This window comes from Azospirillum sp. VT-I1 (genome assembly GCF_055698305.1).
Genome location: NZ_CP168802.1, coordinates 173,014 through 230,368 on the forward strand (window position 1 = coordinate 173,014; position 57,355 = coordinate 230,368).

Here is a 57,355-nt window from a genome sequence, read left to right on the forward strand (position 1 = left end):
CCGAGGAATGCGCCATCCGGGCGCTTTGATCTAGGGCGCCGTGACTTAGGGCGCTGCGAGAGGAGATACCGAAGATGGGCAAGATCGCCGTGGTCGGCAGCAACATGGTCGACCTCATCACCTACACCGCCCGCATGCCCGGCCCCGGCGAGACCATCGAGGCGCCGCGCTTCGAGATGGGCTGCGGCGGCAAGGGTGCCAACCAGGCCATCGCCGCCGCCCGGCTGGGGGCGGAGGTGATGATGGTCACCAAGGTCGGCGACGATATCTTCGCCGATAACACCATCCGCAACTTCGAGGCATCGGGCATCGACACCCGTTATGTGGAGCGGGTGCCCGGCACCTCCAGCGGCGTCGCCCCGATCTTCGTCGAGCCGTCGGGCGAGAACAGCATCCTCATCATCAAGGGCGCCAACGCCCTGCTGTCGCCGGCCGACGTCGACCGCGCCGCCGAGGATCTGAAGGACTGCGACCTGATCGTCATGCAGCTGGAAGTCCCGCTGGAGACGATCTACCACACCATCGAGTTCGGGGCGCGGCACGGCATCGAGACGCTGCTGAACCCGGCCCCGGCCCCCGCCGACCTCGACCCCGAACGGATCGGGCAGGTCACCTTCCTGGTGCCGAACCAGACGGAGCTGGCGACCATCTCCGGGCTGCCGGTGACGTCGGAGGCGGAGGCCGAGACGGCGGCGCGCACCCTGATCGACCGCGGCATCCGCACCGTCATCGTCACGCTGGGCGCCCGCGGCGCGTTGCTGGTGACGAAGGGCGAGGAGACACGGCGGATCGAGCCGGTGCGGGTCACGCCGGTCGACACCACCGGGGCCGGCGACGCCTTCATCGGCAGCTTCGCGCGCTATTATGTGGAGAACCGCGATCTCGACGCGGCGCTGCGCATGGCGGTGCGCTATGCCGCCGACAGTATTACCCGGCCGGGCACCCAGAAATCCTATGCCAGCCGCGAGGCTTTCGAGGCCTTCTGCGCCAGCCTGTAGCCATCGGACGGAGGACATGCCATGACGCGCGCCGTGATCGGAGTGGATGTGGGGACCGGCAGCGCCCGCGCCGGCATCTTCGACCTTGCCGGCCGCCGGCTGGCCGCCGCATCCCGCCCGATCCGGATGTGGAAGCCCGATCCGGACTGGGCGGAGCAGTCCTCCGACGACATCTGGGCTGCGGTCTGTGCCGCCGTGCAGGAGGCGATGGAGGGTTGCGGCGAAAAGCCGGAGGTGGTCGGCATCGGCTTCGACGCCACCTGCTCGCTGGTGGTGCTGGACGCCGCCGGGCGGCCGGTGACGGTCGATCCGCAGGGCGACGACGACCGCAACGTCATCGTCTGGATGGACCACCGCGCCATCGACCAGACCGGCCGCATCAATGCCGGCGGGCATGAGGTGCTGCGCTATGTCGGCGGGCGGCTGTCGCCGGAGATGCAGACGCCCAAGCTGCTGTGGCTGAAGGAGAACCTCCCGCAAAGCTGGAGCCGCGCCGCCCATTTCTTCGATCTGCCGGATTTCCTGACCTGGAGGGCCACCGGATCGACACGGCGGTCGCTGTGCTCGCTGGTGTGTAAATGGACCTATCTGGGCCATGAGGGGCGGTGGGACGATTCCTATCTCCGCGCCATCGGGCTCGGCGATCTGGTCAATGAGGGGCATGCCCGCATCGGCACCGATGTCGGCGCGGTCGGCAGCACCATCGGCGGCGGCCTGACCGTGCAGGCGGCGCGCGAGCTTGGCCTGACGCCGGGCATCGCCGTCGGCACCTCCATGATCGACGCCCATGCCGGCGGGATCGGCGTCATCGGTGTGCCGCTCGGTGCATCGGCCCCCGTCGATTACGACCGGCGGCTGGCGCTGATCGGCGGCACGTCGAGCTGCCACATGGTGATGAGCCCGGCTGCGCCGCGCTTCATCCCCGGCGTCTGGGGCCCCTACCATTCCGCCATGCTGCCGGGGCTGTGGCTGAACGAAGGCGGGCAGTCGGCGACCGGTGCGCTGATCGACCATGTGGTGCAGGGCCATCCCCGCCATGCCGACCTCTCCGCCGAGGCCACCCGGCGCGGCACCACGGTCTACCAACTGCTGAACGATGAGCTGGCCGCATTGGCGGAGCGCAGCGGCGGGCCGGTGGCGATGCTGACCCGCGACCTGCATGTGCTGCCCGACTTCCATGGCAACCGCTCGCCGCGCGCCGACGCCAGCCTGCGCGGCGCCGTCAGCGGGCTTCGCCTGTCGGATGGGCTGGAGGATCTGGCGCTGCTCTATCTGGCGACGGTGCAGGCGGTGGCCTACGGCACCCGTCACATCGTCGCGGCGATGAACGACACCGGATACGCCATCGACACCATCCTCGCCTGTGGCGGCGGCACCAAGAATCCGGTGTTCCTGGAGGCGCATGCCGACGCCACCGGCTGCACCCTGGTCCTGCCGGAGGAACCGGAGGCGGTGCTGCTGGGATCCGCCGTGCTGGGTGCGGTGGCGGCGGGCGCCTTTCCCGACATCGCCGCCGGCATGGCCGGCATGACCCGCGCCGGCCGCAGCATCCAGCCGGCCGAAGGGCGTTTGCGCGCTTACCACGACGCCAAATACAGCGTCTTCCTGCGGCTCCACGACGACCAGATGGCCTACCGCGCCCTGATGGCGGCAGCCGGCTGACCCCTCAGCCGCGAGGACGACGGCCGCCTCTGCCCGCACGCACCCCCATGACCTCCCTGGAGTGGTACCCGGACATCATTCGCCGGGGCCGGCCACACGGCTGGCAAGAAAAACTGTTTGTTCGGACACGAACTATTGTCTATCATATTTCAGTCGAAGCAATCGCATAGTAATTACTTGGGCCGGGAGCGATCCGCTTCCGCCGCTGCCGGTTGCCATGGGCAGAACGCCCCCGTTCGACCCGCTCCATTTCCTCAGAAAGAGACACGCCATGGCCCTGCACCGCTGGTTTTCCGACCGGAAACTGGTCCATAAGCTGCTGATCCCGGCGGTCCTGCTGCTTGCCGTGATGGGCAGCGTGGTCTGGACCGCCCGGTCGGCGCTGATCGACCTGACCGCCTCCACCAGCCGGGTGACCGATGTGGTGGCCGGCCGGCTGTCGGCGGCGCTGGCGATCCAGTCGGCCATGGGCGACGCGATGGATGCGGAATCCAACGCGCTGGTGGCGGGAACGCGCGAGCGCATCGACGCCGCCTTCGCCACCTACAAGGACAACATCGGCAAGGCGCTGACCGCGATCGACCGGCTGGCCGCGGCCTATGACGCCCCGGCCGACCGCGAGACCATCGCCGGGATCAAGGCCATCGTCGGCGAGTATGAACGGGTGTCGCAGAAGGCGGTCGATCTGGCGCGGGCCTACGACACCGACAGCGCGATCCGCGTGTCCATCGACGTCGGCCGCCCGGTCCGGCAGAAGCTGACCGCGGCGCTGTCGGAGCGGGTGGACCACAGCCTGGAGGAGACCAAACGCGCCGAGGAGAGGGCGATGGCGCTGTCCGCCAGCGTGATGGCCCGGCTCTACGGGGTCGCCGGCATCGGACTGCTGGTCGCCTTCGGCCTGTTCGGCTCCATCATCGTGGTCTTCGTCGTCCGGCCGCTGCACCGGCTGGTCGCCGACATGACGGCCATCGCCGACGGCAACCTCGCGGTCGAGATCCAGGGCGCGGAACGCCGGGACGAGGTCGGGCTGCTCGCCCGCGCGCTGCAGGTGTTCAAGAGCAACGGCCTTGCCATGCGCAACCTGCAGGAGGAGCGCGAGGCGCAGAAGCTGCAGGCCGAGCGCGACCGGCAGGCCGCCATGCGGGCGCTGGCCGACCGCTTCGACGCCGACGTGCAGGACGTGGTGCAGGCGGTGGCGTCGGCCGCCCGCCATCTGCGCGGCAATGCCGAGACCATGACCGCCATCGCCTCCCACACGACGGAGCAGGCCTCCACCGTCGCCGCCACCACGGCGCAGTCCTCCGCCAACGTCGCCACGGTCGCGGCGGCGTCGGAACAGCTGGGCAGCTCCATCGGCGAGATCGGCCGGCAGGTCAACGCCGCCGCCGCCATCGCCCGCAACGCAGTCGAGGAGGGCGAGCGGACCAACGCGCTGGTCGCCCGGCTGGTGCAGGCGGCCCAGAAGATCGGCGACGTGGTCAGCCTGATCCAGAACATCGCCAGCCAGACCAACCTGCTGGCCCTGAACGCCACCATCGAGGCGGCCCGCGCGGGAGAGGCCGGCAAGGGCTTCGCCGTCGTGGCGCAGGAGGTGAAGGCGCTGGCCACCCAGACCGCCCAGGCGACCGAGGAGATCGGCAGCCAGATCGCCGAGATCCAGACGGTGACCGACGGCACGGTGACCGCGATCCAGACCATCGGCCGCACCATCAACGACGTCGATTCCATCGCCGGCGCCATCGCCGCGGCCGTGGAACAGCAGACCGCCGCCACCCAGGAGATCGGCCGCAACATCCAGCAGGCCGCCCAGGGAAGCCAGCTGGTGACCGGCAACATCGCCGCGGTCAGCAGCTCCGCCGGGCAGGTCGGTCAGGCGGCCACCGAAGTGCTGGGCGCCGCCGACAGCCTGTCCCGCGACTCCGACCGCCTGCGCGAACGGATCCAGGCCTTCATCGGCGAGGTCCGCGCGGCCTGACGCGGGGGCCGGGGCGGCGCCGGATGGAACGTTTGGAACGCTATGGAACGGTTTTCCGGGCCTGTTTCATTGTTCCATCCGAAGGCCACAGGGCCGCGCAGCACCGGGTTCCGGCCGCGTGAGCGGCAGTTTCGCTCGATTGTTTCGGAAGAAGGACGAGTGGACCGCCGCCACCGCGCCATGCCTTCCCTCCGGCGGATGAAACACTGGGCTTCACCCAGTCCTACCACCGCCGCGGGGCAACGCTAAGCGCGGCATGAAAAAACACCGGGCGGCGTCATTCCTCCGCCGCAGCCGGACGGTCGCCGGCGGGCACGACCAGGACCTTGTCGATGCGGCGCCCGTCCATGTCGACCACCTCGAACCGGACGCCGTTCCAGTCGAAGGACTCTCCCGCCTGCGGCACATGGCCCAGGCGGTGCAGCACAAGCCCGGCCACGGTGTGGAAGTCGCCGGCATCGCGCAGGCCGCGCACGCCGACGGTCTCCCCGAACTCGTCCACCGGCATCCAGCCTTCCACCAGCCAGGAACCGTCCTCGCGCCGGACCGCGGCGGTCTCCACCACCTCCCCGGCCTCCGGCAGGTCGCCGGCGATGATCTCCAGGATGTCGGTGAGGGTGACCAGCCCTTCGATGCTGCCATATTCGTCCACCACCATCGCCATGTGGTGGCCGGAGTTCTTCATTAGGTCGAGCAGCTTCAGGATCGGCGTGCCGTCATGCACGACCAGCGGCCGGGTGGCTCCGGCCTCCAGGTCGAAGGGACGGCCCTGGACGACGGCGCCCAGCAGGTCGCGGGTGTGGACGACGCCGACCAGCTCGTCGAGCGTGCCGCGGCAGACCGGATAGCGCGAATGGCCGTTGACGCGGATTGCCTCCAGCAGCTCCGCCTGCGGCTTGCCCGGATCGAGCCAGGCGACGTCCGGACGGGGGATCATGATGCTCCGCACCGTGCGGTCGGCCAGCCGCAGCACGCCGTCGATCATCTCCTTCTCCGCCGGGGCGAAGACGCCGCTCTGGGTGCCTTCGGAGATCATCGAGCGGACCTCCTCCTCGGTGACGACCTCCTCGCGCGCGCCATGCAGTCCGAGCAGGCGCAGCAGCAGGTCGGTCGAGGCGCCCAGCAGCCAGACAAAGGGCCCGGCGATGCGGGACAGCATGCGCATCGGCGGCGCGATCAGGGACGCGACACGCTCCGGGTTTTTCAGGGCGATGCGCTTGGGGATCAGCTCGCCCAGCACGATGGACAGGTATGTGATGACCACCAGGACGCCGCCGACGCCGAGAATGTCGCCCCGCCCGGCCAGGATCGGGAAGGTGTCGAGCCACTTGCCCAGCCGGTCACCCAGCGTGGCGCCGCCATAGGCGCCGGCGACGACGCCGACCAGGGTGATGCCGATCTGGACGGTGCTGAGGAAGCGGCTCGGCTCATCGATCAGCCGCAGCGCCGTCCGCGCCCCGCGGTCTCCCTGGTCGGCCAGAGTCTGCAGCCGCGCCTTGCGCGAGGAGACGACGGCAAGCTCGGACATGGCGAACACCCCGTTGAGGAGCGTCAGCGCGACGATGATGGCGATCTCGAACGAGAGCATCGGAAGATTCCCGGATGGAATGGGCATGCGTCATGGCGCGGCCGGCGCCGGAGCGCCCCGCGTTCGACGGAAGCAGGTTGAAAAGGGCAAGCGGATAAAGGAATGCGGGCAGCCGGCGGAGGCGGATGGATGGGCCGGCAAGGGAACGCGCGCCGGCCATCGGCCACGCAGGCACGTTCCGGAACGTCCATGCAGCAAGAGTGGGTGCGCCGCGGGCGACCGGAGATCCGATCCCCCGCGGCCGTCTGGGGCCGCTCGGCGAACTGTTCATCGTGTCCCCGCCTGCCGGGCGGGGCTGCTCCATCCTGGTTGCGCGCTGCGCCTCATTTGGTGCCGGCACGGATGAATGCAAGAGCCGCCGCGCGTCCGCGCACCCCCGCCGCATCCGGGGCCACCCGTCGGCAAGCTCTTCTCCCGACGGATATTTCGTCGTCTAACCAAAAATTCGGTCTCTATGCAAAAAGTGGATTGTTGGCGCACCAATCACGGAGTATCATATTTCAGTTGATGTAATCGAATAGCGATTACAGAGACGGACACCATGCAGATCAAGGAGATCGCGTGTGGACGTGATCGCTGAGCTGTCGGGCCTGATCGGCGCCGACGCCGTTCTGACATCCAAATCCGACCTGGAGGGCGCGACGGAGGACTGGCGCGGCCGCTATCGCGGGCCGGCGCTCTGCCTCGTCCGCCCGGCGAATGCCGAGCAGGTGGCCGCGGTGGTGCGCTGTTGCGCCCGCCATGGGATTCCGCTGCTGCCGCAGGGCGGCAACACCAGCCTGTGCGGCGGCGCCACCCCGTCGGAAACCGGCCCGGCGCCGGTGATCCTCAATCTGGCGCGCATGCGCGCGGTGCGCGGCATCGACCCGGTCAACAGCACGATGGAGGTCGAGGCCGGCTGCGTGCTCGCCACCGTGCAGGAAGCGGCGGCGGCGGCGGGGCGGCTCTATCCGGTCAGCCTGGGCGCCGAAGGCTCCTGCCAGATCGGCGGGACCATCGCGACCAATGCCGGCGGCACGTCCGTCCTGCGCTATGGCAACACGCGCGACAATGTGCTGGGGCTGGAGGTGGTGCTGGCCAACGGCACCATCTGGTCCGGCCTGTACGGCCTGCGCAAGAACAACACCGGCTACGACCTGAAGCACCTGTTCATCGGGTCGGAAGGCACGCTGGGCATCATCACCGCGGCGACGCTGAAGCTGCATCCGCTGCCGACGCGCCATGCCGTCGCCTGGGTCGGAATGGCGTCGCCGGCCGACGCGCTGACGCTGCTGACCCGCGTGCAGGAGCGCTGCGGCGCCCGGCTGTCGGCCTTCGAGATGATCAACCGCCTGCAGCTCGATCTGGTGGTGGAACAGGTTCCGGGCCGCCGCAGCCCGATCGAGACGCCGGCCGACTGGCATGTGCTGATCGAGCTGTCGGACAACAGCGACGGCGACGCGCTGGACCTGGAGCTTCAGGCGATCCTGGAGGACGCTTTCGGCGACGGGCTGCTGACCGATGCGGCGCTCGCCGCCAGCGATGCGCAGCGCCACGCCCTGTGGGAGGTGCGCCACAGCGTGTCGGAGGCGAACAAGAAGGCCGGCGTCGGGCTGACCACCGATTGCGCGGTGCCGCTGTCGGCCGTGCCCGCCTTCATCGACGGCGCGACCGCCGCGGTGCAGGCGCTGGTGCCCGGCCTGCCGGCCATCGTCGTCGCCCATCTCGGTGACGGCAACGTCCACTTCATCCCCTTCTTCACCTTCGACGCCTGGAATGCAATTGCCGACCGCGAGGCGCTGGCCGCCGCCATCCGCCATGCGGTGAACGACGAGGCCGCCCGGCTGAACGGCACCTTCAGCGCCGAACACGGCGTCGGCCGCGTCCAGCTGGGCGAGATGGCGCGCTACAAGCCCGCCGCCGAACTGGCGCTGATGCGCGCGGTCAAGCAGGCGCTCGACCCGCAGAACCTCTTCAATCCCGGCCGCCTGCTGCCGCCGGGCTGAGCACCCTTTCCGTCCCTTCTTCGCCGTTCCGGCCCATCAAGAGGAGTTCCGACATGAGCATCCGCCAATCCGGTTGGTCCCGCCGCACCCTGCTGAAAGCCGGCGCCGTCGGCGCTTCCGCCCTTGCCATGCCGGCGATCTGGAGCCCGGCCCGCGCGCAGAACAAGCGGATCGTCGTGCGCGACGACGGCGGCATCTACACCAAGGCCTATGGCGAGGTGTTCTACAAGCCCTTCACCGCCGCGACCGGCATCGAGGTGGTCGGCGTCCAGGCCAATGCCGAGCCGACCGCGCAGATCCGCTCGATGGTGGAAGCGAAGTCCTACACCTGGGACATGGCCAAGATCAGCCAGCCGGCCATCCTGATGCTGACCGGCGGCGACAAGCCGCTGCTGGAGAAACACGGGCTGGAGGCCGACCCGGCCGTCGCCGCCATCCCCAAGCAGTACATGTCGGAATACGGCGTCGGCACCAACGTCTACACCACGGTGCTGGCCTACCGCACCGACGCTTTCAAGGACCGCAAGGCGCCGGCCTCGTGGAAGGACTTCTACGACGTCGCCAACTTCCCCGGCCGCCGCGCCCTGCGCAAGCACCCGTTCGACACCATCGAGCAGGCGCTGATGGCCGACGGCGTGCCCACGGGCGAGGTCTATCCCTGCGACCTCGACCGTGCCTTCAAGGCGCTGGACCGCATCAAGAAGGACATCTCGGTTTTCTGGACCAGCGGCGCGCAGGTCGAACAGATGCTGCTGTCGGGCGAGGTGGACATGGTGCCGACCTGGGTCTCGCGTCCGCAGGCGGCCATCGCCGCCGGCGCGCCGGTCGGCATCGTCTGGGACCAGAACATCTGGGGCCTGGACAGCTGGGCCATCCTGGCCGGCACGCCGAACGCCGACGCCTGCCGCCAGTTCATCAAGTTCGCCTCCGACCCCAAGCGTCAGGCCGAGCTGGTGAAGTATTTCCCGGCCGGCGTCACCCAGCCGGACGCCTTCAAGCACATCGACGCCAAGATCGCCGCCGACTGCCCGACCTTCCCGGCCAACATCGAGCGCGGCCTGCAGATCAACGCCGACTACTGGCTGAAGAACCAGCAGAAGGGTCTGGAGCGCTACAATGCCTGGCTGCTGAGCTGAGGCGCGCCGGGGAGGGAAAGCGACTTTGCAGTGCGCCCTCTCCCCACCCCTCGCAAATCCTATCCCCCTTCGGCCCCACCCCCTTCGCGAGGAGGCGCGCATGTCTTCTTCCAGCCTTTCCGTCCAGGGCCTTGCCAAGCGCTACGGCGACTTCGTGGCGCTCGCCCCGACGGATCTCGTCGTCGCCGACGGCGAATTCCTGACGCTGCTCGGCCCGTCGGGCTCCGGCAAGACGACGCTGCTCAGCCTGCTGGCCGGGCTGGTGCCGCCCGACGAGGGAAGCGTGCGCATCGGGTCGCAGGACGTCACCTATGCCCCGCCCTATGAGCGCGACATCGGCGTGGTGTTCCAGAACTACGCGCTCTTCCCCCACATGACCATCGAGGAGAACATCGCCTTCCCGCTGAAGATGCGGAAGGTGGGAGCGGCGGACGCCAAGCGGCGGGCGCGCGAGGCGCTGGAGATGGTGCATCTGCCGCACATCGCCGGCCGTTACCCTCGTGAGCTGTCGGGCGGCCAGCAGCAGCGCGTCGCCCTTGCCCGCTGCATGGTCTACAAGCCGTCGATCATCCTGATGGACGAGCCGCTGGGCGCGCTCGACAAGAAGCTGCGCGAGCACATGCAGCTGGAAATCAAGCGCCTGCACCGCGAGATGGGAACGACGGTCGTCTACGTCACCCACGACCAGGAAGAGGCGATGACGATGTCAGACCGCATCTGCCTGATGAATGCCGGGCGGATCGAACAGCTGGGCACGCCGGCCGACCTGTATTTCCGTCCGCGCTCGCTGTTCGTCGCCGATTTCCTGGGCGAATCCAACATCCTGCCCGCGGCACTCCGCAGCCGCAGCGGCGACGAGGTGGAGATCGGGCTAGGCACTCAGGGCATTCCTGGCCGGGCGCTCGCCAACGGCAACGACCTGCCGCCGGGCACCGAGGTGCGCGTGATGGTGCGGCCGCAGAACCTGACCGTCGCGCGCGGGGCCGGAACCGGTGCCGGCGGCCTGCAGGGCCGGGTGTCGGAGGTGATGGTGACCGGCAGCCTGACCAAGGTCTACATGGAGCCGCTGGACGGCAAGCTGCCGCCGCTGGTCGCCGCCTTCCCCACCCGCAACGAGACCGACGCGGTGCGCATCGACGACGTGCTGACGCTGTCCTGGAGCGGGCGCGATGCCGTGGTGATCGCCGACAAGATCGCCGACAGCGCCCGCGCGGCCGGGACGGCGTGAGATGAGCGGACAGTCCATGGCCATGACCCAATCCCTTGGCGCCAAACGCCACTCGCCCCCGCCGGCCTGGCGCAAGCCGGTGCTGATGGGCGCCCCGCTCGTCCTGCTGCTCGTCGCCTTCCTGGTCTTCCCGGTCGGGCAGCTGCTGATGCTCAGCGTCCACAACGGGCAGGGCTTCACGCTGGCACCCTATGCGCAGCTGTTCGCCTCCAGCCTCTACGTCACCGTCCTGTGGATCACGCTGAAGATCTCGCTGGCGACGACGCTGGTCGCGGTGGTCGCGGCCTATCCGGTCGCCTACCTGATCTCCATCGCCAAGGGGCCGGCGAAGCGCCGGCTGATCTTCTGGGTGCTGCTGTCCTTCTGGACCAGCTTCCTGGTGCGCGCCTTCGCCTGGGTCGTCATCCTCGGCCGCAACGGCGTGGTCAACAGCACGCTGATGTCGCTGGGCATCATCGACCGCCCGGCCGACCTGCTCTACGGCTTCGGCGCCGTGCTGGTCGGCATGGTGCACGCCATGCTGCCGCTGGCGGTGATGACCATGCTGGCGGTGATGGAGAACATCGACCGCACCCTGCCGCGCGCCGCCGGCACGCTGGGAGCAAAGCCCGGCACCGCCTTCTGGACCGTCTATTTCCCGCTGTCGCTGCCGGGTGTTGCCGCCGCGGCGATCATGGTCTTCGTGTCGGCCATCGGCTTCTTCATCGTGCCCGCCCTGCTGGGCGGCCGGAAGGAGACGATGATCACCCAGCTTATCATCGACCAGGTGCAGCAGACGCTGAACTGGGGTCTGGCCGGCGCCATCTCGGTCCTGCTGCTGACGGTCGTGCTGGTGGTGTTCGTGCTGTACGACCGCGTCTTCGGCTTCGCCTCGCTGACCGGGGAGAGCGCCGTGGTGCGCAACCGCGACACCGCCATGCGGCGGCTGGGTGGGCGCGTGCTGGCCGCACTCGGCTCGGCGAGCGATGCACTGATCGGCCTGCTGCCGCGCCGCCACCCCATCCGCGGCCGGTCCGAGAAGCCGGTGGCGCTGACCGCCTTCGTCTGGATGCTGCTGGTGCTGATCAGCCTGCCCGCCTTCCTGATGATCCCGCTGTCCTTCGGCAAGGGCGGCCTCGCCTGGCCGCCGTCGGGCTTCACGCTGCAATGGTACGAACAGCTGCTGGACTCGCCGATCTGGATGCAGGCGCTGTGGCGGTCCATCGTGGTGGCGTTCGGCACCGGCCTCTTGTCGATGGCGATCGGCGTTCCCGCCGCCTTCCTGATGGTGCGCAGCCAGATGCGGGGCAAGGGCGCCATGCTGGCCTTCATCCTGTCGCCCATCGTCGTGCCGCGCATGATCATCGCCGTCGGCATGTTCTATGTCTTCGCCCAGATGGGGCTGGTCGGCACCGTGCTGGGTCTGGTCATCGGCCACACGGTGGTCGCCGTGCCCTATGTGGTGATGACGATGATGGCGGTGCTGCGCAACTACGACACCCGGCTCGACCTTGCGGCGCAGAGCCTGGGCGCCCGGCCGCTGGCGGCGCTGCGGCACGTCACCTTCCCGATCCTGGGGGCCGGCATGCTGTCCTCCTTCCTGTTCGCCTTCGCCACCTCCTTCGACGAGCTGACCATCTCCCTGTTCTCCTCGGGCGGGCTGAGCGCCACGCTGCCCAAGCAGTTCTGGGACGAGGTGACGCTGCAGGTCTCCCCCGTCATCGCGGCGGTGTCGACCGGGCTGCTGCTGTTCGTCGCCACCCTGATCTATGTCGCGGACCGGCTGCGCCGGCGCAGCCTCGCCGGCTGAGACCGGCTCCGCGACCGCCTTTCACCACCCGTTTCTTCCAAGGACAAGACATGCTTGACGCCACGAAGCTTCGCGGCATTCTGCCCGCCACCCCGACGCCGGTGACAGCCGACGGCACCATCGACGTCGCGGCCTCGCGGGCGCTGTTCTCCTGGCTGTTCCGCCAGGGGATCGACGGGCTGGTCCCGCTCGGCGGCACCGGCGAGTATGGCGCGCTGGCGAAGGACCAGCGCATCCGCTTCGCCGAGCTGTCGGTCGAGGCGATGGCCGGCGCCGGAGAGAAGCGCGGCCCGGTGATCGCAGGCGTGCTCGACACCGGCTATTACGACGCGCTGTCGGCCGGCCGCGATTTCGCGGCGGCGGGCGTGGACGGGCTGCTGGTGCTGACCCCCTACTACACCAACCCGACGCAGGCCGGCATCCGCGACTATTTCCTGCGCTATGCCGACGAATCGCCGGTGCCGATCCTGATCTACGAGATCCCCTACCGCACCCGCATCGCCATCGATCCGGAGATCCTGCACGAGCTGTCGCGGCACGAGCGGATCGTCGGAATGAAGGCCTGCAACACCGACATGTACCATTTCCTGCGCACGGTGGCGGGGGTGGACCCCTCCTTCGCGGTGCTGAGCGGCGAGGACACGCTGTTCCCGCTGCAGGTGGCGGCCGGGGCCAAGGGCGGCATCGTGGTGACGGCCAACCTGCTGCCGCGGGCGTGGCGTCTGATCCACGACCTCGCCTCCACCGGCAAGCTCGACAAGGCGCTGGAGATCCACCGCACGCTGATCCCGATGATGAACATGGCCTTCGCCGAGACCAACCCCGGCCCGATGAAGTCGGTGATGGACCTGATCGGCGTCGATGCCCCGGCGATGCTGGCGCCGCTGCGCGAACCGGCCGAGCCGCTGAAGCGGTCGCTGCGGCGCGAGCTGTCGCGCCTGCTCGTCACCTATGAGGGAATGCCGGCCGCCCAGCCGGTATGATCGGTGGCAACCGCGCGACGCGTGGCAATCGGTCCGCCGGATGCTATGCGTTAGCGCGGGAGGCGCCGGGCGATGGCGTGAAGGCGCTGGCCCGGCCGGATGAAGAAGCCTTGGGGGATTGCCGATGACGCGGACAGCAGGACGGACGCCGAAGGCGGAAGGAACCGTGACGGATATTGGCCCGGCTGCGGCGGCAGGGGAGCCGGACACCAGGAAGGCCGACCCGCGCGACTCCTCGCTGTTCGTCGGCTCGACCGAGAAGACCTTCCAGATCCTGCATGCCTTCGACGGGCCGCACCGGCAGATGCCGCTGTCGGAGATCGCCAAGGCCGCCAACCTGGACCGCAGCGCCGCCCAGCGGCTGGTCTATACGCTGGAGGTGCTGGGCTATCTGCGCCGCGTCCACGGCACGCGCAACTATGCGCTGACGCCGAAGCTGCTGCAGTTCTCCTACAACTACCTGCGGGCCAACGAGCTGATCGAGAAGGCCTTTCCCTATCTTCTCGACATCAGCCGCAGCGTCGGCGAGACCACCAACCTGCAGGAACTGGACGGCGCCGAGATCGTCTTCGTCGCCCGCTTCCCCGGCAAGCATCTGGTCAACATCGAGTTCATGGTCGGCAGCCGCCTGCCCGCCTATTACACGGCGTCCGGCACCGCCATCCTGTCGCGCCTGTCGGAGGAGGAGCGGGAGGACATCCTGGCCCGCACCGACCTGCGCCCGCTGACCCCCTTCACCGTCTGCGACCCCGACCGGCTGCGCGCCCGCGTGCGCGAGGCCGGCGAGAAGGGCTATGCCCTGCTGACCAACGAGACGGTGATGGGCGACATCTCCGTCGGCGCCGCCATCACCGACGAGCATGGCCGCGCGGTCGCCGGCCTCAGCATCTCCGTGCCCGCCACCCGCTGGACGCCGGAGCAGGTCGAACAGGAGCTTGCCCGCCATGTGCAGGTGGCGGCGGCCTCCATCTCCGTCCACAAATTCGGCAGCTATTCCCGATAGCGCCGCATCCCACAGAAGGCGGTTGACCCCCATGGCGGCCCATCAGGCATGCCTGAACATCGACGAGCTGCGCCGGCGCGCCCGCCGCTTCCTGCCGCGCGGCCTGTTCGAGTACATCGACCGCGGCACCGAGGACGAATCCTCCCTGCGCCGGCTGCGCCAAAGCTTCGAGCAGGCGGAGTTGACGCCGCGGGTGCTGGTCGATTGCAGCGAACGCCACACCGGCGTGACGCTGTTCGGCCGCGAGCGCCCGCTGCCCTTCGTCATCGCGCCCACCGCCGCCGCCGGTCTGGTCCGCTATGACGGAGAGGTTCTGCTGGCGCGGGCCGCCCGCGCCGCCGGCATCCCCTTCTGCGTCTCGACCCAGTCGATCACCAGCATCGAGAGGATCGCCGAGTCCGGGGCGGAGCTGTGGTTCCAGCTCTATGTCTGGCGCGACCGCAGCCTGACCCACGCCCTGCTCGACCGGGTCGCCGCCTGCGGCGTCGATACGCTGATCCTGACGGTGGACACCGCCGTTTCGCCGAAACGCGAGTATAACCGACACAACGGCTTCAACGTGCCGGTGGTGCCGTCCCTGCGCGGCGCGCTGGACGTGGCGCGCCATCCGGCCTGGGCGGCCGGCGTGCTGCTGCGCCTGCTGGCCAATGGCGGCTGGCCCGGCTACGCCCATTATCCGGAGCGGTTCCGCACCCGCATCACCGACGCCACGGCGCATGACCCGATCAGGCTGTGCGACCGGGTGAGCTGGGACGACGTGGTGGAACTGCGCCGCCGCTGGGCCGGGCGGATCATCCTGAAGGGCCTGCTGGCGCCGGAGGACGCGTTGCGCGCAGCCGAGTCCGGGGTCGAGGCCATCGTGGTGTCGAACCATGGCGGGCGCAACCTGGACTGCGCGCCGTCGCCGCTGACCGTCTTGCCGCGCATCATGGATGCGGTCGGCGGCCGGATGACGGTGCTGGCCGACAGCGGCGTGCGGCGCGGCAGCGACGCCGCGAAGCTGCTGGCCGCGGGAGCGGCGGCGGTGCTGCTCGGCCGGGCGCCGCTGTTCGGGCTCGCCGCCGGCGGACAGGCGGGAGCGGAGCATGCGCTGGCGATCCTGCAGGACGAGTTGGACCGGACCATGGCCCTGCTCGGCTGCCGCACAGTTGCGGAGTTGCGGGGGTAAGGGGAGATCTTTCCGAAGCTTATGATACTGTGGCGCATCAGTCAGATGCCTCCAACGTCATGAGGAAAGATCGCACAATGTCGAACAACGCCCCAAAAACGGCGATCGTCACCGGCGCAACCTCCGGATTCGGCGATGCCATCGCCCGGCGTCTGGTGGCTGAGGGATGGCGGATCGTCGCCACCGGCCGGCGGCAGGACCGGTTGGACGCGCTGGTCCAGGCGCTGGGCGGGCCGACGGTGGTGCATCCGCTGTGCTTCGACATCCGGGACGAGGAGGCGACGCGCGCCGCACTGGCGTCCCTGCCGGACGGCTTCGCCGACATCTCGGTGCTGGTCAACAATGCCGGGCTGGCGCTGGGCACCAAAGCGGCGCAGGACTGCGACCTCGAGCAGTGGCGAACCATGATCGACACCAACGTCACCGGGCTGGTGACGATCACCCGGCTGCTGCTGGACCGGCTGATCGCGCAGCGCGGGCTGATCGTCAACCTCGCCTCCGTCGCCTCCAGCTGGCCCTATCCAGGCGGCAACGTCTATGGCGGCACCAAGGCCTTCGTGAAGCAGTTCTCGCTCGGCCTGCGCAGCGACCTGTCGGCGCATGGCGTGCGCGTGACCTCCATCGAGCCGGGGCTGGCGGAAAGCGAGTTCACGCTGGTGCGCACCGGCGGCGACAAGGCGGCCTATGATGCGCTCTATGCCGGGGCCAACCCGCTGCAGCCCGAGGACATCGCCGAGACGGTGCGCTGGGTGGTGTCGCTGCCGCCCCACGTCAACATCAACAGCGTGGAGATCATGCCGGTCAGCCAGTCCTGGTCGCCCTTCAAGATCCACCGCGAAACGCCGGCCTGACGCGCAGTTTCGCGCACAGCATATCGCCGATCGAGATGGGCGCCGCCGGACCTGCAACCGGCGGCGCCCGTTTTTTTGGCCCCGCCACCGGCATGTCCCGGAAAAAATCAACGAAGCCAGACATCTGTTGCGCCCAGCAAGAATCGGTGCTTATAGTGCGAACGATTCGCATTATCGATGCGAGTGATACGCATTCTCTAATTTAGCATCGACATCCGACCGGCCTGGGGGGAACCGCGCCGGCCGCCGATGTCGTGCCGAAGGCATCGTTTGGCAGGGGAGCCGACAGCATGAAACGAGTTCGCGGCAAGGCCGCCGTCCGCCACACCGCCCATCCGTGTGGCGACCGATCAGCCGCGCCTGAAGCCCGCAAATCCGGCCTGCGCCCCGCCGCCGTCGCGGCCGGGCTGGCCGCCGCCGTTCTGACCGGCAGCGCGGTCTTCGCGCCCGTGGCCCATGCCCAGACGGCGGCGGCCACCGTCAACGCCGACATTCCCGCAGGCCCGCTGGCCGAGGCGCTGAGCCGCTTCGCCGCACAGGCCGGCGTGACGGTGCAGGCGGACCCTGCGGCGGTCCGCGGCAAGACCTCCCCCGGCCTGAAAGGCTCCACCACGGTGGAGGACGGCTTCCGCCGCCTGCTGGCAGGCAGCAGTTACGGCATCGCCCGCGCGGGATCGGGCTATACCCTGGTCGCGCAGAGCGCGGCTGCTCCGGCCGCCGCCCCGGCCGCAGCCGCGGACAGCACGACCCTGCCGGCCCTGCAGGTGACGGCCAACGGGATGATGCCCGGCGGGCTGGCGCAGCCCTATGCCGGCGGGCAGGTGGCGCGCGGCGGGTCGATCGGCCTGCTGGGCAGCCGCGACGTCATGGACACGCCCTTCAGCACGGTCAACTACACATCCGAGCTGATCGAGAACCAGCAGGCGCGCACCGCGGCCGACACGCTGATCAACGACGCCTCGGTGCGGCTGACCACCGGCAGCAACGGCTTCGACGACACCTTCCAGATCCGCGGCTATGCGGTGGGTGCCGGCGACGTCGGCTTCAACGGCATGTTCGGTCTGGTGTCGTCCAACCGCGTGCCGGCACAGATCGTCGAGCGGATCGAGCTGCTGAAGGGGCCGGGCGCGCTGGCCAACGGCATCGCCCCCGGCGGCAGCATCGGCGGCGGCATCAACATCCTTGCCAAGCGCGCCGGCGACGAGCCGCTGACCCGCGTCACCACCACCTACATGAGCGACGCCAACCTGACCGCGCATGTGGATGTCGGCCGCCGGTTCGGCGAGAACAAGGAATGGGGCGTCCGCTTCAACGGACTGATGCGCAACGGCGAGGCGTCGGTCGACGGCGGCAACCTCCGCTCCGGCCTGGGCGCCCTGGCGGTCGATTACCGCGGCGAGCGGCTGCGCTGGTCGATGGACGCCATCACCCAGCGTGACGACACCGACAATTTCCGTCCGCAGATCAGCCTGCTGCCGACCACAACCGCCATTCCCTCCCCGCCCGACGCGCGCAGCAACTGGTATCCCGGCACCGTGCTGGTGCAGAAGGACGTCACCGTCGCCTCCAACATCGAGGTGGACCTGACCGACAGCCTGACCGCCTATGCCGGCATCGGCTACCGCAAGGGCGAGAACGACCAGACCTTCCCCAGCTCGACCACCGCGGTGAACGCGCTGGGCAACTTCACGGTCCGCAACGCCTATTACGATTCCTACTCGCGCACGGTCACCGGCACCGCGGGCGCCCGCTGGCGGTTCGAGACCGGCCCGGTCCATCACTCTCTGAATGTCGGCTACACCGGCTTCAAGCGCGACGAGGGCAACGCCTACATCCAGTCGGCCGGCTCCGCCCTGTCGAACATCTACAACCCGTCGCCGCTGCCGGTCATCACGGCGGCCCGCACCTCGGCACGCAAGTCGGCGGAAACCACACTGACCAGCTTCGCGCTGGCCGACACCCTGTCGGTGCTGGACGACCGGGTGATGCTGACGCTTGGCGCCCGCCGCCAGAAGGTGCATGTCGACAGCTTCAGCACCGCGACCGGCCTGCAGACCGGCACCTACGACGCCAGCGCGACCTCGCCGCTGGCGGGGCTGGTGGTCAAGCCGCTGTCCAACGTCTCGGTCTACGCGAACTATGCCGAGGGGCTGACGCGCGGCACCGTGGTCGGCGCCGGCTATGCCAACACCGGCGCGGTTCTGGCCCCCTTCAAGTCGAAGCAGTATGAGGCCGGCGTCAAAGTCGACTGGGGTTCGGTCACCACCACGGCGGCGGTGTTCCAGCTGACCAAGCCGAACTCGATCCGCAATGCCGCCAACGAGCTTGCCTATGACGGCGAGCAGCGCAACCGCGGCCTGGAGCTGTCGGTCTATGGCGAAATCCTGCCCGGCCTGCGCGGCATGGCCAGCGCCGCCTTCATGGACCCGAAGCTGACGCGCACCGCCACCGCCGCGGTGCAGGGCAACGATGCCGCCGGCGTGCCGGACAAGACCTTCTCGGCCGGCCTGGATTGGGAAACCCCGTGGGTCCAGGGCCTCGCCCTCAACGGACGGGTGATCTACACCTCCGGCTCCTACCTGACCGACGCCAACACCCTGCGCTTCGACGGCTGGACCCGCTTCGACATCGGCGCGCGCTATGCCACCAGCATCGTCGGCACGCCGGTCACCTTCCGCGCCAATGTCGAGAACCTGTTCGACAAGGATTATTGGCTGACCACCGGCACCTACGTGACCGTCGGCGCGCCGCGCACGGTGCTGCTGTCCGCTTCCGCCGATTTCTGATCCCCCTCTCCCCGATCCAGTGGATTAGCCATGAACAGACTGTCCATCGCCATCGTTGCCCTGCTGGGGCTCGCGGCGCCCGCCAACGCCCACCAGATCTGGATCGAACAGCCCGACGGCCAGAACGCGGTGATCCGCTTCGGCGAGTTCGGCGAGAACCTGCGCGAAGCGTCGCCCGGCCTGCTCGACAAGTTCGTCAAGCCGGCCGGCACGCTGGTCTCCGCCAAGGGTGAACGGGCATCGGAGGCGGCCAAGAGCGCCACCGGCTTCACCCTGCCCTTCAAGGCCGGCGAGGGCGAGAGCATCGTCGCCGACGACCCGCTCTACCCGCTCTATCCCGGCAAGGAGAACGGGAAGGAGACCGCCAACTGGTACCACCCGTCTGCGCGCCTGATCACCGGCTTTGCCGAGCAGAAGCCGAAGCTGGCCCTGGATCTGGTGCCCGCCGGCGAGCCCGGCCGCTTCAAGCTGTTCTTCAAGGGCCAGCCCAAGGCGAAGACCAAGGTGTCGCTGGTCACCCAGTCCGGCTGGGCCAAGGAAGGCTATACCGACGAGCAGGGGATCGTCAGCTTCGACCTGCCGTGGAAGGGCACCTATGTGGCCGAGGTCAGCCTGACCGACCGTACCCCCGGCGAGCGTCCGGGCGCCAACGGCACGGAGCGCTATGACGCCGTGAGCTACGCCACCACCGTGACCTACGTCCACGGCGACGGCCTGCCGCCGCTTCCCGCCGGTCCGGCGGCAGCGCCGCACCAATGACCCCGCTGGTCGACCGCGTCCGCCGCGTCGGTCCGCTCTGCTCGCGCATCGTCGCCGCGCTGTTCGGCGGCTATGCGCTGGCGGCGCTCGGCAGCGTGGCGGCGCTGGCATTGCCGATGGACAAGCCGCAGGCGGTGCTCACCGGCATGCTGGCGAGCTTCGCGATCTATGCCGGCGCGGTGGTTTGGGTCTTCGCGGCGCGCAGCGCGCTGCGGGCCTGGGCCGGACTGCTGGCGGCGGCGGTGCCGCTGCTGGCGGCGGCGTGGTCGGTCTGGTGAGGGGGAAAGGGCCCGTGAAGACGGACAGCGTGAAGACCGATAAAGCGCAGCGTCCCGCCGGCCGCGGCATCCGCCAGAGCATGTCGGGCCTGCACATCTGGGCCGGCCTGCTGCTGGGCTGGGTGCTGTACGCCATGTTCCTGACCGGGACGGTGTCCTACTTCAAGGACGAGCTGTCGCAATGGATGCGGCCGGAGCTGGCCCATCAGGCGGAGTTGCCCGACCCGGCCCTGGTCGCCCAGCGCATCGCCGACGAACTGGTCGCCAGCGTGCCCGGCAGCCCGCAATGGAGCATGCGCCTGCCGGATGCGCGCACCAACAGCGTCTACGCCTTCTGGCGCACGGCGCCGGGGGAGCGGGTGCGGAGGGTGGCCGGCGGGCCTTCGGGGAGGCGGCGTTCGATCCCGCCACCGGCGGCAAGGTGACCGCGCGCGACACCCTGGGCGGTGACTTCTTCTACCGCTTCCATTTCCAGTTCCACTACATGCCGGCGCTGTGGGGGCGGTGGATCGCCGGGGCGGCGGCGATGTTCATGCTGGTCGCCATCGTCAGCGGCGTCATCACCCACAAGAAGATCTTCGTCGATTTCTTCACCTTCCGCGGCGGCAAGGGACAGCGGTCGTGGCTCGACGCGCACAACGCGCTGTCGGTGTTCGGCCTGCCCTTCCACTTCATGATCACCTACACCGGGCTGGTCACGCTGATGGCGCTCTACATGCCCTGGGGCGAGCAGATGGCGATCAAAACGCAGGTCGAACGGCAGCAGATGACCGCCGAGCTGAACGCCTTCATCCAGCCGGGCAAGCCCAGCGGACAGGCGGTGCCGCTGGCCCCGGTAGCGGAGATGGTGCGCCACGCGCAGGAGCGCTGGGGCCACGACAATGTCGGCCGGGTCACCGCCACCAATCCCGGCGATTCCACCGCCCGCGTGGCGGTGGCGCGCGGCGAGTCCGGCCGCGTCTCCATGAGCCCGCAATACATGCTGTTCGAGGGCACGACCGGCCGGCTGCTGGAGGTCCGCGAAAGCGTGGGCGGGGCGGCCGAGACACGCGGCGTGCTGTATGCCCTGCATCTGGGGCGGTTCAGCGACGGGGTGACGCGCTGGCTCTATTTCCTCGTCAGCCTGATGGGCACGGCGATGGTCGGGACCGGGCTGGTGATGTCGACGGTGAAGCGCCGGCAGAAGCTGGCCGACCCAGAGCGGCCCCATATCGGCTTCCGCATCGTCGAGCGGCTGAACATCGCCAGCATCGCCGGCCTGTCGGTCGCCATGACGGCCTATCTGTGGGGCAACCGCCTGCTGCCGACGGGCATGGCGGAGCGCGCGGCCTGGGAAATCCACCTGTTCTTCGCCGTCTGGGCGCTGACGCTGGTCCATGCGGTGCTGCGCCCGGCCAAGGCGGCCTGGATCGAGCAGTTGTGGGCGGCTGCGGCGCTGCTGGCCCTGTTGCCGGTGCTGAATACCGTCACGACGAACCGGCCGCTGTGGCACAGCCTGGGTCAGGGCGATTGGGTGTTCATCGGCACGGATTTGATGTGCTGGGCGCTGGCAGCACTCCATGCGGTGCTGGCGCTACGCACCGCCCGGCATCGGCCGAAGCTGCGGGCGGTGCCCGCGAAAGGGCGGGCCGGCATCATCGGCGGCGCGCTGGAGGAGGGGCGGTCATGATGCATCTGCTGTCTTTCGCGCTGAGCCTCGCCGGCTTCGCGGCGCTGGCCCTGGCGATGGAGCGCCAGCAGCACGACCTGTTCGGACGCCGTCTTCAACCCGCCGTGACGCGTGCCCTTCGCGTCACGGGGAGCAGCGCCCTGCTGCTGGCGCTGGGGGTGCTGGTGAACCGGCAGGGCTGGGGTCTCGGCCTCGTCATGTTCAGCGGCCACACCAGCCTCGCCGCGGGCGTCGTGTTCTGCACGCTCATCCGCCTTACCAAAACGGCTCAGTCGCGGCCCTTGCCGACCAGCAGCCGTTCCAGCCCATAGACGCGGTCGAGCACCAGCATGGCGGCGACCGTCAGGAAGATCAGAACCGCCGACACCGCGGCGACCAGCGGGTCGATGTTGTCCTGGATGTAGAGGAACAGGCGCACCGGCAGGGTCGTCGTTTCCGGCGAGGCGATGAAGACGGTCATCGTCACCTCGTCGAAGCTGTTGATGAAGGCCAGCACCCAGCCGCTGGCGACGCCCGGCAGGATCAGCGGCAGCGTCACCCGGCGGAAGCAGGTCCAGGAGGAGGCGCCGAGCGACGCCGCCGCATTCTCCACCGCGCGGTCCATGCCGGTGGACGCCGCCAGGATCAGGCGCAGCGCGAAGGGCAGGATGATGATGACGTGGCTCAACACCAGCCCGAGGAAGGTGCCGCCCAGCCCGATCATCGTGAAGAAGCGCAGGAAGGCGATGCCGAGAACGATGTGCGGCACCATCAGCGGCGACAGAAACAGCGCTTGGATCGCCTCGCGCCCGAAGAACTGGTGGCGCGCGATGGCGAGTGCCGCCGGCACCGCCACCAGGATCGCCAGCGTCGACGACACCGCCCCCAGCAGCAGGCTGTCCTTGAAGGCGCGGATGAATTCCGGATTGTCGCCGATGGCGCGGAACCAGCGCAGCGACAGCCCCTCGGTCGGCAAGGACAGGTAGCCTTGCGAGGTGAAGGCCACGGCGCAGACGATCAGGATCGGCGCCAGCAGGAAGCCCAGGAACAGGACGTGGAAGATCAGCGCGATCGGGCCGTTGCGGTTCATTCGAACACCTGTTTGTAGCGACGTTCGACCAGCCGGTTGCAGCCGACGATGATGACGATGTTGGCGACCAGCAGCAGCACAGCCACCGTGGCGCCCAACGGCCAGTTCAGCGTGTTCAGGAACTCGTCATAAGCCAGCGTCGCCGCCACCTTCAGCCGCCGCCCGCCAATGATCGCCGGGGTGGCGAAGGCGCTGGCCGCCAGCGCGAAGACGATGATGGAGCCCGACAGGATGCCCGGCACGATCTGCGGCAGCACCACCCGGCGCATCACCGTCAGCGGCCCGGCGCCCAGCGACAGCGCCGCATTCTCCACCTGCGGGTCAAGCCGCTGGAGCGACGCCCAGACCGACAGAACCATGAAGGGCACCAGCACATGGGTCAGCGCGATGATGACGCCGGTCTCCGTATACATGAACTCGATCGGCGTCGCGATCAGCCCCAGCGCCATCAGACCCTGGTTGACCAGACCCGTCGAGCCGAACAGCAGCGCCCAGCCCAGCGTGCGCGACACCACCGAGATCAGCAGCGGCCCCAGCACGATCAGCAGGCAGAGCCCGCGCCAGGGTGATTTCATGCGGCGCAGGATGTAGGCCTCCGGCGCGCCGAACACCGCGCAGAGGATCGTCACCACCGCGGCGATGCGGAAGGTGCGCAGGAAGACCTCGTGGAAATAGCTGTCGGCGATGATGTCGGCATAGTTGCCGAGCTGCCAGACATTCTCGATGCCGCCGTAGAAGCTGAAGCTGTTCAGCGACAGAAGGAAGGTCATCACCAGCGGCACCAGCAGCAGCACCGCGAACAGGGCAAGGCCGGGGGCGCTCAGCAGATAGGGCGCCCAGGGCCAGCGGCGCGGACGGCGCGGCGGGGGTGCGGGGGTTGAGGGGGTCGCGGCGGACGCCTGCAGTTGGGTATCGGTGGAGGCCGCCATGCTCATGCCGCCTCCCGGGCGGACGCATCCGCCTCCGGATCGGCCGGCATCACCGCCATGTCCTGCGGACGCCAGCCGATCATCACCCGCTCGCGCTCCGCCGGCAGGGCAGAGCCGTCATGCTGGCGGATCACCATCACGCGACCGGCGGCGGTCTCGATCTCGAACAGCCATTGCGTGCCCTGGAAGACACGGGCCAGCACGGTGCCGCTGAGGCCGCCGGCATCGACAAAGCCGATCTTCTCCGGCCGGACGGCCAGCGCGCCCGGTCCGGGCGGCACCGGCTGCGACACTGGCCACACGCTGTCCGCCACGGTGATGAGGGTCCCGGCCGCGCTACTGCCGACCATGCCCGGCAGCAGGTTGGTGCGGCCGAGGAAGTTGGCGACGAAGGCGTTGGCCGGGCGGTCGTAGGCGTCCTGCGGGGAGGCGACCTGCTGGACGCGGCCCTTGTTCATCACCACCACGCGGTCGGACAGGGCCATCGCCTCCGACTGGTCGTGGGTGACCAGGATCATGGTGGTGCCGACGGTGCGCTGGATGCGGCGCAGCTCGATCTGCATCTCCTCGCGCATCTTTGCGTCGAGATTGGACAGCGGTTCGTCGAGCAGCAGAAGGCTCGGCTTGATGACCAGGGCGCGCGCCAACGCCACGCGCTGCTGCTGGCCGCCGGACATGCGGCGGGGATGGCGGTCGCCATATTGCTCCAGCCCGACCAGCTTCAGCGCGTCCGCCACCATGCGGTCGCGGTCGGCACGGTTGACCTTGCGCATCTCCAGACCGAAGGCGACGTTTTCCGCCGCGGTCATGTGGGGGAACAGGGCGTAGCTCTGGAAGACGATGCCCAGCCCGCGCTCGTTCGGCTTCTTCGCCAGCAGGTCCTGGCCGTCCAGCATCACCCGGCCGCCGTCGGCGTCGAGGAAGCCGGCGATCATCTGCAAGGTGGTGGTCTTGCCGCAGCCCGACGGGCCCAGCAGCGAGATCAGCTCGCCCTTCTCGACGGTCAGCGAGACGCGATCGACCGCCGTCCAGTTGGCGAAGCGCTTGGTCAGTTGGTCGAGAACCAGATAAGTCATGCCGTCGTCTCCCTTTCCCTTCATCCCCCTCTCCCCCCGGGGAGAGGGGGATGCGGCCTCACATCAGCGCTCGATCTCGCGGGTCCAGCGCTTGTTCCAGACTTCGCGGTTCTTGTTGATGGTGTCCCAATCCACCACCAGCAGCTTGCCGACCTGCTCGGGGCCATAGGGGATGCCGACCTGTTTGTCGGCGGGCAGTTCCACCGTCTTGTTCACCGGGCCGAAGCCGGCGCTGACGGCGAGTGCGGTCTGCGCCTCCACGCCCAGCATGTGCTGGATGAACTTCTGCGCCTCCGGCGCATTCTTGCTGCCGGCGACCTGACAGGCGGCGGAGCCGAGAACGATGCCGCCCTCCTTCGGGTAGGTGAAGGTGGCGGGGAAGCCGGTGTCGGCCAGCGCCTTGGCGCGGCCCGAGCCCCAGACGGCGATGACGGCCTGGTTGCTCTGGAACAGCTCGGTCATCTTGCCCGGCGACGGCTCGTAGGCCAGCACGTTCGGGTTGACCTTGTCCTTGAACTCCTTGAATCCCGGCTCGATGTTGGTTTCGCCGCCGCCGTTCAGACGGGCCATCATCACCAGCGCGTGCAGGCCGTAGCTGTTGTTGATCGGCGGAACCACCAGCTTCTTCTTGTAGCGCGGGTCCTCGATGTCCTTCCACGAGGTCGGGGCCGGGATCTTGTTCTCGTCGAAATAGGCCTTGTTGTAGACGATGCCGGTGCCGACTGCGCCGAAGTTGATCGCCTTGCCCGACGGCATCTTCGCCAGATCATAGAGCTGGTCGTAGACCGGCGCCTTCTCCAGGTCGGCGCAGAAGTTCAGCGCCACCGCCTGATACATCGGGCCGTCGTCGAGGATGACGACGTCGATCTGCTGGTTGCCCTTCTGGGCCTGCAGCTTGGCGAGGTTGTCGGTGGAGTTGCCGGCGACATACTCGACCTTCACACCCGTCGCCTTCTCGAAGGCCGGGATGATGTCCTTGCGCATGGTCTGCTCGAAGGAACCGCCATAGGCGGCGACAAAGAGCGTCTTGTCCTGGGCCTGGGCCGTCTGGACCGCGGCCATGCCGCACCACAGGGCCGCCGTCGCCATCAACCCGCACATCACGGAGCGCATCGTCATTCTCCTCTAGAGCCTTGGTCCCTGTTCACGGTCGCTGTCCGCTGTTCACGGGAGTCATCCGGGCCTGATCTGCGGACCGCATCGCGATGCGGGTCCGGATCGCCGTTTTTTACCGTCCCTCACCTTGCCGCCGCCGTTGATGCGGGCTGTTTTTCGGAAAGGTCGCGGCCAGGACGCACGGCAAGGGTGCTGGTGCGGTCACATAACCGTCAAATCGAATAACCGCCATCATTCATCCGGTAATGTTATAATTCCGTGTTCCGAACGAGTTGGAGGCCGGCTTCGGTGCCGCTGCCCGGCCCGAGGAAGCGGTCGCGGAAGCGCGTCGCCTCCTCCATGAAGCCGGCGAGGAAATCCTCGGCGATCATCGACAGCGGCACCTGGGCGGAGCGCAGGATGGCGATGTCGAAGCCGATGCGCGGCTCGAAGGGGCGGACGACCAGCCCGTGCGGGACATAATCCTGGGCGGTGAAGGGATCGACGATCGACACGCCATAGCCGGCCGCCACCATGGCGCAGGCGTTCATCGTCAGCTGGGCTTCCACCCGCATCACCCGCGACACGTCATGGTCGGCGAAGACGGTGTCGATGCGGGAGCGCAGCAGCGCCGGCGGGGTGGTGGAAATGAAGCTCTCCCCCTCGAAATCCTTCGGAACCAGCACGTCCTTGGCGGCGAGCGGATGGCCGGGCGGCAGGATGGCGACGGCGGGAATGCCGGGGATCTTCTCGGTCAGCACCGCCGCATGGTCGATGGGGGTGTGGGCGAATCCCAGCTCGCACTGGCCGGTCGCCACCCAGTCGAGGATGATGGGCGAGGTGCTGCCGCGCAGCGCGATGTCCACCCGCGGCCGTTCGGCAAGGAAGCGCGCGACGTAGCGCGGCAGGAACCCCACGCCCAGCGCCGGCATCGCCGCCACCCGCAGGGCCCCGCTGCGCCGGGCGGTCAGGTCGCGCGCCGTCTGTTCGATCAGTTCCAGCCCGACGAAGGCGCGGTCGACCACCTGATAAAGCGAGATCGCCTCGCTGGTCGGCGCGATGCGGGGGCCGCGCCGTTCGAACAACGTCAGCTTCAGCGCATATTGCAGATCGCTGATCAGTCGGCTGACCGCGGGCTGGGAGATGTTCAGCAGCTCCGCCGCCGCGGTGATGCCGCCGGTCAGCATCACGGCACGGAATGCCTCGATCTGGCGCGGATTAATCATGGCGCCGGTCCCTGGCCGTCAGCCGGCACATAACATTCGGTCATGAAACACCCCTTCGATCTGATTTGACAGTTATAAGTTGGCTGCCGATGCTGTCGCAAGGATCGAGGAGCGGCCGTGCGGCGCAGGGAAGCATCCCGCGGCGTCGGCCCCGAGAAAACCCTGCAGTTCGCAAGCCATCCATGCGTAAAGCCGGCACGGACCGGGCTTTGCGGAAGAGTACGCGATGCATCGCGAAGTATTCGGCACCGCATGCGGGAGCCGGGCCGGCGGATGCGCGCATCACGACAACGGCGGCGGCCGGTGTGCACGGGACACTGTGCGGCGGCGGCGGGAGTGGAGACGATGACGCAGCCCAGTCGGGGCGGAGAATACGACGTCGCCGTGATCGGCGGCGGGCTGGTCGGGTCGGCGCTGGCCTGGGGTCTCGCCCGGTCGGGCCAGAAGGTCGCCATGCTGGACGAGGGCGACATCGCCGTGCGCCCGTCGCGCGGCAACTTCGCCCTGGTCTGGGTGCAGGGCAAGGGCCTGGGCATGCCGGAATATGCCGGCTGGACCAAGAAGTCCTCCGACGACTGGAGCGGCTTCGCCGACCTGCTGCGCGAGCAGACCGGGCTGGACGTCGCCTACCGGCGCCCCGGCGGCTTCATGCCGATGCTGTCGGAGGAGGATCTGCAGGCCCGCGCCAACACCATGATGCGGCTGCACAACCAGCCCGACATGATCCGTTACCCCTACGAGGTGATGGACCGCGAGACGCTGCGCAAGGAACTGCCCTTCATCGGGCCAGACGTGGTCGGCGGCACCTATTGCCCGCTGGACGGCCACTGCAACTCGCTGCGGCTGCTGCGCACCCTGCATAAGGGCATCACGATGCTGGGCGTCGATTACCGGCCCAACCACCGGGTGGAGCGGATCGAGCATCGCGACGGCGGCTTCCGCATGGCGACTGCAGGCGGTGAGGTCCGCGCCGGCAAGATCGTGCTGGCCGCCGGCCATGACAGCGCCCGGCTGGCGCCGATGGTCGGGCTGTCCGCCCCCGTCCGTCCGCAGCGCGGCCATGTCATCGTCACCGAGAAGACCGCGCCCTTCCTGCACCACCCCACCGTCTATGTCCGCCAGACCGACGAGGGCGGGGTGATGATCGGCGACAGCTTCGAGGAAACCGGCTTCGACACCACGCTGCAGCCGGGCATTTCCTCGGCCATCGCAGAGCGCGCCATCCGCTTCTTCCCGCTGCTGGGCAAGCTGAACGTGGTGCGCAGCTGGGCGGCGCTGCGCGTGCTGACGCCGGACGGCTTCCCGATCTACGAGGAGTCGAAGACGGCCCCCGGCGCCTTCGTCGCCACCTGCCACAGCGGCGTGACCCTTGCCGCCAACCATGCGCTGACGCTGGCGCCGCTGATCGCGGCCGGCGGCCTCGGCGACCGTTTTGCGCCCTTCAGCGCCCGGAGGTTCCATGTTCCGCAGGCTGCCTGAGATCGAAACTGCCGCCCAAGCGGTCGCCTTTACCATCGACGGCCGCCCGGCCAGCGCGCGGGCCGGCGACAGCGTCGCCGCCGCCCTACTGGCGAACGGCGTCACTGCCTGCCGCAACACGCCGGTCAGCGGCGCGGCACGCGGTCCCTACTGCATGATGGGCGTCTGCTTCGACTGCCTCGTCACCATCGACGGCACTGGCAACCGCCAGGGCTGTCAGGTGCGCGTGGCTCCCGGCATGGCGGTGGAAACCCAGAACGGCAAGCGCGAGGTGGAACGGTGAACAAGTTCGATTTCGACATCGCCGTCGTCGGTTCCGGTCCGGCCGGTCTCGCCGCCGCAGCACTCGCCGCGTCCAAGGGTGCCTCGGTGGTGCTGCTCGACGAACAGACGGAGCCGGGCGGCCAGATCTACCGCGCCGTCACCGAGACGCCGGTGCGCGACCGCAAGGTGCTCGGCCCCGACTATTGGCATGGCGCCGAGCTGCTGGGTCCGCTGCGCGACAGCGGTGCCGTCCATTGGCCCGGCAGCACGGTGTGGAGCGTCGCCCGCCCGCGAGAGGACGGTCCCAACGGGGAGCGCCGCATCCAGATCGGCCTGTCGCGCAACGGTGCGGCGGTGATGCTGACCGTGCGCCATGTCATCCTGGCGACCGGCGCGCTGGAGCGGCCCTTCCCCATTCCCGGCTGGACCCTGCCGGGCGTGCTGGGCGCCGGTGCGGCGCAGGTGCTGCTGAAGACCTCCGGCCTCGTGCCGTCGGGCGCCACGGTGATGGCGGGCAGCGGGCCGCTGCTGTGGCTGCTGGCCTGGCAGTATCTGCAGGCCGGCGCGCGGATCGATGCCATCCTCGACACCACGCCGAAGGAGAACTGGCGCGCCGCCCTGCCGCTGCTGCCGGGTTTCCTGCGCTCCCCCTATCTCGGCAAGGGCATGAAGCTGATGCTGGAGGTTCGGCGCAAGCTGACCGTCATCGGCAACGTCACGGCCCTGCGCGCCGAAAGCGGCATCGGCGGTGAGGGCGTGCTGAAGAGCGTCGTCTACACCCGCAACGGCACGGAACACCGGCTGCCGGCCGACACGCTGCTGCTGCATCAGGGCGTCGTGCCCAACCTGAACCTCGCCAACGCCACCGGCTGCGCCCAGCGCTGGGACGAGCAGCAGCGCTGCTGGCGCCCGACCACCGACGAGTGGGGCGCCACTTCGATCGAAGGCGTGTCGCTGGCCGGCGACGGCGCCGGCATCGGCGGCGCCCGCGCGGCGGAAGAGGCGGGACGGCTGGCGGCGCTCGACGCGCTGCACCGGCTGGGCCGCATCGGGCGGGAGCAGCGCGACCAAACGGCCGCCCCCTTCCGCGCAGCGCTCGACCGCGCGCTGACCGGCCGTGCCTTCCTCGACACGCTCTACACCCCGGCGGAAGCCTTCCGCGTGCCGGCCGACGACACCATCGTCTGCCGCTGCGAGGAAATCACTGCCGGTGCCGTGCGCGAGGCGGTGCGGATGGGCTGTTCCGGCCCCAATCAGGCCAAGAGCTTCCTGCGCTGCGGCATGGGGCCGTGCCAGGGCCGGCTCTGCGGCCCGACGGTGACGGAGGTCATCGCGGCGGAACGCGGCGTCTCCCCGGCGGAGGTCGGCTATTACCGCCTGCGCCCGCCGGTGAAGCCGATCACGCTCGCCGAACTGGCAGCATTGCCGAAGACCGACGCCGACATCGACGCCGTGTTCAAGCATTGAGGGGACCTGCGCGATGACCGCGACCGCCTCCCCTCTCCCGACGTCATCGTCATCGGCGGCGGCCTGCACGGCTGCTCCGCGGCGCTGCAGCTGTCGATGCGCGGCGTGCGGGTGCTGGTTCTGGAGAAGGACCATGTCGCCCGCCACGCCTCCGGCGTCAATGCGGGCGGCGTGCGCCAGCTCGGCCGCCATGTGGCTGAGGTGCCGCTGACCGTCGCCTCCATGGCCCTGTGGCACGGCATCCGCGATCTGGTGGACGACGATTGCGGCTTCGAAAGCCACGGCCAGATCAAGGTGGCGGAGAGCGAGGCCGAATTGGCGACTCTGCACGAGCGCGTCGCCGAGTTGAACGCGCTTGGCTTCACCCATGAGGAGGTGGTGGGGCGGGAGGAACTGCGGTCGCTGGTGCCGGCCATCGCCGATCATTGCGTCGGCGCGCTGGTCTCGCGCGGCGACGGGGCGGCGATCCCCTTCCGCACCACCTTCGCCTTCCGCCGCAAGGCCTTGGCACTCGGCGCCCGCTTCCAGGAAGGCGGCGCCGTGACGCGGCTGGCCCGCAAGGGCGGGCTGTGGAGCGTGGAGACGGCGGATGGCGGCCGGTTCGAGGCGCCGGTGATGGTGAACGCCGCCGGGGCCTGGGCCGACCGCATCGCCGCCCAGGTGGGGGAGCCGGTGCCGCTGGAGGTCATCGCCCCGATGCTGATGATAACCGCCCGCGTCGCCCCCTTCATCAAGCCGGTGGTGGGCGCGACCGGCCGCACCCTGTCCTTCAAGCAGTTCCCCAACGGGACGGTGCTGATCGGCGGCGGGCTGCTGGGCCGGGCGGTGCGCGACGAGAACCGGACGGAGCTGGACTTCTCGCAGGTGTCGGTGAACGCCCGCACGGTGTGGGACCTGTTCCCGTCCATGCGCGGCGCCACCATCGTCCGCTCCTGGGCGGGGATCGAGGCGCGGATGCCGGACCAGATCCCGGTGATCGGCCCCAGCGGCACCGAGCCGGATCTCTACCATTCCTTCGGTTTCTCCGCGCACGGCTTCCAGCTTGGCCCTATTGTCGGGCGCATCACCGCCGACCTCATCACGGCCGGGTCCACAGACCTGCCCATCGCCCCTTTCAGCATCGGCCGCTTCGCCGCCTGACCCTTTGGAGCATCGTACAGTGACGATCCAGCGCTTCCACCTGACCCCGCGCCTCTGCGACATGGTCATCCACAAGGACACCGTCTATCTCGCCGGCCAGATCGTCGATGACGGTTCCACCACGGTCGAGGCGCAGACCCGCGACGTGCTGCGCCAGATCGACGCCCTGCTGGCCGAGGCCGGGACGAGCAAGAGCAACATCCTGACCGCCACCGTCTATCTGGCCGACATCGCGACCTTCCCCGAGATGAACGCCGCCTGGGACGCCTGGGTCGACAAGGCCAACCCGCCCGCCCGCGCGACGGTGGAGGCCCGGCTGGCCGATCCGTCAATCCTGGTCGAGATCGTGGTCGTCGCGGCGCGCTGACCTAATCCACCTTCGCCACTTCCGGAGCCTGCCATGAAGCGCCATCTTCCGGGCGTTGCCGCCCTCCTCTTGCTTGCGTCCGGCGGCGTCGCCGCTGCGCAGGAGATCCGCATCGCCACCGAGGGCGCCTACCCGCCCTTCAACTTCACCCAGCCCGACGGCAAGGTGGCGGGGCTGGAGGTCGATCTCGCGCAGGCGCTGTGCGAGCGGATGAAGCGTCCCTGCACCGTCGTGGCGCAGGAATGGGACGGCATCATTCCGGGGCTGCTGGCGAAGAAGTACGACGCCATCATGGCGACGATGAACATCACGCCGGAACGCGCCAAGACCATCGGCTTCTCCACCCCCTACATGGTGGTGCCGGCCTATTTCGTGGCGCCGGCCAAGTCGAGCATCGACGGCTCGCCGGCCAGCCTGCGCGGCAAGACCATCGGCGCCCAGGTGTCCACCACCCATTCCCGCTATGTCGAGAAGCATCTCGGCAGCGCCGCGACGCTGAAGACCTACGACACCGCGTCCAATCTGCTGGCCGACCTGAAGGCCGGGCGGATCGACGCCGCCATCACCACCGGCGCCACCGCGTCCGACTGGGTCAAGGGCGACGGCGGCACGTCGGTCAAGCTGGTCGGGCAGCCGGTGATCGACGCCGAGGTGTTCGGCCCCGGCATCGGCGTCGGGCTGCGCAAGGAGGATGCCGCGCTGAAGCAGTCCTTCGACGAGGCGATCCGCGCGGTCGTGCAGGACGGCACGCTGGCGCGCATCGCCGCCCGCTACGTCGATTTCTCCATCACCCCCTGAGTTCTCTTAGAAACCAAGGAGCAGTTTCCAGTGATCAAGCGCATCGAGAAGACCAAGATCATGCACCGCGTCGTCGTCAACAACGGCACGGCCTATCTCGGCGGCATCATCGCCGACGACGTCAGCGTCGGCATGGGCGGTCAGGTCACGCAGATCTGCGGCAAGCTCGACCAGGTGCTGGCGATGGCCGGCAGCGACAAGACCAAGCTGCTGTCCGCCCAGCTGTTCATCACCAATATGAGCCTGAAGAACGAGATGAACGAGGCGTGGCTCGCCTGGCTCGACGGCAACGACCTGCCGGCCCGCGCCACCATCGGCGTCGCCGACCTCGGCGCGCCGGAGATCCTGATCGAGGTGGTCGTCACCGCTGCGGTCTGATCTGCCGCATTCATACCGTGACGCCCCGTGCCCGACGCGCGGGGCGTCACTGTTTCGGGCCTATTGCTTCGGGGTCGGGCGCAGCAGCGCGATCAGCAGAAGCCCGCCGACGATGAACCAGCCGATCACGATGAAGCCGTCGATATAGGCCAGCACATAGGCCTGCTTGCGCACCGCCGAGGACAGCAGCGACAGGGCGCGCAGCGTCGCTTCCTCGCTGCCGGTGGAGCGGGCGGCGATGCCGGCGGCGGTGCCCGCCAACCGGTGCACGGTGTCGGGATCGCCCGCCACCACGTCGGAGACAAGGCGGAAGCTGTGGAACTGCTCGCGCACGCGGACGAAAGTCTGCATGAAGGCGGCGCCCAGCTCGCCGCCCAGCAGGCGCGAGGTCTGCAGCAGCGCGCCCAGCGCCAGGATGTAGGCCGGGTTCAAATTCTTGATGTTGAAATAGATCAGCGAGGTCATGGCGAATGACTGGCCGAAGGCCTGCAGCATCTGCGACGGCAGGAAATCGGCGCCGACCCAATCGGCCGTCAGGTGCGAGGCCAGCCAGCAGGCCATGCCCACCGCGGCGAAGCCGGCCGCCATCAGCACGCGCGGATCGGCGTGACGCAGCAGCGTGCCGACCAGCGGCGCCAGCAGGAACTGCGGCAGCGCGATCAGCAGCAGCGTGTCCCCCACCTCCAGCGCCCGGTAATTGTTCACTGTTATCAGGAATTGCGGGACGAGGAAGGCGGTCGACAGCATCACCAGCCGCAGCAGCACCAGCAGCAGGCACAGAAGCGGGATGTTGCCGCGGAACAGCGCGCTGAAGGTGATCCAGGGCTTGGGGCAGGTCAGCTCCTGCACGACGAAGGCGACGACCAGCAGGCCGCCGGCCAGGAACAGCCCGGTGATGAGGCCGGAGTTGAACCAGTCCAGCCGGTTGCCCTGGTCAAGCCCGGCATAGAGCAGGGCGAAGCCGAAACTGGCATAGGCGATGCCCCACCAGTCGCCGTCCTTCAGCAGATCGCGGCGCACCGGTTCGGCCGGCATGCCGAAATAGACGCAGAGCGCCATCAGCGGCGCCAGCAGTGCGGTGTCCCAGAACAGCCAGCGCCAGTCGAGGTTCTCGATCACCCAGCCTTCGATGGAGGCGGAGAAGTTCAGCGACAGCTCCACATTCATCGCGTAGACGGCGATGCCGTAGACCAGATAGCGCGGCGGCAGGTTGCGGACGATGAAGCCGATGGTCAGCGGGATGAAGGTTCCCGACGACAGGCCGGCCAGCACCTGGAAGGTCAGAACCCCGGTCAGCGTGCCGGTCAGCGGCAGGGCCAGCGTCGCCAGCCCGTAGGTGACGGAGGAGACCAGCAGAACCCGCCGCGGCCCGAACACCACGCCGAGGAACGCGGCGGCCGGCGCCACCAGCATCTGCGCCACCGTGTAGGCGGTGGGGATCCACGACCCCTCGTCGAAGCCGGCGCCGATGGCGCCGCGGATGTCGGCCAGCCCGAAGGCGGTGATGCGCGCGGTCAGGGTGGAGATCAGCGCGCCCATCAGCACGCCGAGCAGCCCGATAATGGGATGGTGGGTGATGGCCGGCGCCGCCTCCCGCCGCAGGAACGGCAGCGGAAAGCGGCCCGGCGGCCGGGCGCCGGCGAGGTCGGCGCTCATTTCACAGGATCCCCTTCGCTGGCGCCTTCGGTATCGATGGTGACCACCACCGACATGCCCGGCCGCAGCCGGTCGCGCAGCGGGTTGGGATCGTCCAGCAGGATCTTCACCGGGATGCGCTGAACGATCTTGGTGAAGTTGCCGGTGGCGTTGTCGGGCGGCAGCAGGGCGAACTGGCTGCCGCTGGCCGGGGATTGGGCGGCGACCCGGCCGGTCAGCGGCACATCTGGGAAGCTGTCGACCCGCACCGTCGCCGGCTGGCCGGGGCGGATGCGGGTCATCTGGGTTTCCTTGTAATTGGCGATCACCCACACCGACGGCAGCGGCACCAGGGTGATGATCTGGCTGCCCTGCCCGACATACTGGCCGGGACGCACCTGCCGCTGGCCGACCATGCCGTCGGCCGGCGCGCGGATCGTCGTGCGGTCCAGCGTGATGCGGGCAAGATCGAGGTCGGCCTGCCGCTGCAGCCGGGTGGCCTGGGCCTGACGGACCTGCACGTCGATGCCGTCCAGCGCCGCCTTCTGCTGATCGACCAGCGCCTGGCCCGCCTCCAGCGCCGCCTGGGCGCGGCGGGAGGTCGCCTGCGCCTGCTGCAGCGCCTGCAGCGTGCCGGCCAGCCCCTGTTCGGTCAGGGAATGCTGGCGTGATTCCTCCAGCCGCGCCCGCCATGCGTCGGCCTCCAGCCCATGGACGTTGGCCTCGGCCTGAGCGACCAGGGCGCGCTGGGTGCGCTTCTGAATGTCGAACTGGGCGATGGCGGCATCGGCGGCGGCCAGCGCCGCCTCCGCCTGCTCCACCCGCGCGCGGTAGTCGTCGTCGACGATGAAGGCCACCGGATCGCCGGCCCGCACCCGCTGGAAATCGCCCACCGGCATGTCGCGGACGATGCCCGACACCTGGGCCGACAGCGGCGTGATGTCGGATTGCAGATAGGCGTCGTTGGTGGTCTGGCTGACCGCCGAGCCGACCCAGCGGTCCCAGCGGGTGGCGAAGGCCACCACCAGCAGAACCGCCAGCCCCAGCACCGCCAGCCGCACCACCCACGGGCTCCAGGCCACCGGCGGCGGCGCGGCCGGTGGCGGCGGAGGGGGTGGCGGGGACGGCTGCTGGTCCGATCCCCGGGTCGGCGTGGCGGCATCGGTCATCCGGGACGCTCCATGGAAGGTTCCTTCCAAGCGACCCTACGCGATGATCGGCGACAAGACGCACTGAACCTAGGTGTAGCCTCGCTTGGAACGCCGGAGACACCCGTTTCCGGGCCGGATTACCATTTGACCGTGGCGTGGACCAGGAAGGAGCGTCCGGCCTCCAGGTAGCGGCGGCGGTCGGCGGAGGTCTCGGCGACGCTCACCACGTTGATGTAGTTGTAGTATTCCTGGTTGAACAGGTTCTTGACGGAGGCGCCGAGCGACAGGTGATCGGTCGGGTTCAGGTAGGCCGACAGGTCCACCGTGGTGTAGGACGGTGCCTTCAGATAGGTGGAGTTGCTGACGTCGTCGGCCTTCTTGGCGAAGGCATGGGTGGCGACGACCTCCGCCCCCCAGAAATTGTCCGGTGCCGCGTAGGACAGGCCGGCGTTCAGGGTCAGCGGCGCCACCTCGTCGATGGCGGTCTTGGCGTCGAGATCGAAGCCGCGGGCGAAGGCCGCGGCACCGAACAGCGACCAGCCCGGCTGGAAGCGCCATTCGCCCTTGCCCTCGACGCCGAAGATCTCGACCTTCGAGATGTTCTGCGACTGGTAGCGAAGCAGCCCGGCGCCGCTGCGGCCGACCGCACGCTGGGCGATGAAGTTGCTGTAGCGGTTGTAGTAGCTGGAGACCTGGAAGCTGGAGCCGTCGGCGTACTTGGCGCGGAAGCCGGCCTCGACGCCGTTGCTGGTCTCCGGCTTCAGGCTGGCGTTGGGCAGAACCTCGTAGCCGTAGGTCGGGTTGGAGAAGCCGAGGTTGGCGTCGTCATAGGGCGGCGCCCGGAAGCCGTGGGCATACTGGCCGAACAGCGAATATTCGCGGGTCAGCTCGTAGGTGGCGCCGAACTTCGGCGACAGCGCCAGCTTGTCCAGCTTCGACGGGGTGGAGGACGGGTTGGAGGCGAGATAGGCGGCGTCCAGTTCCGGGTTCATCCGGTAGTAATCGACCCGCAGGGCCGGCACCAGACGCAGCCGGTCGATGGTCACCTCGTCCTGCAGATAGCCGCCCAGCATCAGGGTGCTGGTGTTGGGGAAGGTGCGGCTGGGATAGGTGTCGCCGTTGTAGCTCTTGGCGGTGGCGCCGGTCGCCGTGTTGGACAGCGTCACGTCGCGCATCCGCTCGGTCCGGATATGATCGACGCTGAAGCCGTAGGACAGGCGGTTGGGCAACCCGAACCAGCCGGTGTCGGTGCGCATGTTGACGGCGCCGCCGAAGATGCGCTGTTCGGATTCGTTTCTGGTCTCTTCGCGCAGGGTGGAGCGCGCCGGGAACAGAGTGTTGGTGGAGCTGGCGACGCCGGAGGTACGGGTACGGTTCTCCTGGTGGTCGTAGCCGGTGGCATAAAGCCGCCAGTCGAGATGGTCGACGAAGCCGATGGGGGCGTCGTGGGAATGCTCCAGCCCGATGCGCCAGCGCCTTGCCTTGTCGTCGCTGACGGAATCGGCGACGGTGCCGCGGGTGGTCCGCATCGGCGCCATCGAGAAGATGTAGCTGGCGGCGGCGCCGACGTCGTTGCGCAGGCTGGTGTCGGTGTCGCGGTGGAAATACTCGCCGGTCAGCGTCACCTTGTCGGGGCCGCGTTCCCACGCCAGCTTGGCGAGGCCGTTGTTGACCCGATAGTCCTGCGGGTTGCGGAAGCTCTTGTCCTTGGACTTGTACTCCTCGCCGTCGCGGCGGGTGAAGATGCCGAGGATCGAGAACTCGCCCGACCGCATCGCCGCGGTGCCGGTCTCGGAGAAGGAGCTATCGACGCTGTCGTAGGCCCCCTTCAGCGAGGCGTAGAAATCCTTGCCGGGATAGAGGTAGTCGGCCGGGTCCTTGGTGACGTAACCGACGACGCCGCCCAGTGCGTCCGACCCATAGAGGGCGGAGGACGGCCCGCGCACGATCTCCACCTGCTTGAGGTCGAGGTCGACCGCGTCGCGGCTGTAGCCGGCGGACGGCCCGGCCGATTTCGGCGTTTCCGGCAGGCGGGTGCCGTCGATCAGCATCAGCACGCGGTTGTCGGTGATGCCGCGGATGGCGAAGCCGCCGGCACCGGCACGGGCGGGCGAATTGCTGACCGTCACGCCCGGCTCGTAGCGGGTCAGATCCTGCAGGCGGTGCAGGCCGCGCGTCTCGATCTGCTCTTCCCCAATGACGGAGATGGTGGAGGTCGCCTCGTCCAGCCGCCGCTCCCCGCGTTCGCCATAGACGGTCACGGCGTCGAGCACGGTCGCCGGCTGGCCCGCCTGCGGGGCTGCCGCCGTCTGCGTCGGCGTCTGCGTCGCCGTCTGGGCCACCGTCTGGGCGAGCGCGGCACCGGCGCCGGCCAGGGTCAGCGCCGACGCCGACAGCCACAGCGCCCGGCGCAGCCGTCCTGGCCCGGCGATCCGCGTCGGAATGCTGGGGGATGCGGTCATCTCTGTCTCTCCTCGCTCTTTTTGGGGTCGCACCGGACCCGGCCGGCACGCTGATGTCGGAATTTTGCTATTGATTATTATTCGCAACTAGTGGGCGCAGAACGGGCAGGCCGGCGCGCATTCCGCCGGACTGCCACGCTTGCGGAGGGGATGCCGGCTCAGGCGGCAGGCAGGCAGAGCCGGTCGCGCAGGGCCAGGAAACGCTCCACCTGATCGGCCAGAAGCTGGCGCTTCTCGTCGCGGCCGACGAAGATCTTGAACATCGCCTCGCCGTCGCCGTTGAAGAAGATGACGGCGCAGCTGTCGCCGCTGCCCATGAAGGGACGGCGGACGAAGGCGAGGTCGGCGCAGCGGTCAAGCCGGATATGGCCGCCGATCAGGCTGCCGCCGGCCAGATTGTAGAAGCCGCGCCCGAACTGGCCGAGCGGCAGCGGACCCTTGCATTCCAGCACCAGATCGGCGCTGTGAACCAGGAAGGTGATCGGCCCCCAGCCGGCGATGTCGGTCATCGCCGCCTCCGCCGCCGAACCGGGGGCGAAGCTGCGCATGGCCGCCGGCAGGCAGTCGACGACCGCGCGCAGGCTGACGCCGGTCTCCGCCGCCACCGCCTCCAGCACCCCGCCGGGTTCGGCGAGAAGCCGGGCGCGCAGGGGCTCCAATGCCGCATCCTGGCTGGCGGCGGGCGTGTGCTGTGTGGTCATGGCGGGATCCGAATGGGCAGGACGGAGGGGACGGGACATGCTGTCCGGTGACATTTATGAGAATAATTCGCAGTCGCGTTTGCGCTCAACCGCTCTTCCCTTAACGCCGCTTAATGTGGCGGGGCCGTCCGGTCCATCCGATCACTCCATCTGGGCATGGCGCCCGAGCCGGATGGTGACGCGGAGCCCCGGCGCATTGTCGTCCAGCAGCAGCCCGCCGCCATGCAGCGTGGCGATGGCGCCGACGATGGACAGGCCGAGCCCGTAGCCCGGCACCCCGTCCTGCGGGTTGAGCCGGAAGAAGCGCTGGACCGCCAGCGCCCGCTGGCCGGGGGCGAGGCCCGGTCCGCGGTCGGCGACGCACAGCTCCTCCCAGCCGTCGCGGATGCCGGCCGACAGCCGGATCTCCCGGCCCTGGGGTGCATACTTCAGGGCGTTGTCCACGAGGTTGGCGACGGCCTGGAACAGCAGCGTACAGTCGCCGCGGATGCGCAGCCCCGGTTCGACCGCGACCGACAGCGCGACGCCCGCGTCGTCGGCCAGCGGCAGGTAGGATTCGCGGATCTCCTCCAGCAGCGCTTCGGCCTCCAGCGGTTCCATGCTCAGGCTGCAGCGGGCGGTCTCGATCTCGCCCAGCCGCATGATGGCGCGGAACAGCTGCTGGATGCGCAGGGTCTCTTCGATGCCGTCTTCCAGTGCGCGGCGGATCTCCGGATCGGCGCAGTCCTCGGCGATGCCGGCCAGCCGGTTGTGCAGGTGGGTCAGCGGCGTGCGCAGTTCGTGCGCGATGCTGCTGGACACGCTCGACACCTCCTCCACCAGCCGGTTGACGCGGTCGAGCGTGCGGTTGATCTCGCGGCCCAGGCTGGCGAACTCGTCGTCGGTGCGACCGACGTCGATCCGGCGGTTGCGGTCGCCCCCGGCATAGGCGGCAAGCGCCTCGCTCATCGCGCCGACCCGGCGCAGCGTGCCGGAACTGAAATAGACGCCGAAGGTCAGGCTGGTCAGCAGGAACAGCAGCACCCCGACGCCGGCGGCCAGCGGCACCGCCCGCATCTGGCTCAGCATCGGCTGGATGTCGTAGGCATTGATGAAACGGCCGCCGTCGGGCAGCGCCACCACCAGCGCCTGCATCTTCCAGCCGTCGGTGGCGTCCTTGCCCCGGCGTTCGACCAGCCCGGTCGGGCAGGAGGCGAGACGGGCGGCATCGCAGGACAGCGCGTCCAGCAGCCGCGCCGCCGTCGCGTCGTCGCCGTAGAGCAGCCGTCCCGAAGCATCCAGCACCAGCCGCTTGCGTGCCGTCTCCGTTTCGAACATCTCGCGCCGGCGCAGGTCGGCGGCCAGATCGGGGGCGTCGCCAAAACGGCCGAGCTGGCGCTGGGTCGTGGTGTCGCGTTCCAGCAGCTCGACCACATGGTCCTTGACCAGATCGGTCAGCAGGCTGCGGCTCCATAGAACGGCACCGGAGGTGACGACGACGAAGACCGCGCCGATGGTCATGGTCTGGCGGAAGCTGCGGGTGTCCAGCAGCGGGCGGATGCGGGCGGGAAGCCGCTCAACCAAGCGCATAGCCGATGGCCCGCACAGTGCGCAGCAGGGGCGGATCGAAGTCCTTGTCGATCTTGCTGCGCAGCTTGAAGACATGCACCTCCACCAGATTGGTCGGCGGGTTGAAGCCGTAGCCCCATGCCTTTTCCAGCAGCATGGTCCGGGTCACCGTCTGGCCGGGGTTGCTCATCAGGATGTGCAGCAGGCGGAATTCCTTGTCGGTCAGCTCGATGGGCACGCCCTGCCGCGTCACCCGCCGCTGGGCCACATCCATCACCAGATCGCCGACGGTCAGCAGGTCGCCGGGGGCGGCCATCGCCTGACCGTGGCGGCGGGACAGATGCTCCAGCCGCACCAGCAGCTCGGCAAAGTCGAAAGGCTTGCCCAGGTAATCGTCAGCACCGGCGCGCAGCCCGGCGACCCGGTCGGAGGTCTCGTCCAGCGCCGACAGCACCAGCACCGGCGGATGGCGGGTGCCGTTCAGCCGCTTCAGCACCTCCATCCCGTCGAGCTTCGGCAGCATGCGGTCGAGCACGACGACGTCGAACGCCTCTTCCGCCAGCAGGCGCAACGCCTCCTCGCCATCGCCGGAGAAGCGGCAGGAATGGCCCGAGCCGTTGAGCTTGGCCCCGATCCAATAGCTGACGGCCGCATCGTCCTCGACGACCAGAACGCGCAACGCCTCCTCCCTTCGCGGAAAATGATATTAATAATCAGTCGCAAAATTCCTGTCCAGCCCGGATGGCGGCTGCCCCGTCGTGGCGAAGACGGCGCCCTGCCCGTCCGGCGCCGGCATCCGGACGAAGCGGGTGGCGAAGATCCGTTCCAGCACCGGAACCGGCAGGGCGGACATCGGGCCGCTCCACGCCTCCCGCCCATTCGCCAGGACCAGCGCGTCGTCGCAATAGCGGGCGGCCAGCGTCATGTCGTGCAGCACCACGGCGCAGGCGCCGCCGGTCCGCTCCATCCAGGCCCGCGCCGCCCGCAGCAGGTGATGCTGGTGCGCCGGGTCCAGGCTGGCGGTCGGCTCGTCCAGCAGCAGGCAGGGGGAGCCGTCGGGTCCGTCGCGGTGGAGCGCTCCGGCGGCGAGCTGGGCCAGCGCGCGGGCGAAGGCGACGCGCTGGCCCTCGCCGCCCGACAACTGGGGCAGCAGGCGGTCGCGCAAACCCGCGGCATCGGCGGCATGCAGGCTGTCGGCGATCAGCCGCCGCCGGTCGGCCGCACTGCAGGGGGCGGTTTCGACCGCCAGAGTGATCGCCTCCTCTACCGAGAAGGCGAAGCCGGCGGCCGGATGCTGGCCGACCAGCGCCCGGCGGTGGGCGAGCAGGCGCGGCGGCAGCTCCCGCAGGTCGCGGCCGTCGAGGCGGACGGCGCCGCCGGTCGGCCGCCTTTCGCCCGACAGCAGGGCCAGCAGGGTGGATTTGCCGGCGCCGTTGGGGCCGAGGATGGCGAGCATCCGGCCGGGCACCAGATGGACGGTCACGCCATCGACCAACCGGCGGCCGCCCACGGCGAAGGACACTTGATCGGCTTGCAGCAAGATGGGGCTCCTCACCCGAACGAACGTCCGCCGCGGGCGCGCAGCAGCCACAGGAAGACAGGCGCGCCGACGGCGCCCAGCAGCAGCCCGACCGGCACGTCGGCCGGGGCGGCGATGCTGCGGGCGGTGGTGTCGGCCAGGACCAGCAGGGTCGCCGCCGCCAGGGCGGTGGCCGGCAGCAGCCGGCGGTGCACCGGCCCCAGCCACAGCCGGATCATGTGCGGAACCACCAGCCCGACGAAGCCGATAAGGCCGGAGACGGCGACCGCCGCCCCCACCCCCAGCGCCACCAGCAGCACGGTGCGTACGGCGAAGCGGTGCGGCTCCAGCCCGAGCAGGAAGGCGTCGCGCTCGCCCAGCGCATAGAGGTCGAGCCGGCGGGCGTTGGCGAGCAGCCCGGCGGTGGCGGCCAGCATCAGGACCAGCGCCGGCCCGATCTGGGTCCAGCCGGCGCCGCCGAAGCCGCCCATCATCCAGAAGGTCATCTGCCGCAGCGCCTGGTCGTCGCCCAGATAGCTGCACAGGCCGATGCCGGCACCGCCCAGCGCGTTGACGGCGATGCCGGCCAGCAGCATGTCAGTGGCCGAACAGCGCCCGTCGCGTCGCGCCAGCGCCAGGATCAGGATGGTCGCCGCCAGGGCGCCGAGAAAGGCGGTCACCGGCAGCAGGGTGGACAGCGACAGGCCGCTGCGCGACAGCCCCAGCCCGGCGACGCCCAGCATCATGGTGACCGAGCCGGCGAAGGCCGCACCGCTCGACACGCCGACCAGCCCGGGATCGGCCAGCGGGTTGCGGAAGATCGCCTGCAGCGAGGCCCCGGCGACGCCAAGCGTGACGCCGACCGCCGCCGCCAGCAGGATGCGCGGCAGGCGCAGGGTGTAGAGGACGGCGGCGTCGCGGGCGCCCAGCGGCTCGCCCGGCAGGCCGACCGCCTGCGCCAGATGCGACAGCACCCGGTCGAGTGGCAGGGCGATGCTGCCGGTGGACAGGGCGATCAGGACCGCCGCCGCCAGCGCGGCACCCAGCAGCCCCAGGGCGGGACCGATGCGGGGCCGGCGGCTGGACGGCACGGCGGCGATGGACATGCCGATGCTCATGGCCCGTTCCTTCCGGTTTGGGCGTGCAGCAGCGCCTCGACCGCTTCCGGCGTACGCGGACCCAGCCCGACCAGCAGCGCGCCGTCGATCTGGACGACGCGGCGGTCGCGCGCCGCCGGGGTCATCGCCAGCTGCGGCAATGCCAGCAACCCGTCGAGCCCGCCGGACCGCTCCACCAGCGCGCGGCTGACCAGCAGGATCTGCGGCTCCGCAGCCAGGGCGGCTTCGGCCGACAGCGGCGGGAAGTCGCGGTCGCTGTCCACGGCGTTGCGCCCGCCGGCCAGCGCGATCAGGGCGTCCGGCACGGTGCCGCGACCGGCCGCCATCATGCCGCCGGGACCGCCGCCGACCAGACAGAGGATGCGCGCACCCGCCTTGCCGGAGCGGGCGGCCCGTTCGACCTCCGCGGACAGGGCGGACAGCCGGCCGGTCAGCTCGGCGGTCAGGCGCCTGCCCTCCTCCTCTCGGTCCAGGGCGCGGGCGACGGCGGCGATCTTGGCGGTCAGCCCGGCCGGGTCGGAGATCTCCGGCACCATCTCCACCGACACGCCCATGGCGCGCAGCTGGTCGAAGGCGGTCTGCGGACCGGCCCCCTCGACCGCCAGCACATGGGTGGGGGCGAGTGACATCAGCCCCTCCGCCGACAGGGTGCGCATGTAGCCGACATCGGGCTTCGCCGCGGCGGCGGCCGGCTGGCGGCTGACCGTGTCGCGCCCGACCACCGCATCGCCGACCCCGAGTGCGAAGGCAAGCTCCGTCACCGGCGCCCCGATGGTCACGAGGCGCATCTTTGACATCCCCTCCGCCGCATCGGCGGCCGATACCGTCAGGCAGGCGGCAATGCCGAGGAAGACGAAGGCGAGGGCTGCCGGCAGGCGGCGGGGGCCGGGCGCGTCATCGTCGGTTCCCGCAACTCAGGCGACGCCCGGCAGGTCGGGCATCGACCGGGCCAGCGCACGCCATTCCGCCCGTTCCGGCTTGTCCTCGTCGCGCTGGCCGCAGAGGATGGCGCAGTTCTCCCCTTGCGCATTGTAGAGTTCGACGGTGGTGATGCCGCCCTTGTCCGTCGGCTTGAACACCACCCAGGCGCTGGACAGGCGGGCCGTGTCGCAGTGCAGGCGGAAGGCGGGATCGTCGATGCCGAGCACGGCCCCCTCCTCCCGCAGCGTGGCGATGGTGCCGGTGTGGATCTGGATGCAGCCGGCATTGCCGACGAAGATCATGATCTCCATCCGCTCGTCGCGGGCGGATTCGAGCAGGCCGGTCACCGCCGCCAGCGGGATTTCGCGGGCGAACTCACCACCCGCCAGCCGCATGGCGTCGAGACGGGCGACGCCGAACCGCTTCAGCATCCCGTGGAACTCATGGACGTCGGCCATCGCCGCCCAGGCGGCGCGCAGGCCGGCGACGTCGATGTCGGCCGGAACGGTGGCGACGGTCTGGACCGGCGCTTCACCGCCTTCGAGATCGGCGGCCGCGTCACCGTCGGCGCGGTGCTCCTCCAGGAAGGCGTCCCAGGCCGCGGCGTCTGTGTCGGTAATGCGATGGATGGCATGGACCGGGCGCCCGGCCGCGTCCTGGACCAGGATGGCGCCGGCGGCCGGATCATAGGCGGTCCGGCACCAGTGGCGGGGGAAGATCCGCAGGTCGACATCGCGGTTCAGCACGATGATGGCGTGTCCGTTGCCCGACACATTGCCGAACCGGCCGGTCTTCTCGTGGGTGATGGCGCTGTTGCCGGTGACGATCCGGACCGGACCGAGGGCGTCCAGCCGCGGCAGCACCGCCGGCCAGTCCACCTCCAGCCGCGGAAGGCCGGTCGCGCCGGCGGTGACGGTGGGCGCCTCGATGGAAGGCAGGGCGGTGTCGGGCATCGGGGAAATCCTTGGGAATGGCCGGCGCTGTGCCAGGTGGTGACGTTTCCCAGATGATTATGATAGTCATTATCAATGACAAGGCGGGGTTCATTAACCCGCATTAATTCCGGAGCGGTGGGGGACGGGAGGGGGCCTGTTGCCGCCCGCCGCTTGCCGCTCCGCCGATTTGGGAATGCAAGCCGTTCGCAGCTGGGCTATACGTCACGTTATAACATTACGTTTAGACCCTGATCCGCGGTGACGGCGGCCGAACGCCGTCCCGCAAACCGATTGAAGGACCCAGGAATCGTGTCAGGACACGCTATTCTCCGCCGGACGCTGGGCGCGCTCGGCATCGGCGCCGTGGCGGCTCTCGCTCTGGCGCCAGTCGGCGCTTCCGCTCAGGAACGGACCCTGAGCATCGTGGCGCCGTGGGAGATCGGCGGCACCGATCCGTCGAAGTCCGGCTATGTCTTCACCCGCCTGGAGGTGGCGGAGACGCTGCTCGACGCCGACGACGGCGGCCAGCCCCGCCCGGCCCTGGCGGCCTCCTGGACCGTCTCGGACGACCGGCTGATCTGGCGTTTCCGCCTGCGCGACGGCGTGCGCTTCCACGACGGCACGCCCCTGACCGCCGAGGCCGCGGCGGCGAGCCTGCGCCATGCGCTGGGCAAGCCCGGACCGCTCAAGCAGGTCCCGGTCGCCGCCGTCGAGGTGGACGGCGCGGATTTGGTCATCCGCCTCAGCGAGCCCTTCGGACCGCTGCCGGCCTTCCTCGCCCACAGCTCCGCCCAGATCCTGGCGCCGGCCGCCTATGCGGAGAACGGGCAGGCGACGCAGGTGATCGGCACCGGCCCCTACCGTATCGAACGGCTGGAGCCGCCGCAGCGCCTCGTCGCCGCCCGCTTCCCCGACTATTGGGGGGCCAAGCCGGCGGTCGAGCGGATCGGCTTCCTGGCCGCCGGGCGGGGCGAGACCCGCGCGCTGATGGCGGAGAGCGGCGACGCCGACATCGTCTTCACCCTCGACCCCGCCAGCCAGAAGCGGCTGCGCGCCAACCGCAAGCTCCAGGTCCATGCGGTGCCGATTCCGCGCACCGTGACGCTGAAGGTGAATGCCGGCCACCCCTTCCTGCAGGACGTCCGCGCGCGGGAGGCGCTGAGCCTGACCATCGACCGCGCCGGCATCGCCGCCGCCATCCTGCGCACGCCCGAGGCCGCCGCCGGACAGCTGCTGCCGCCGAGCCTGCCGGACTGGCATGTCGCAGGGTTGCCGCCGCTCGGCCGCGATGTCGCACGGGCGTCGGCGCTGCTGGCCGAGCTGGGCTGGACCAAGAGCGCCGACGGCATTCTGGAGCGCGGCGGCCAGCCCTTCCGCCTCACCCTGCGCACCTTCTCCGACCGGCCGGAGCTGCCGCTGGTCGCCACCGCCATCCAGGATCAGGCGCGCGCCGCCGGCATCGACCTGCGCGTCGCCATCGGCAATTCCAGCGACATCCCGGCGGGCCACCGCGACGGCACCCTGGAACTGGCCCTGATGGCGCGCAACTTCGGTCTGGTCCCCAACCCGCTGGCGACCCTGCTGGAGGATTTCGGCCCGGCGGGCGGCGACTGGGGGGCCATGGGCTGGACCGAGCCGCGCATGGAGGCAGTGCTGGCCGAACTGCGCAACGCCACCGACCCGGCGCGCCGGTCGGAACTGCGCCGGCAGGCGGCCTCGCTGCTGCAGTCCGGGCTGCCGGTGATCCCGGTCGCCTGGTACCAGCAGACCGCCGCCGTATCCAAGCGCGTCGAAGGCTTCACCATCGACCCGTACGAGCGCAGCTACCGCCTCTCCCGCCTGCGGTGGGCGCCGTGAGGGGGCCTTGCTGATGAAGGCGGTCGGGCACCGGCTGCTGCAGGCGGTGCTGGTCGCCCTGGCGGTGGGGGTCCTGACCTTCCTGCTGACCGGCATGCTGCCGGGCGACATGGCCTTCCGCATCGCCGCCGGCCGCTACGGCTACGACCATGTCACCGCCGCCGCGGCCGAATCGGTGCGCGCCGAGCTGGGCCTCAACCGGCCGGCGGCCGTCGCTCTCGGCCAATGGCTGTGGGACCTGCTGCGCTTCGACCTCGGCCGCTCGCTGGTCAGCGGCGACCCGGTGGTCGAGGAGATCGCCCACCAGCTCGGCCATTCCGCCCGGCTGGCGCTGACGGCGGTCCTGCTGTCCACGCTGCTCGGGCTGCCGCTCGGCATCCTGGCCGGGCTGCGTCCCGGCGGGCTGGTCGACCGGGCGTCGCTGGTGCTGGCGACGGCGCTGCGCGCGGTGCCGCAGTTCGTGGTCGGCATCCTGCTGATCCTGCTGGTGGCGGTCGGGCTGGGCGCCCTGCCGGTGGCCGGTCACGACAGTGCCGCGCACGGCCTGCTGCCGGCGCTGACGCTGGCGCTGGGGATGGCCGCGGTGTCGAGCCGGGTAACGCGCGACGCCACGCTGGCGGTCGTCCGCTCCCCCTACTACGCCTTTGCGCGGACCAAGGGCCTGCCGGAACGGGCGGCCTTCCTGCGCCACGGGCTGCGCAACATCGGCGTGCCGGTGCTGGCCTATCAGGGGGTGCAGCTGATCTATCTGATCGAGGGAGTCGTGGTGGTCGAGACGCTGTTCGCCTGGCCGGGCATCGGCCATGCGCTGGTCCATGCCGTCATCGCCCGCGACGTGCCGATGATCCAGGGCACCGCGCTGGTGATGGGGCTGACCTTCGTCCTGCTGAACGGGCTGGTCGACCTCGCCTGCGCCGCCATCGACCCGCGGAGGGTCCGGGCATGATGAGCCGTGTTTTCCAAGGCCGCCGCATGGCCGGACTGGCCGTCCTGGCGGCGGTCGCCGCCTTCGCCTGGGCGGTTCCGCTGCTGTCCGGCGCCGATCCCAACCGGCAGGATCTGGGCGCCATCCTGGCCGCCCCGTCCTGGGCCGAGCCGCTGGGCACCGACCATCTCGGCCGCAGCATGCTGGCGCGGCTGGCGGCGGCGCTGCGGCTGTCGCTGAGCCTCGCCCTGCTGGGCGTGCTGTCGGCCGCGGTGCCGGGGGTGCTGCTGGGCATCGCGGCGGGCTGGCGCGGCGGCTGGGTCGACCGGGGGCTGGGCGTCGTCGCCGACGCGGTGCTGGCCCTGCCGGGGCTTCTGCTGGTCCTGCTGCTGACGGCGCTGGCGCCGGGCAACCTGTGGACGCTCTATGTCGGGATCGCGCTGGTGCTGTGGGTTGAGTATTTCCGCGTGGTGCGCGCCACCACCCGGACGCTGGCCGGCTCGCCGCAGATCGAGGCGTCGCGGCTGCTGGGCTTCGGCCCCGCCTATATCCTGCGCCGCCATCTGTGGCCGGAGATCGCGCCGGTGGTGCTGACGCTGGCGGCCTTCGGCGCCGCCACCGCGATCCTCGCCATCGCCGCTCTCGGCTTCGTCAGCGTCGGGGTGCGTCCGCCGACGGCGGAGCTGGGGCTGATGATGACGGAGCTGCTGCCCTATTACGACGAGGCGCCGTGGGTGCTGCTGCAGCCGATCCTGGCCGTCTTCCTGCTGGTCCTGTCCCTCAACCTCCTGGCGGGGAGCCGCAAGCCATGACCGTCCTGCTCACCGTCGAGGATCTCACGGTCGTCTCGACCGATGCCATCCTGCGGCCGACCGGCCTGACCCTGCGGGCCGGGCGCCCGCTGACCATCCTGGGCCAGACCGGATCGGGCAAGAGCCTGCTGGCCCAGGCGATCATGGGCGTGCTGCCGGACGGGCTGACCGCCGCCGGCCGCGTCCTGCTGGACGGCCGCGACCTGCTGGCCATGCCGGCGGGCGAGCGCCGGGCGCTGTGGGGCCGGACCATCGGCCTGCTGCCGCAGGAGCCCTGGCTCGCGCTGGATCCGACCATGCGGGCGGGTGCCCAGGTGGCGGAGACCCACCGCCTCGTCGCCGGCAGGACGGCGGCGGATGCCGACGCGGCGGCGTGGGCGGATCTGGCGCATCTCGGGCTGGCCGACGCCTTCGGCAAGCTGCCGGGCGAGCTGTCCGGCGGCATGGCCCAGCGCGTCGCCTTCGCCGCCGCCCGCGCCGGCCGGGCCCGCATCGTCATCGCCGACGAGCCGACCAAGGGGCTCGACGCCGACCGCCGCGACGACGCGGTCGCCCTGCTGCTCCGCGAGGTGGAGGAGGGCGGCGGCCTGCTGACCATCACCCACGACGTGGCGGTCGCCCGCCAGTTGGGCGGCGACGTGATGGTGATGCGCGAGGGCGAGGTGGTGGAACAGGGCCCGGCCGAGGAGGTGCTGCGGGCGCCGCGCAGCGCCTATGCCCGCGGCCTGCTGGCGGCGGAACCCTCCTCCTGGCCGAAGCTGCCGCCCCGGCCGGCGGGCGACGTGGTGCTGCGGGCGGAGGGTCTGGCCAAGACGCGCGGCGGGAAAGCGCTGTTCGACGGGCTCGACCTGGAAATCCGGGCCGGCGAGATCGTCGGCGTCGGCGGCCCCAGCGGCTGCGGCAAGAGCACGCTGGGCGGCCTGCTGCTCGGCCTCGTCCAGCCGGACCGCGGATCGGTGTGGCGCAAGCCGGGGATCGGGCGGCACCGCTTCCAGAAGCTCTACCAGGACCCGCCGGCGGCCTTCCCGCCCCATGCCAGCCTGCGGCAGGCGCTGTCCGATCTGGTCCGGCTGCACCGGCTGGACTGGACCGAGGTGGACCGGCTGATGGACCGGCTGCGCCTGTCCCCCGCCCTGCTCGACCGCCGCCCGCGCGAGGTATCGGGCGGCGAGCTGCAGCGGCTGGCCCTGCTGCGGGTGCTGCTGCTCGACCCGGTGTTCCTGTTCGCCGACGAGCCGACCTCCCGCCTCGACCTCGTCACCCAGCAGGAGACGGTGGCGCTGCTGACCGGCATCGCGCGGGACCGCGGCTGCGCCGTCCTGCTGGTCAGCCACGACCGCGGGCTTCTCGACCGCACCGCCGACCGGCGGATCGCGCTGGCCTGACGGCGCGACGTCGCCTCCCCGCCGCCGGTCGTGCCGCCGGCGGCGGGGAGGCGATTTCCCATTCCGATCCATTTGCGGTACGCACAAAGCACAGTTGATATGTGCTAAATAGGTATTGGATTCCCTTGTTAGGGAATATTCTTTCCTGTAGCGTGACAGGAACCGCCCAGCGCCGAAGAGCGCCACGAGGTGGCGGACCAACCCAATACCCATTCCATAAACACCGGGCATCAACCGATGAATTGGCTGAAATCGCTTCTCGTCGCCGGCCTTCTGCAGGTCGCCGCCGTCTCCGCAGCGCAGGCCCAGGGCGACCTCGACCGCATCAAGGCCGACGGCGTGATGAAGATCGGCACCGAGGGCACCTATGCCCCCTTCACCTACCATGACGCGTCGGGCGCGCTGGTCGGCTTCGACGTCGAGATCGGGCGCGAGGTCGCCAAGCGCATCGGCGTTAGGGCGGAATTCCTGGAAGGCAAGTGGGACGGGCTGATCGCCGGCCTGGACGCCCGCCGCTATGACGCCGTCATCAATCAGGTCGGCATCACCGAGGCGCGCAAGGCCAAATACGACTTCTCCGACCCCTACATCACCAGCCGCGCGGTGCTGATCGTGCGCGGCGACAACGACGCGATCAAGAGCTTCAACGACCTGAAGGGCAAGAAGTCGGCGCAGTCGCTGACCAGCAACTTCGGCAAGCTGGCCGAGGCTTCCGGCGCGCAGCTGGTCGGCACCGACGGCTTCGACCAGTCGATCCAGCTGGTCCTGAACGGCCGGGCCGACGCGACGGTCAACGACAGCCTGTCCTTCCTGGACTTCAAGAAGCAGAAGCCGAACGCCAACGTGAAGATCGCCGCGACCCAGGACAATGCCGACCAGTCCGGCATCATCGTCCGCAAGGGCGAGGCGAAGCTGGTCGCCGCCATCAACGAGGCCTTGGCCGCCATGAAGGCCGACGGCACCTACGGGACGATCTCGCAGAAGTATTTCGGCGCCGACGTTTCCAAGTAACGGCCCGGCAGACACCGGACCATCTCCAATGCCCCCTGCCCCGTCCGGGCCGGGGGCATTGTCGTTCCTTCACCACGAGAGGCACCTTTCCCCTTGCTGCACTGGCTTACCCTGATGGCGGACTCGCTTCCGTCGCTGCTGTGGGCGGCGCTGGCCTTCACCGTGCCGCTGACGCTGGCCTCCTTCGCGCTGGGCCTGACGGTCGGGCTGGTCGCGGCGGTGATCCGGCTGTTCGGGCCGGCCCCGCTGGCCGCCATCGTCCGCTTCTATGTCTGGATCATCCGCGGCACCCCGCTGCTGGTGCAGCTGTTCCTGATCTTCTACGGCCTGCCCAGTGCCGGCATCGTGCTGGACGCCTTCCCGGCGGCGCTGATCGGCTTCACGCTGAATGTCGGCGCCTACAGCTCGGAGATCATCCGCGCGGTCATCGGGTCGGTGCCGAAGGGCCAGTGGGAGGCCGCCTATTCCATCGGCATGAACTGGTCGCAGGCGATGCGCCGCACCATCCTGCCGCAGGCCGCCCGCGTCGCGGTGCCGCCCCTGTCCAACACCTTCATCTCGCTGGTCAAGGACACCTCGCTCGCCGCCGCCATCACGGTGCCGGAGCTGTTCCAGGCCGCCCAGCGCATCGTCGCCACCACCTACGAGCCGCTGATCCTGTATGTGGAGGCGGCGCTGATCTATCTGGCGCTGAGTTCCATCCTGTCGGCGCTGCAGGTCCGGCTGGAACGCCGGCTCAACCAGTATGGCGGTTTCCTGGAGGCGAAGTCGTGATCCGGCTGTCGAACATCGAAAAGCGCTTCGGCGACCTGACCGTGCTGAAGGGTGTGTCCGTGACGGTGGCGGAAGGGCGCGTCACCGCGCTGATCGGCCCGTCGGGCGGCGGCAAGAGCACGCTGCTGCGCTGCATCAACCTGCTGGAGATCCCGACCTCCGGCACCGTGCGCATCGGCGAGGAGGAGCTGGCCTTCCAGCCCGGCGGCAAGCCCGCCTGGAAGGACATCCAGCGTCTGCGCGGCCAGACCGGCATGGTCTTCCAGAACTTCCAGCTCTTCCCCCACCGCACGGCGGTGGAGAATGTGATGGAAGGGCTGGTGACCGTGCAGAAATGGCCGGCTGAGAAGGCGCGGGAGCGCGCGATGGCCCTGCTGCAGAAGGTCGGCATGGCCCACAAGGCGGATGCGTGGCCGGCGACCCTGTCGGGCGGCCAGCAGCAGCGCGTCGCCATCGCCCGCGCGCTGGCCCCGTCGCCGCGCGTTCTGCTGTGCGACGAGCCGACCTCCGCGCTCGACCCCGAACTGTCGGGCGAGGTGGTGGAGGTGCTGGGCACGCTGGCGGCGGAGGGCACCACCATGGTGATGGCCACCCACGACCTGCGGCTCGCCTCGCGCATCGCGCACGAGGTGGTGTTCCTCGACGGCGGCGAGGTGGTGGAGACCGGTCCGGCGCGCGAGCTGTTCACCCACCCGAAGCGCGAACGCACCCAGCGCTTCATCGCCACCCTGACCCAGCAGGGGCAGCAGGGCGAAGGCGTCTGAAGCGGCCGGCGGGATTGCCTGCTATTTGCGCCGCTTGGCCGGCTTGTCCGGGCTGCGGATGACGCCGCCGCTTTCGACATCGCCGCCGGCATGGCCGGCGCCGGTGTTGCCGGCGTCGGCGCCGCCGCTCAGTCCGTCATCGGCCTGTGGTGCCGTGGCCCGCCGGGCGGACGCGCCGGGAGTGCCGCCCTTCCCCGTCGCACCGGGAATGTCGGCCCCTTCGTTGATCTCGTGGCTCGGCGGGAAATAGCGTTTGGTCATGGCGGCTCCTGCTCGATGGCGTTGGAGATTGTCCTCCACCATCAACGGACCGGGGCCGCATCGCGTTGCAGCCGGAACGCAAAGCGGGGGCCGCCGGGGGCGGGGCTTTCACCCCGGCCCGGCGGCCCCCGGCGGTCATGCGGCGTTGCGCTTGCGCTTTATTCGGCGGCCGTCTTCGTGGCGCCGACCACGCTCAGCGCAGCCGGGCTCCGGTCGCTCTCCGGCTCGGCATAGGCGCGCCCATAGTAGCTGTCGATGAGCAGCTGCCTGATCTCGGCGACCAGCGGATAGCGCGGGTTGGCGCCGGTGCACTGGTCGTCGAAGGCGGCTTCGGCAATCGCATCGACCCGCGCCAGGAACGCCGCCTCCGGCACCCCCGCCGCCTGGATCGAGGCCGGGATCTCCAAGGCCTGCTTCAGCTCCTCCACCCAGCCGATCAGCTTCTCCACCCGCTCATGGTCGCGGCTGCCGCCGAGATCCAGATGGCGGGCGATCTGCGCGTAGCGCGCAACGCCCTTCGGCCGGTCATACTGGCTGAACGCCGTCTGCTTGGTCGGGATGTCCGCCGCGTTGTAGCGGATCACGTTGGCGATCAGCAGCGCGTTGGCGATGCCGTGCGGCAGGTGGAACTCCGCCCCCAGCTTGTGCGCCATCGAATGGCACACCCCAAGGAACGCGTTGGCGAAGGCGATGCCGGCCAGCGTCGCCGCATTGTGAACCAGCTCCCGCGCCTTCGGGTCCTTCGAGCCGTTGCGGTAGGCTGACGGCAGGTTCTCCTTCAACAGCTTCAGCGCCTGCAGCGCCTGCCCGTCGGTGTACTCGTTCGCCACCACCGAGACATAGGCCTCCAGCGCGTGCGTCACCGCATCGATGCCGCCCGCCGCCGTCAGGCCCTTGGGCATGTCCATCACCAGATTGGCGTCGATGATCGCCAGCGTCGGCGTCAGCTCGTAATCGGCGATCGGATACTTGGTCCCGGTGCGCTCGTCGGTCACCACGGCGAAGGGCGTGACCTCGGAGCCGGTGCCCGAGGTGGTCGGCACCGCCACCAGCTGCGCCTTCACGCCCAGCTTGGGGAAGGTGTAGATGCGCTTGCGGATGTCCATGAAGCGCAGCGCGAGGTCTTCGAACGCCACGTCGGGCGCCTCGTACATCACCCAGATGATCTTGGCCGCATCCATCGGCGAACCGCCGCCCAGCGCCAGGATCACGTCGGGCTGGAAGGCGTTGGCCAGAGCGACGCCCTTGCGCACCACCGCCAGCGTCGGGTCGGCGCTGACCTCGAAGAAGGTCTCGACCTCAAGACCGAGGGATTTCAGGACGCGGACGCTGTCGGCGACATGGCCGTTCTCGAACAGGAAGCGGTCGGTGACGATCAGGCAGCGCTTCTTGCCGCGCAGTTCCTCAAGCGCGAAGGGCAGGCAGCCGCGGCGGAAGTAGATCGACTTGGGCAGCTTGTGCCACAGCATGTTCTCCGCCCTCTTCGCCACCGTCTTCTTGTTGATGAGATGCTGCGGCCCGACATTCTCGGAGATCGAGTTGCCGCCCCACGATCCGCAGCCCAGCGTCAGCGACGGGGCGAGGCGGAAGTTGTAGAGGTCGCCGATGCCGCCATGCGACGACGGCGTGTTGATCAGGATGCGGGCGGTCTTCATCTTGTCGCCGAAATGGCGGATGCGCTCGGCCTGCTGGTCCTGGTCGGTGTAGAGGGCGGAGGTGTGGCCGATGCCGCCGAGCGCCACCAGGGCGGCCGCCTTGTCGCAGGCCTCCATGAAGTCCTTGGCGCGGTAGAGCGCCAGGGTGGGCGACAGCTTCTCGTGGGCGAAGGGCTCGCTGTCGTCGACGTCCGAAACCTCGGCGATCAGCACCTTGGTGGCGTGGGGGACGGTCAGGCCGGCCATGGCGGCGATGGCATGGGCGGGCTGGCCGACGATGTCGGCATTCAGGTGGCCGTCCACCAGCAGGACCTTGCGCACGGCGTCGGCCTCGCGGGCCGAGAGAATGTAGCCGCCATGATGGGCGAAGCGGTCGCGCACGGCGTCATAGACGGCATCGACCACCACCGCCGACTGCTCCGACGCGCAGACCACACCGTTGTCGAAGGTCTTGGACATCAGGATGGAGGCCACCGCGCGCTTGATGTCGGCGAACTCGTCGATGACGGCAGGCGTGTTGCCGGCGCCGACGCCGATGGCGGGCTTGCCCGACGAATAGGCGGCCTTGACCATGCCCGGCCCGCCGGTGGCGAGGATCAGGTTGATGTCGGGATGGTGCATGACGGCGTTGGACAGCTCCAGCGAGGGCTCGTCGATCCAGCCGATGATGTCGTCGGGGGCGCCGGCCTCGACCGCGGCGGCGAGCACGAGGCGGGCGGCCTCGCAGGTCGATTTGCGGGCGCGGGGGTGGGGGAGAGGACCAGGCCGTTGCGGGTCTTCAGCGCGATCAGTGCCTTGAAGATGGCGGTGGAGGTGGGGTTGGTGGTGGGGACGATGCCGCAGATCAGGCCGACTGGCTCGGCGATGGTGAGGATGCCGGCGTCGTTGTCTTCGGAGAGGACGCCGCAGGTCTTGTCGTCCTTGTACTTGTTGTAGATGTACTCGGCGGCGAAGTGGTTCTTGATGACCTTGTCCTCCATCACGCCCATGCCGGTCTCCGCCACCGCCATCTTGGCGAGCGGGATGCGGGCGTCGGCGGCGGCCAGCGCCGCGCTGCGGAAGATCAGGTCCACTTTCTCCTGCGGGTAGTCGGCAAAGCGCGCTTGGGCCGCCTTGACCCGAGAGATCAGGGCGTTCAGATCGGAAAGGGTCGTGACGGTCATGGTCATCATCCACTTGCTGTCCGCGAGGAACGCCGTGACGCCGTCGCGGTGATGGGTTCGGAATGGCCGTTGGATGCGCCGTTCGGGCGCACCGCTGCGATCCCGGACGCCCGTGGCGTCCGGCGCACGGCCGGTTCTTCGGAACTGTTGAAAATCAGGCGGTAAGGGTCAGAAGCCGCCGGCGAGATCGGCCAGGGCGTCGCTGTCCAGCAATTCCAGCTTGCCGCCGACCAGGATGCGGATCAGGCGGGTCGACTTCAGCTTGGTCAGGGTGCGAGACACGGTCTCGGTGGTCAGGCCCAGATGGTCGGCGATGTCGCTGCGTCCCATCGGAAGGTCGATGGTGCGCTCTCCACCCTTGCGGTTGCTGAGGCGCAGGAGGAAGGTGGCGACCTTTTCGGCGGCGGTCTTGCGGCCCAGCAGAACCATCTGGTCCTGCGCCGCCATCAGCTCCGAGGTGGTCGCCGACAGAAGCTTGCGGGCGAAGGCCGGCTGCGCGTCCATCAGGGCGTCCAGTTCCAGCCGCGGGATGCGCTGGATGGTCGTCGCGGTGACGGTCTCGGCGGTGTAGAGATACTGGGCGGCGAAGGCCAGCCCCATCATGTCGCCGGCCTGCAGGAAGCCGATGATCTGGCGCCGGCCGTCGGGCAGCATCTTGTAGAGGCGGACCATGCCGCTCATCACACGGAACACCGAGCCGGCCGCATCGCCTTCGCTGAACACCGTGGTCTCGCGCTCGTAGACCTTGGCGTGGCCCAGGCTGGCGAGAGGGTCGGCGGGATTGCGCGGCTGGACGGCGGCGCCCATCGCGGCGGTCGGCGTCATCGCCAGGGCGGAGACCAGGTAACCAGGAACGGCGCGGTTGGCGTGGGCGGCAATGGCGGCGTGCGTGGACATGGTGGCCTCGACCTTTGCGGTGCGGTGCGCTCCGGTTCGTTCCGGGGTGCACTTGATGACCCGAAGCTATCGATCCCCCGCTGCCCTGTGCAGTTCGGTGATGTACCTAAGGAAGTTTGCGTACGTAAGTGTACCTACGTAGGGGACCGTACGGGATCAGGCGGCGGCGGGGGACGGCATCAGGCCGTTCAGCATGTCGATCAGCTGGTCCTCGTCGAACGGCTTCTCCAGCACGGCCAGCACGCCGGCCTCCCTGGCGCGGGCGAAGGTCGCGGGGTCGCCGCGGCCGGACACCATGATGACCGGCATCCCGTGCAGGTCGCCGCGATGGCGCTCCAGGAATTCCAGCCCGCTCATCACCGGCATGTGCAGGTCGAGAACGAGGCAGCCCTGCGGGTTGCCGTCGAAGGTATCGAGGAAATCCCGGCAGGAGGAGAAATCACGCACGTCGAAGGAGAAGGCTTCCAGCAGGGCCTTCAGGGAGTCGCGGACCGGCTCATCGTCGTCGACGATGTGGACGATTCCGGCACCCGGTTCTACGCCCGGCCCGTTGCCCGGCTTGTTGCCCAGGTGATCCATGACAGCCTCCGAACTTCCATGCAGACATAACGGCGCCAAGGGTGCGGCGCGTCATGGAAGATAAAAGTCCGGGGAGGGCGCCGATATACGGACCATTGCGTATGCGGCGCTGTTTTGATGCAGATCACCCGCCGCC

Annotated in this window: 50 protein-coding genes and 2 pseudogenes (2 of these 52 running past the window's edge); 31 read left to right on the top strand and 21 right to left on the bottom strand. The window is 69.5% G+C overall.

The genetic code is table 11. The annotated features are described in order from the left end of the window. From AB8P05_RS14905 to AB8P05_RS14920, 4 genes are all read left to right on the top strand, one after another. A protein-coding gene (locus AB8P05_RS14905; protein ID WP_472759876.1) for an aldose 1-epimerase family protein crosses the window boundary here: on the top strand, window positions 1–29 show its 3' end. It extends 1,057 nt beyond the left edge of the window; the window shows 29 of its 1,086 coding nt (coding positions 1,058–1,086); the start codon falls outside the window, past its left edge; the stop codon is at window positions 27–29. A 45-nt stretch (window positions 30–74) separates the two neighbouring features. Then, window positions 75–998 (top strand): ribokinase, encoded by a 924-nt coding sequence (gene rbsK / locus AB8P05_RS14910; RefSeq protein WP_472759877.1) that lies wholly within the window; start codon window positions 75–77, stop codon window positions 996–998. 21 nt (window positions 999–1,019) lie between these two features. Then, window positions 1,020–2,660 carry an FGGY-family carbohydrate kinase gene (locus tag AB8P05_RS14915; RefSeq protein WP_472759878.1) on the top strand — a complete coding sequence of 547 codons (1,641 nt, stop codon included), beginning with the start codon at window positions 1,020–1,022 and terminating at the stop codon, window positions 2,658–2,660. A gap of 271 nt (window positions 2,661–2,931) precedes the next feature. Then, window positions 2,932–4,635, top strand: coding sequence for a methyl-accepting chemotaxis protein (locus tag AB8P05_RS14920; protein ID WP_472759879.1), 1,704 nt, complete (start codon window positions 2,932–2,934; stop codon window positions 4,633–4,635). A 277-nt stretch (window positions 4,636–4,912) separates the two neighbouring features. On the opposite strand, the gene AB8P05_RS14925 is transcribed toward AB8P05_RS14920, so the two are convergent. Further along, window positions 4,913–6,223, bottom strand: coding sequence for a hemolysin family protein (locus AB8P05_RS14925; protein WP_472759880.1), 1,311 nt, complete (start codon window positions 6,221–6,223; stop codon window positions 4,913–4,915). Between the two features lie 563 nt (window positions 6,224–6,786). On the opposite strand from AB8P05_RS14925, the gene AB8P05_RS14930 reads away from it, so the two are divergent. From AB8P05_RS14930 to AB8P05_RS14990, 13 genes and pseudogenes are all read left to right on the top strand, one after another. Further along, window positions 6,787–8,208 carry an FAD-binding oxidoreductase gene (locus tag AB8P05_RS14930; protein ID WP_472759881.1) on the top strand — a complete coding sequence of 474 codons (1,422 nt, stop codon included), beginning with the start codon at window positions 6,787–6,789 and terminating at the stop codon, window positions 8,206–8,208. 53 nt (window positions 8,209–8,261) lie between these two features. After that, entirely contained in the window at window positions 8,262–9,344 is a 1,083-nt protein-coding gene (locus AB8P05_RS14935; protein WP_472759882.1) for an ABC transporter substrate-binding protein, read from the top strand. 100 nt (window positions 9,345–9,444) lie between these two features. Then, a complete protein-coding gene (locus AB8P05_RS14940) occupies window positions 9,445–10,572 on the top strand; it encodes an ABC transporter ATP-binding protein (RefSeq protein ID WP_455173190.1) in 1,128 nt (375 codons plus the stop codon). A gap of 22 nt (window positions 10,573–10,594) precedes the next feature. Then, a complete protein-coding gene (locus AB8P05_RS14945) occupies window positions 10,595–12,361 on the top strand; it encodes an ABC transporter permease subunit (protein WP_472759883.1) in 1,767 nt (588 codons plus the stop codon). A 50-nt stretch (window positions 12,362–12,411) separates the two neighbouring features. After that, a complete protein-coding gene (locus AB8P05_RS14950; protein WP_472759884.1) occupies window positions 12,412–13,344 on the top strand; it encodes a dihydrodipicolinate synthase family protein in 933 nt (310 codons plus the stop codon). 166 nt (window positions 13,345–13,510) lie between these two features. After that, window positions 13,511–14,347: an IclR family transcriptional regulator gene (locus AB8P05_RS14955; RefSeq protein WP_455173193.1), complete on the top strand. Its 837-nt coding sequence runs from the start codon at window positions 13,511–13,513 to the stop codon at window positions 14,345–14,347. A 31-nt stretch (window positions 14,348–14,378) separates the two neighbouring features. Beyond that, window positions 14,379–15,515 (top strand): alpha-hydroxy acid oxidase, encoded by a 1,137-nt coding sequence (locus tag AB8P05_RS14960; protein WP_472759885.1) that lies wholly within the window; start codon window positions 14,379–14,381, stop codon window positions 15,513–15,515. 77 nt (window positions 15,516–15,592) lie between these two features. After that, window positions 15,593–16,366 carry an SDR family NAD(P)-dependent oxidoreductase gene (locus AB8P05_RS14965; protein ID WP_472759886.1) on the top strand — a complete coding sequence of 258 codons (774 nt, stop codon included), beginning with the start codon at window positions 15,593–15,595 and terminating at the stop codon, window positions 16,364–16,366. Window positions 16,367–16,656: 290 nt separating this feature from the next. Then, entirely contained in the window at window positions 16,657–19,152 is a 2,496-nt protein-coding gene (locus AB8P05_RS14970) for a TonB-dependent siderophore receptor (protein WP_472759887.1), read from the top strand. A 30-nt stretch (window positions 19,153–19,182) separates the two neighbouring features. Beyond that, window positions 19,183–19,911, top strand: coding sequence for a DUF4198 domain-containing protein (locus AB8P05_RS14975; RefSeq protein ID WP_472759888.1), 729 nt, complete (start codon window positions 19,183–19,185; stop codon window positions 19,909–19,911). Continuing rightward, a complete protein-coding gene (locus tag AB8P05_RS14980; protein ID WP_472759889.1) occupies window positions 19,908–20,189 on the top strand; it encodes a DUF3649 domain-containing protein in 282 nt (93 codons plus the stop codon). The genes AB8P05_RS14975 and AB8P05_RS14980 overlap by 4 nt, the downstream gene beginning before the upstream one ends. 134 nt (window positions 20,190–20,323) lie before the next feature. Then, a pseudogene (locus AB8P05_RS14985) lies at window positions 20,324–21,858 on the top strand (PepSY-associated TM helix domain-containing protein). Continuing rightward, a complete protein-coding gene (locus tag AB8P05_RS14990) occupies window positions 21,858–22,169 on the top strand; it encodes a DUF3325 domain-containing protein (protein WP_472759890.1) in 312 nt (103 codons plus the stop codon). Before AB8P05_RS14985 ends, AB8P05_RS14990 begins: the two are co-directional and overlap by 1 nt. On the opposite strand, the gene AB8P05_RS14995 is transcribed toward AB8P05_RS14990, so the two are convergent. From AB8P05_RS14995 to AB8P05_RS15015, 5 genes are all read right to left on the bottom strand, one after another. Further along, the gene (locus AB8P05_RS14995) at window positions 22,127–22,927 is read right to left on the bottom strand and encodes an ABC transporter permease (protein ID WP_472759891.1); all 801 of its coding nucleotides are present in this window, start codon (window positions 22,925–22,927) and stop codon (window positions 22,127–22,129) included. The genes AB8P05_RS14990 and AB8P05_RS14995 overlap by 43 nt on opposite strands. Continuing rightward, on the bottom strand, window positions 22,924–23,862 hold the full coding sequence (locus AB8P05_RS15000; RefSeq protein ID WP_472759892.1) for an ABC transporter permease: 939 nt from the start codon (window positions 23,860–23,862) through the stop codon (window positions 22,924–22,926). The genes AB8P05_RS14995 and AB8P05_RS15000 overlap by 4 nt, the downstream gene beginning before the upstream one ends. Beyond that, the gene (locus AB8P05_RS15005) at window positions 23,859–24,932 is read right to left on the bottom strand and encodes an ABC transporter ATP-binding protein (RefSeq protein WP_472760140.1); all 1,074 of its coding nucleotides are present in this window, start codon (window positions 24,930–24,932) and stop codon (window positions 23,859–23,861) included. Before AB8P05_RS15005 ends, AB8P05_RS15000 begins: the two co-directional genes overlap by 4 nt. A gap of 63 nt (window positions 24,933–24,995) precedes the next feature. Continuing rightward, window positions 24,996–26,045, bottom strand: coding sequence for an ABC transporter substrate-binding protein (locus AB8P05_RS15010; protein WP_472759893.1), 1,050 nt, complete (start codon window positions 26,043–26,045; stop codon window positions 24,996–24,998). A 251-nt stretch (window positions 26,046–26,296) separates the two neighbouring features. Continuing rightward, window positions 26,297–27,253: a LysR substrate-binding domain-containing protein gene (locus AB8P05_RS15015; protein ID WP_472759894.1), complete on the bottom strand. Its 957-nt coding sequence runs from the start codon at window positions 27,251–27,253 to the stop codon at window positions 26,297–26,299. A gap of 345 nt (window positions 27,254–27,598) precedes the next feature. On the opposite strand from AB8P05_RS15015, the gene AB8P05_RS15020 reads away from it, so the two are divergent. The 7 genes from AB8P05_RS15020 to AB8P05_RS15050 are packed head-to-tail and all read left to right on the top strand — an operon-like array spanning window position 27,599 to window position 33,146. Beyond that, window positions 27,599–28,732, top strand: coding sequence for an NAD(P)/FAD-dependent oxidoreductase (locus AB8P05_RS15020; RefSeq protein WP_472759895.1), 1,134 nt, complete (start codon window positions 27,599–27,601; stop codon window positions 28,730–28,732). Continuing rightward, window positions 28,713–29,015 carry a (2Fe-2S)-binding protein gene (locus AB8P05_RS15025; RefSeq protein WP_472759896.1) on the top strand — a complete coding sequence of 101 codons (303 nt, stop codon included), beginning with the start codon at window positions 28,713–28,715 and terminating at the stop codon, window positions 29,013–29,015. Before AB8P05_RS15020 ends, AB8P05_RS15025 begins: the two co-directional genes overlap by 20 nt. Further along, window positions 29,012–30,463, top strand: a complete 1,452-nt coding sequence (locus tag AB8P05_RS15030) for an FAD/NAD(P)-dependent oxidoreductase (protein ID WP_472759897.1) — start codon at window positions 29,012–29,014, stop codon at window positions 30,461–30,463. Before AB8P05_RS15025 ends, AB8P05_RS15030 begins: the two co-directional genes overlap by 4 nt. A 6-nt stretch (window positions 30,464–30,469) precedes the next feature. Further along, window positions 30,470–31,603, top strand: a complete 1,134-nt coding sequence (locus AB8P05_RS15035) for an NAD(P)/FAD-dependent oxidoreductase (protein WP_472760141.1) — start codon at window positions 30,470–30,472, stop codon at window positions 31,601–31,603. Window positions 31,604–31,622: 19 nt separating this feature from the next. Then, window positions 31,623–31,970, top strand: coding sequence for a RidA family protein (locus tag AB8P05_RS15040; protein ID WP_472759898.1), 348 nt, complete (start codon window positions 31,623–31,625; stop codon window positions 31,968–31,970). Between the two features lie 33 nt (window positions 31,971–32,003). After that, complete coding sequence (locus tag AB8P05_RS15045; protein ID WP_472759899.1) at window positions 32,004–32,768, top strand: transporter substrate-binding domain-containing protein; 765 nt, start codon at window positions 32,004–32,006, stop codon at window positions 32,766–32,768. Window positions 32,769–32,798: 30 nt separating this feature from the next. After that, entirely contained in the window at window positions 32,799–33,146 is a 348-nt protein-coding gene (locus tag AB8P05_RS15050) for a RidA family protein (protein WP_149225074.1), read from the top strand. Between the two features lie 60 nt (window positions 33,147–33,206). Here the strand turns inward: AB8P05_RS15050 and AB8P05_RS15055 are convergent, their stop codons facing one another. From AB8P05_RS15055 to AB8P05_RS15100, 10 genes are all read right to left on the bottom strand, one after another. Continuing rightward, a complete protein-coding gene (locus AB8P05_RS15055; RefSeq protein WP_472759900.1) occupies window positions 33,207–34,802 on the bottom strand; it encodes an MFS transporter in 1,596 nt (531 codons plus the stop codon). Then, window positions 34,799–35,950 (bottom strand): HlyD family secretion protein, encoded by a 1,152-nt coding sequence (locus AB8P05_RS15060; protein WP_472759901.1) that lies wholly within the window; start codon window positions 35,948–35,950, stop codon window positions 34,799–34,801. The genes AB8P05_RS15055 and AB8P05_RS15060 overlap by 4 nt, the downstream gene beginning before the upstream one ends. A gap of 119 nt (window positions 35,951–36,069) precedes the next feature. Then, window positions 36,070–38,394, bottom strand: a complete 2,325-nt coding sequence (locus AB8P05_RS15065) for a TonB-dependent hemoglobin/transferrin/lactoferrin family receptor (protein WP_472759902.1) — start codon at window positions 38,392–38,394, stop codon at window positions 36,070–36,072. Between the two features lie 158 nt (window positions 38,395–38,552). Continuing rightward, the gene (hutX, locus tag AB8P05_RS15070) at window positions 38,553–39,095 is read right to left on the bottom strand and encodes a heme utilization cystosolic carrier protein HutX (RefSeq protein WP_472759903.1); all 543 of its coding nucleotides are present in this window, start codon (window positions 39,093–39,095) and stop codon (window positions 38,553–38,555) included. Window positions 39,096–39,236: 141 nt separating this feature from the next. Further along, window positions 39,237–40,664 carry a sensor histidine kinase gene (locus AB8P05_RS15075; protein ID WP_472759904.1) on the bottom strand — a complete coding sequence of 476 codons (1,428 nt, stop codon included), beginning with the start codon at window positions 40,662–40,664 and terminating at the stop codon, window positions 39,237–39,239. After that, window positions 40,651–41,322, bottom strand: a complete 672-nt coding sequence (locus tag AB8P05_RS15080) for a response regulator transcription factor (RefSeq protein WP_014189200.1) — start codon at window positions 41,320–41,322, stop codon at window positions 40,651–40,653. The genes AB8P05_RS15075 and AB8P05_RS15080 overlap by 14 nt, the downstream gene beginning before the upstream one ends. A 27-nt stretch (window positions 41,323–41,349) precedes the next feature. After that, entirely contained in the window at window positions 41,350–42,183 is an 834-nt protein-coding gene (locus AB8P05_RS15085; protein ID WP_472759905.1) for an ATP-binding cassette domain-containing protein, read from the bottom strand. Window positions 42,184–42,194: 11 nt separating this feature from the next. Continuing rightward, complete coding sequence (locus tag AB8P05_RS15090) at window positions 42,195–43,280, bottom strand: FecCD family ABC transporter permease (RefSeq protein WP_455173218.1); 1,086 nt, start codon at window positions 43,278–43,280, stop codon at window positions 42,195–42,197. Beyond that, the gene (locus AB8P05_RS15095; RefSeq protein ID WP_472759906.1) at window positions 43,277–44,068 is read right to left on the bottom strand and encodes a heme/hemin ABC transporter substrate-binding protein; all 792 of its coding nucleotides are present in this window, start codon (window positions 44,066–44,068) and stop codon (window positions 43,277–43,279) included. The genes AB8P05_RS15090 and AB8P05_RS15095 overlap by 4 nt, the downstream gene beginning before the upstream one ends. Window positions 44,069–44,194: 126 nt before the next feature. Continuing rightward, window positions 44,195–45,154 (bottom strand): ChuX/HutX family heme-like substrate-binding protein, encoded by a 960-nt coding sequence (locus tag AB8P05_RS15100; RefSeq protein ID WP_472759907.1) that lies wholly within the window; start codon window positions 45,152–45,154, stop codon window positions 44,195–44,197. A gap of 291 nt (window positions 45,155–45,445) precedes the next feature. On the opposite strand from AB8P05_RS15100, the gene AB8P05_RS15105 reads away from it, so the two are divergent. The 7 genes from AB8P05_RS15105 (at window position 45,446) to AB8P05_RS15135 (ending at window position 52,664) form a co-directional block, all read left to right on the top strand. Then, a complete protein-coding gene (locus AB8P05_RS15105) occupies window positions 45,446–46,993 on the top strand; it encodes an ABC transporter substrate-binding protein (protein ID WP_472759908.1) in 1,548 nt (515 codons plus the stop codon). Between the two features lie 13 nt (window positions 46,994–47,006). Continuing rightward, a complete protein-coding gene (locus AB8P05_RS15110; RefSeq protein ID WP_472759909.1) occupies window positions 47,007–47,939 on the top strand; it encodes an ABC transporter permease in 933 nt (310 codons plus the stop codon). After that, window positions 47,936–48,730 carry an ABC transporter permease gene (locus tag AB8P05_RS15115; protein WP_472759910.1) on the top strand — a complete coding sequence of 265 codons (795 nt, stop codon included), beginning with the start codon at window positions 47,936–47,938 and terminating at the stop codon, window positions 48,728–48,730. The genes AB8P05_RS15110 and AB8P05_RS15115 overlap by 4 nt, the downstream gene beginning before the upstream one ends. Next, on the top strand, window positions 48,727–50,115 hold the full coding sequence (locus AB8P05_RS15120) for an ABC transporter ATP-binding protein (RefSeq protein WP_472759911.1): 1,389 nt from the start codon (window positions 48,727–48,729) through the stop codon (window positions 50,113–50,115). Before AB8P05_RS15115 ends, AB8P05_RS15120 begins: the two co-directional genes overlap by 4 nt. 237 nt (window positions 50,116–50,352) lie before the next feature. Further along, window positions 50,353–51,126 carry an amino acid ABC transporter substrate-binding protein gene (locus tag AB8P05_RS15125; RefSeq protein ID WP_472759912.1) on the top strand — a complete coding sequence of 258 codons (774 nt, stop codon included), beginning with the start codon at window positions 50,353–50,355 and terminating at the stop codon, window positions 51,124–51,126. A gap of 93 nt (window positions 51,127–51,219) precedes the next feature. Continuing rightward, on the top strand, window positions 51,220–51,900 hold the full coding sequence (locus AB8P05_RS15130) for an amino acid ABC transporter permease (RefSeq protein ID WP_455173226.1): 681 nt from the start codon (window positions 51,220–51,222) through the stop codon (window positions 51,898–51,900). Further along, window positions 51,897–52,664, top strand: coding sequence for an amino acid ABC transporter ATP-binding protein (locus AB8P05_RS15135; RefSeq protein WP_472759913.1), 768 nt, complete (start codon window positions 51,897–51,899; stop codon window positions 52,662–52,664). The genes AB8P05_RS15130 and AB8P05_RS15135 overlap by 4 nt, the downstream gene beginning before the upstream one ends. 21 nt (window positions 52,665–52,685) lie before the next feature. Here AB8P05_RS15135 and AB8P05_RS15140 read toward each other — a convergent pair whose 3' ends face one another. The 5 genes and pseudogenes from AB8P05_RS15140 to AB8P05_RS15160 all read right to left on the bottom strand — a co-directional run. Beyond that, window positions 52,686–52,925 (bottom strand): hypothetical protein, encoded by a 240-nt coding sequence (locus tag AB8P05_RS15140; protein ID WP_472759914.1) that lies wholly within the window; start codon window positions 52,923–52,925, stop codon window positions 52,686–52,688. A 158-nt stretch (window positions 52,926–53,083) separates the two neighbouring features. Beyond that, a pseudogene (gene adhE, locus AB8P05_RS15145) lies at window positions 53,084–55,743 on the bottom strand (bifunctional acetaldehyde-CoA/alcohol dehydrogenase). Between the two features lie 168 nt (window positions 55,744–55,911). Beyond that, window positions 55,912–56,640 (bottom strand): helix-turn-helix domain-containing protein, encoded by a 729-nt coding sequence (locus AB8P05_RS15150; protein WP_455173229.1) that lies wholly within the window; start codon window positions 56,638–56,640, stop codon window positions 55,912–55,914. 156 nt (window positions 56,641–56,796) lie between these two features. Beyond that, window positions 56,797–57,219, bottom strand: a complete 423-nt coding sequence (locus AB8P05_RS15155; protein ID WP_472759915.1) for a response regulator transcription factor — start codon at window positions 57,217–57,219, stop codon at window positions 56,797–56,799. A 124-nt stretch (window positions 57,220–57,343) separates the two neighbouring features. Continuing rightward, a protein-coding gene (locus tag AB8P05_RS15160) for a response regulator transcription factor (RefSeq protein ID WP_472759916.1) crosses the window boundary here: on the bottom strand, window positions 57,344–57,355 show its end. It continues 687 nt past the right edge of the window; only the last 12 of its 699 coding nucleotides appear in the window; the start codon falls outside the window, past its right edge; its stop codon occupies window positions 57,344–57,346.

Excerpts from the sequence above, each read along its gene's own strand:
- rbsK (WP_472759877.1), top strand. The coding sequence starts at position 75 with ATGGGCAAGATCGCCGTGGTCGGCAGCAACATGGTCGACCTCATCACC.
- AB8P05_RS14915 (WP_472759878.1), top strand. The coding sequence starts at position 1,020 with ATGACGCGCGCCGTGATCGGAGTGGATGTGGGGACCGGCAGCGCCCGC.
- AB8P05_RS14920 (WP_472759879.1), top strand. The coding sequence starts at position 2,932 with ATGGCCCTGCACCGCTGGTTTTCCGACCGGAAACTGGTCCATAAGCTG.
- AB8P05_RS14925 (WP_472759880.1), bottom strand. The coding sequence starts at position 6,223 with ATGCTCTCGTTCGAGATCGCCATCATCGTCGCGCTGACGCTCCTCAAC.
- AB8P05_RS14935 (WP_472759882.1), top strand. The coding sequence starts at position 8,262 with ATGAGCATCCGCCAATCCGGTTGGTCCCGCCGCACCCTGCTGAAAGCC.
- AB8P05_RS14940 (WP_455173190.1), top strand. The coding sequence starts at position 9,445 with ATGTCTTCTTCCAGCCTTTCCGTCCAGGGCCTTGCCAAGCGCTACGGC.
- AB8P05_RS14945 (WP_472759883.1), top strand. The coding sequence starts at position 10,595 with ATGACCCAATCCCTTGGCGCCAAACGCCACTCGCCCCCGCCGGCCTGG.
- AB8P05_RS14950 (WP_472759884.1), top strand. The coding sequence starts at position 12,412 with ATGCTTGACGCCACGAAGCTTCGCGGCATTCTGCCCGCCACCCCGACG.
- AB8P05_RS14960 (WP_472759885.1), top strand. The coding sequence starts at position 14,379 with ATGGCGGCCCATCAGGCATGCCTGAACATCGACGAGCTGCGCCGGCGC.
- AB8P05_RS14965 (WP_472759886.1), top strand. The coding sequence starts at position 15,593 with ATGTCGAACAACGCCCCAAAAACGGCGATCGTCACCGGCGCAACCTCC.
- AB8P05_RS14970 (WP_472759887.1), top strand. The coding sequence starts at position 16,657 with ATGAAACGAGTTCGCGGCAAGGCCGCCGTCCGCCACACCGCCCATCCG.
- AB8P05_RS14975 (WP_472759888.1), top strand. The coding sequence starts at position 19,183 with ATGAACAGACTGTCCATCGCCATCGTTGCCCTGCTGGGGCTCGCGGCG.
- AB8P05_RS14980 (WP_472759889.1), top strand. The coding sequence starts at position 19,908 with ATGACCCCGCTGGTCGACCGCGTCCGCCGCGTCGGTCCGCTCTGCTCG.
- AB8P05_RS14990 (WP_472759890.1), top strand. The coding sequence starts at position 21,858 with ATGCATCTGCTGTCTTTCGCGCTGAGCCTCGCCGGCTTCGCGGCGCTG.
- AB8P05_RS14995 (WP_472759891.1), bottom strand. The coding sequence starts at position 22,927 with ATGAACCGCAACGGCCCGATCGCGCTGATCTTCCACGTCCTGTTCCTG.
- AB8P05_RS15000 (WP_472759892.1), bottom strand. The coding sequence starts at position 23,862 with ATGAGCATGGCGGCCTCCACCGATACCCAACTGCAGGCGTCCGCCGCG.
- AB8P05_RS15005 (WP_472760140.1), bottom strand. The coding sequence starts at position 24,932 with ATGACTTATCTGGTTCTCGACCAACTGACCAAGCGCTTCGCCAACTGG.
- AB8P05_RS15010 (WP_472759893.1), bottom strand. The coding sequence starts at position 26,045 with ATGCGCTCCGTGATGTGCGGGTTGATGGCGACGGCGGCCCTGTGGTGC.
- AB8P05_RS15015 (WP_472759894.1), bottom strand. The coding sequence starts at position 27,253 with ATGATTAATCCGCGCCAGATCGAGGCATTCCGTGCCGTGATGCTGACC.
- AB8P05_RS15020 (WP_472759895.1), top strand. The coding sequence starts at position 27,599 with ATGACGCAGCCCAGTCGGGGCGGAGAATACGACGTCGCCGTGATCGGC.
- AB8P05_RS15025 (WP_472759896.1), top strand. The coding sequence starts at position 28,713 with ATGTTCCGCAGGCTGCCTGAGATCGAAACTGCCGCCCAAGCGGTCGCC.
- AB8P05_RS15045 (WP_472759899.1), top strand. The coding sequence starts at position 32,004 with ATGAAGCGCCATCTTCCGGGCGTTGCCGCCCTCCTCTTGCTTGCGTCC.
- AB8P05_RS15055 (WP_472759900.1), bottom strand. The coding sequence starts at position 34,802 with ATGAGCGCCGACCTCGCCGGCGCCCGGCCGCCGGGCCGCTTTCCGCTG.
- AB8P05_RS15060 (WP_472759901.1), bottom strand. The coding sequence starts at position 35,950 with ATGACCGATGCCGCCACGCCGACCCGGGGATCGGACCAGCAGCCGTCC.
- AB8P05_RS15065 (WP_472759902.1), bottom strand. The coding sequence starts at position 38,394 with ATGACCGCATCCCCCAGCATTCCGACGCGGATCGCCGGGCCAGGACGG.
- hutX (WP_472759903.1), bottom strand. The coding sequence starts at position 39,095 with ATGACCACACAGCACACGCCCGCCGCCAGCCAGGATGCGGCATTGGAG.
- AB8P05_RS15075 (WP_472759904.1), bottom strand. The coding sequence starts at position 40,664 with ATGCGCTTGGTTGAGCGGCTTCCCGCCCGCATCCGCCCGCTGCTGGAC.
- AB8P05_RS15090 (WP_455173218.1), bottom strand. The coding sequence starts at position 43,280 with ATGAGCATCGGCATGTCCATCGCCGCCGTGCCGTCCAGCCGCCGGCCC.
- AB8P05_RS15095 (WP_472759906.1), bottom strand. The coding sequence starts at position 44,068 with ATGCGCCTCGTGACCATCGGGGCGCCGGTGACGGAGCTTGCCTTCGCA.
- AB8P05_RS15100 (WP_472759907.1), bottom strand. The coding sequence starts at position 45,154 with ATGCCCGACACCGCCCTGCCTTCCATCGAGGCGCCCACCGTCACCGCC.
- AB8P05_RS15110 (WP_472759909.1), top strand. The coding sequence starts at position 47,007 with ATGAAGGCGGTCGGGCACCGGCTGCTGCAGGCGGTGCTGGTCGCCCTG.
- AB8P05_RS15115 (WP_472759910.1), top strand. The coding sequence starts at position 47,936 with ATGATGAGCCGTGTTTTCCAAGGCCGCCGCATGGCCGGACTGGCCGTC.
- AB8P05_RS15120 (WP_472759911.1), top strand. The coding sequence starts at position 48,727 with ATGACCGTCCTGCTCACCGTCGAGGATCTCACGGTCGTCTCGACCGAT.
- AB8P05_RS15125 (WP_472759912.1), top strand. The coding sequence starts at position 50,353 with ATGAATTGGCTGAAATCGCTTCTCGTCGCCGGCCTTCTGCAGGTCGCC.
- AB8P05_RS15140 (WP_472759914.1), bottom strand. The coding sequence starts at position 52,925 with ATGACCAAACGCTATTTCCCGCCGAGCCACGAGATCAACGAAGGGGCC.
- AB8P05_RS15150 (WP_455173229.1), bottom strand. The coding sequence starts at position 56,640 with ATGTCCACGCACGCCGCCATTGCCGCCCACGCCAACCGCGCCGTTCCT.
- AB8P05_RS15155 (WP_472759915.1), bottom strand. The coding sequence starts at position 57,219 with ATGGATCACCTGGGCAACAAGCCGGGCAACGGGCCGGGCGTAGAACCG.